The sequence below is a fragment of the Schleiferilactobacillus harbinensis DSM 16991 genome (assembly GCF_000425885.1).
Taxonomy (GTDB): domain Bacteria; phylum Bacillota; class Bacilli; order Lactobacillales; family Lactobacillaceae; genus Schleiferilactobacillus; species Schleiferilactobacillus harbinensis.
Map to the genome: position 1 here is coordinate 1 of NZ_AUEH01000008.1, position 57671 is coordinate 57671.

Here is a 57671-nt window from a genome sequence, read left to right on the forward strand (position 1 = left end):
GTAATGATAATTCGAATCCCGTTGCTGGACTCGGCCGCGCTTAAGCTCACGGCTTACCGTACTAGGGGAATGATGGATGATGTGTGCAATATCGCGAATGGAATATTCATGGGAGTGCCAAAGCGCATCAATTATTCCGCGCTCGCCCTCTGTGAGTTGAGTGTACGAGCCGAGACTGTTAGACTGATTGTGGGTCATGAAGGTCACCTTTCTTGGTAGTTTAGTCGCTTCAAGGATAGGTCTTCATGGCCTATTTTGTTAAATCAACCCGGTCGATTGGTCTAACTCAATCGGTGTTGCACTTCAATTTTAAATCCGGCATTCGTTTAAAGTTGTATTGCCAAACCAGAATTACGTACGGATAACTGAACAAGAGTCTATCATGAGGGGCGAACAGAACAACCGTATAACAGAGCTCAACAAGTCAAAAGTGTTAGAGGTACTTAAATTAAGCGATAGACCATTGAAGCGGTTAGAAATACAGGCCAAGACTGGATTAACGCGTGATCAGGTGGTTGCTGCTTTGAAATCTCTTCGTCGTGAAGGGAGCATTTCTGTCCTTGGCGCATCAGTAAATACTAGATATTTAGCAGAGTAGAGGATACGTCCCAGCAAGTCTCGCTTGAATACGACGATTACAATTCTAAAAAAGGTATGGCCAGGAATTATTAGTGTAGGAGCGATTGGCGTAGGAGTGTAGGAAAAGGCGTAGGAAAAAGCGCGGGATTTTGAACCGATGGTGTCTCGAAACATTGGTACGTAGCTGTTTGTGGGAGCACAAGCGTAGGAAAAAGCGTAGGACCTAAACCGACGATCGTCGCTTGTATTATACAGGTCTTGATCGTAGTATTTTCTGGTGCAATAGAGGAGGAAACGCTTTATGTCCAATGCCACTGACATCTTTACTGCTATTCAAAACGATCCACAGAATCGTGAGTTTACGAACCAAGGCATCCAACCTCTGTACCATATTGAACCCCAAGCCACGATCCTATTGGTCAGCCAAGCCCCCAGCCGCAAAGCACAACAGGCAATGACTTACTGGGACGACGCCAGCGGCAGGCGGCTGCGGGAGTGGATGGGCGTGACAGACGAAGAATTCTACCACTCGGGGGCAATTGCTGTGCTGCCGCTGGACTTTTATTATCCTGGCAAGGGCAAGCAGGGCGACTTGCCGCCGCGCAAGGGTTTTGCTGAAAAATGGCACCCGCCGTTGCTGGAATTGATGCCGCATATTCAGTTGACCTTACTGATTGGACAATATGCGCAACGGTATTATCTGGGCCGGCGGCGGAAAAAGACATTAACGGACACGGTGGCACATTATGCGGAGTATCTGCCAGATTATTTTCCATTAGTACACCCATCACCGCTCAATTATGGTTGGATGAACCATCATCCATGGTTTGCGGAACAAGTTGTCCCCGCGCTGCAAACTCAAGTCCGCCGACTAATCTAAACCGAGCAATCTTAGACCACTTTGAAGTACCGGTGCAGCCAATAAGGCATGTTGCGTGGTACAATCGGTATCTTCCCAGAGCTTCGCAGCCAGAGGAAGATGCCGATTTTTCGTTTCGAAAGGAGCACGCGATGCTGAATCCAGCACAGTTTCCGGCCATGTCAATCACCACTGGCGGGCACACAAAAGATAACCTGCGCCAAGCCCTTGATCAAGCAGGTATTCAGTGCAACGCCCATGCCGATGCGCTGTTCGATGACCCACGCTTTACGATTTCCCCAGAGCCGCACGCGGCGACCGTACTGTTTATCACCGTTGCCGAGCTGGGGTTGCCTAAAGGCGCCAACTTGCCGGCTATCTTCGCCCAAGCAGAGAACAGCGGCTTGACTTTATGTCCCCTGGAACTGGCCGTTGATCTGCGGCTCCAATGGCGTGACCAAGGTCAGAGCACCAATCACGACCTGCACCGGCACGAGGCACCCCAGGGAGCCGTGACGGTGGCTTCCCCGGTGGCCGATCCGGATCCCGGGCAGCCTAAGGGCTACTACCTGCGCAACGTGGGCGGGCAGCTTTGGCTGCGGGGGTATATTTGTGATGATGAGTATATTTGGCAGCCAGCGGATCAGTTTGCTTTTCTTTCTAGAAAATAATAATAGCAACATCGAGCCTGCTCACACGCCATAATGACGTGCGGGCAGGCTTTTCTGATACCTTGAAGAAGCATTGAAACGGTATACTGAATAAAGAAATGGAGTGATTTCAATGCCCACATTACGTGTCGCCACCTACAACATTGCCGCCGGCCAAAACCCGGACCCGCAAGCCATCAATCGCCTATTCACGGAAGAAAACCTCGACCTGATCGGTGTCCAGGAAGTTGACCGCCATACCCGCCGCAATCCCTATGATATGCCGGCGGCCATCGCTGGTACCCGCTACCACGCCGCCTTTGCCCCCGCCATCCCAGTCATGGGCGGGGATTACGGGATTGCCCTTTTCTCCCGTGAACCACTGCTGAATGTTACCAATCATCACTACGCTCATTTTGGCGAGGAGAAACGAGTGTACCAGCATGGCGTTTATGAAGTTGCTGGGACCCCGCTGTCCGTCTACAATACCCACTTGTCGTTTGAAACACCGGCCCTACGGCAACTACAGGTAGCGGAATTGACCGCGGCGATGCACGCGGACCCGATTCCCCGGCAAGTCCTGTTTGGTGATTTTAATATGGATCAAAGCCACCAAGAGTGGGATTATTTTGATCCCGCCCTGCGCCGGGCCAATGGCGGGGCCGGCGGCTGGTTTGATACTTTCAACGGCCGGGACGCGGGGATGCAGTCGTTTGCCATTGATAATATTCTGGTGACCCCAAATATTCAGCTTAGCCAAGTTCGCGTCCCCTCGCGTATTTTGTCCGATCATCAGCTGCTGGCGGCAACGTTAACCTTTTGAACTCCGGCAGTCAGCGCTCAAAAGCGAGACAACAGGGACCTTTTTTTCAGTCTGTACGATTCCGGATTCCCTTACAATGAAGGCAGTTCAAGTCACGGTGTGAGTAAGGGGGTAAAGGAGCATGTCTGTAAAACTGGAAGAAGAGGAATTACAGCAGCTATACCAGGATGCCCATCAATCTCAAGGCCGGCTATTGAGAGGGGGGACAGAGCAATGCATTTACGAGCGATGCAATATGCCATTGCCCAATGCGTGACCGCTCCGGGCACCTTAACCTGGGCAGAATTGGGCTATTGGGCTGATCACTACAACGACGGCAACCCAACGCTAATGCGGTCAGAGCAAGAAGGGGTGGCAGTCCATGACCTACATCCATAAATTGGTCGATGTACCGGTTCTTGGCAATTTACCGGTGCAGTATATTATTTCCGAGGGCAAGAAAGATGTTGAACCGGTCCCGAAACACTGGCATGCGGCATTAGAAGTCAATTGTGTGCTGCGTGGACAGGCTAGTGTTTACATGGCTGGGCAAACCTATTTGATGCAAGCTGGTGACGCGTTGGCGATTAATTCTTTTGCAGTGCACGCCGGTCAAATTCTCTGCCATGCAGAAGCTGATTACCGAATTATCACCTTTCTATACCCGATTGAGCGGCTCTATGCTTTGATTCCCAATTACAACGCGCTGGTGGTATCGCTGGCTCCAAGTGATGAAAGGACCCCGGCACAGCAGAGTGCATACCATCAGTTGTATCAGGCATTCGACTTGTTTTATCAATTGGAGCAGGGCGAGCCCCCGTTTTTTCGCATTGATCAGCAGGCGCTCTGCTATCAGATCCTATACCTGTTGTTCAAGAATTTCTCCGCGCGGCGGGCACCAGACACCCAATATATTCCGAATCGGTGCAGCCACCCGCAATTATACGAAGTAGTGGACTACATCTTGAAGCACTACATGGAGCCGCTGCATCGCGATCAGATTGCTAAAGCCTGCGGATACTCCACCCGGCACCTGGCGAATCGGTTCAAGGCCACGTACCAATTGAGCTTGATGCAATACGTCACTCGTATCCGGGCACTCAAGGCCATGCAGCTGCTGCAAACCACGGAACAGCCGCTCAGTTGGATTGCGGCTAAAGTTGGTTTTTCTTATCCCTATGCCTTAACCAAAGCCTTCAAGCACGCCTTTGGGCTGACTCCGACTGAATATCGCAGACTGAAGCTGCGGCGTAATTAGCTAATTTACTGTCTGAATTTGAGTGGGATACCATTCCATCCATGAAATTAATATAAACGGCCTAATCTCAAGCGAAGATAGGTCGTTTTTTATGTCTATTGGCAGCAAAAGATGAATACAATAGATACACGTTAAGAGAGATGGAGATGATGCATAACTTATCATTTTTGCAGAAGTGGATAACGTGTGTTGTTGTATCGCTATACTGGGCCAGCGAAATCACTGGACCGGTACATAAGCAACTAGGAGAAGGGGACGAATCAGTATTATGAAAAAACATTTCTATCATCGCTTGGCCATTAGCGGGGCACTGGCCATTACCTTGGCCGCACCAGCAGCGTTGACACTCGTTGCCGCTGGACCGGTCGTCCGCTTGGTGGATGCGGATCAGATTTCGAACAATCCCATTCCGGATAAAACGACTGATCGACAGTTGACGATCCATAAATACCAATTGCCTAAGGACTTTGATACCAGCAAGCTGATGCCGGGCAATGGGAGCATCGACGACGCGAAGAACTTGCCCGCACAGGCCAAACCACTGGCGGGAGCGAAATTTACGGTTCAAAAGATCGAGCCTGTATCTGGGCAGAAACTGGATCCCAACAATTCCGGATCCTACACCGTGGATAGCACGTTTGCCGTACAGACGATGACGACCGGCGCGGACGGCACGGCATCGCTCAATTTTGGCCCGGCCGATGGGACGTATCTCGTGACTGAGCAGGAAACGGACGCGACCAAGGGATTGAAGATGGCGGCGCCATTCTTTATTGCGGTGCCGTTAACGGTCCATCACGTGGATAAAGATGGCGAGACTGATCAGGGCACGCAACTGAACTATGACGTGCACGTTTATCCGAAGAACTATATCGATAAAGGAATTCCCATCGATAAAACGGTCAACTCCGGCCACCATGAAGACGGTAAGGATGGTGATGACACGGAAAAGGTCACCACGGCCACGGTTGGCCATGACGTGACGTGGAACCTGGAAAATGGCATTGCCCAGAATATTGCCAAGGCCAAAGATTTCGTCATTACGGATCAATTAGACCCGCGCTTGGATTTCTCGGGAATCAAGGGGTTCCGTTTGGGCTATTACGATCCGGCGGATAAAGTAGCGACCTTGCATGATGCAGCCAAGCTGGACCTGACGGCGGGGACAGATTACACCGTGACCCCGGCACCGGGCCAAAGCGGCACGGTAACGATCACCTTCACCCCGGCGGGGCGCCAGAAGTTGGCGGACAGCGTCACCTTCAGTACGACTAAATTCGATGAAGGCGGTAATGCGCTCGCTTACGCCAAGGCGGATACCAAGCAGGAACACCCAGTGGTGCTGGTCACGGACTTAGGGACCAAGGTGAACAAGCATGTCCTGGATAAAGGAAAATACGGCCCAATCGACAACAAATTCACGGTCACCACTGACGGCAAGACCACGCCGCCGTCTGACAATCCCCATGTGCCGCCGATTCCGGACAAACCGACCCCGCCGGACACGCCGGTGATTCCTAAAGTGCCGAAGGTCTACTTCGTTAATGTCGGCGCAACGAAAGTCAGTCAAGAAGATGCCAAGGCGTTGGCCGGAGCGACATTTGCCATCGCCGATACGGCAGAAAATGCCCGCGCTGGCCGCTATATTCAAGTGGCACCGGACGGGACGTATGTGTATCCTGGTGACGACCATTATGACGATCAAGACAACCGACCGCTGACCCAGGAATCGAATGCTGATGGGCTAGTTACTTTCCAAGGTTTGAAGGCCAAGGATGCCCAACAGGCAGATGATAAACAAGACGTCAAAGCAGACTTCAGCCGCCCGTATTATCTGGTTGAAACCAAAGCACCCGCGGGTTACGGCCTGATTAAAAAACCGATTGAAGTGACTGGGGACCCGGTCGCAGCGGCTGATCCAGCGGCCGTGAAAATTGAGGATCCGCGGCACACGCCGGTTACACCGGATTTCCCCCTTACTGGGAGTCAAGGACTGCTGATTGTCGGCGTGATTATCGTGACTGCCGGCGGATTAGCCTTTGTCGCTAAGCGCAAGAGTGACGCAGCACGATAATCATGGCAATTCTGGGGTGGTATGCGGCCACGATCGCGCATGGACCATAAGAAGGGGGGCACACTGCGATGAGAAGATCACACCGCCGCTCCCTAAAGCAGCGCGTCTATCGCTGGCTTTATCGGGGGCTGCTCAGTTTGGCCGTCGGCGCGGCCCTCTATGTGGTCATTGCGGACCAATTAACGGCTGCGCAATGGGGGCAGGCCACGGTGCGTTACAGCCGCGCAACGGCCCAGATGAGTGCTGCGGCGATCAGCCGTCAGCGGCAGATGGCGATCAGTTATAACGCCATGGTGCGCCGTCGCCAGCAAGGCGATGAGACCGCCCGCTCAGCTTACCGCTATCGGCAGATTCTTTGGCTGGATGCCCAAGGGACCATGGCCACGCTGACGATCCCGGCGATTCACTTGAAAATGCCGATTCGTCATGGCACTGATGCCCACACTCTTGAACAGGGTATCGGCCATTGGCCGCGGTCGTCACTGCCCATTGGCGGTATGAGCAATCGGCCGATCATTACCGGCCACAGCGGCATCGCCGGGCAGATACTGTTTACCAATATTGAAAAACTGCGGCGCACCGATACGTTTTACATTCAAGTCTTGAACCGGACTTTGAAGTACCAAATTACCAAGATCAGCCGGGCCCGGCCGCAGCAAATCACTCAGGGCAATATTGTGGTCGGGCAAGACGAAGCGACCCTGCTCACGTGCTGGCCGATTGGTATCAATACGTATCGCTTGCTGGTCACTGGCCGCCGGGTGCCCTATCATCCTCGGGATGAGCACCAGCCCGTCGCTGTTCGGGATTGGTGGACCATTGATCACCTGCTGCTGTTGGGGTTAGTCCTTCTGGCCGGGGTGGGCAGTTTACGTTATGTGCACAAGAAATTGAGGGGGAAAAAGAAATGAAGACCATTTGGCGCTGGCTGATTATGCTGGGCGCGCTCTGGACCCTGCTCGGGCCATTACCGGTCGCCGCCGCTGGAACATCTGCGCCGCAACCGCCAGCACCGACTTATCATGTGCAGCTCACCGCGCGCACGATTGATCAGCAAGCTGCGCCGGGCGTGCCATTCTCGCTGGTGCCGATTCACGCGGCGGGCACTCAGACCGTGGCGGCCGCCGACGCGCGCACCTACACTGTATTGGGCCCAGCCCAACGTCAAGTTGCAGACACGGCTGGTCTGGTGCAGTGGCAATTGCCAGCGGGGGATTATGTCGTCACGCAGGAACGATCGCCGCAGTATCAAGCAACGCTGAAGCCGTTTTTGATCAGCTTGCCGGCCATGGCCCAGGGCAGCCAATTGACCATCACCGCAAAACCAATCCGTACTGTGCCGGCAGAGCCAACCACCCCGCCGGTGTCCCCCAGCCCCGCCGCTCCGGCTATCTCGGGCAGCACCGGCGCAGGGCAGCCGTCCGTTAGCCCGGCAGTGGGGACCAAACCCATCCTGCAAACGGCGGCCAGCGTCACGCCGCCTTGGCCGCTGGTGATCATCGGCGGTTTGCTGCTGGCCGGGCTCATTGGCCGCGGGTTCGTGCTGCATGATATACGAAGGAGGCGCTCAGTTGACCAAAATTAGACGCTTATATCTTATCCTTTGGGGAGTATTGCTCAGTCTGGTTGGCGCTGCCTTAATCGCTCAGCCAGTTGTTCAAGCAGCGGTCGCCGATTGGCCCAGCTACTGGCAAGCCGGAGATTATCCCACGGCAAATACGCCGCTGAAAGACGATCACCATCCGCAGACCATTGTCGTCCCAGACGCTGAAAAGGCCGAAGCAATCAAAGGGGATTACAGCTTTATCCCGAATTTCACTTCCCAAACCCAAGTCTACCTGGTGCAAAATGGCCGCGCTCAGCGGCAATCGACCTGGCGTACACACCAAGTATTTAATCAGGCTGACATTGATGCCAGCCATCCCTACTTGTATTACACGAACGTCGGGTTCTATACCCCCGCGGGATCGAATACACCAGTGGCCATCGACATTAAAGAGACTTTTGAACACGTGAATTCTCAACCTAGCGGGATTTGGCCCCTGCAAACGCTGGGAAAAACCTGGTTTGGCCAAAATTCGGTGATCACCGACGATCCGGCGGGCGGCGAGTTGAACTTTGACCGCAGCATCGGTTCGAATCTGCTGTCTGTGGCCCATACTTACGACGGCACCACGACATCACTGGCGTTACCACAGTCTTACGGATATCGGCCGGCCACTATCCGCATTGAGTTCTATAGTCATCCAGTCTTCAATAACGATTATGCTGGTCAGGGCACCCCGCTGAAGGATGGTCAAGTGAATCCGGCGGTGGTACAGCCGGCCCAAGTGGCTGGAATGCTGACATACGGGGATATCGACAACGATGAATCGGTGGACGTCAAATCCGATGCCAAACTGAATAATGTGTATGTAACCAACTATTCACCGGGCTTTCTTCCCTTTATATCCGATCATTCAGACCCCGTTGCCGGGCGCGTGGTCAACGATCATGAACTATTCTTCGGGTCCACCTGGCACGGCGGTTTGCTGGGCCGACCGGACGCGGCCGCGACGGATCAGAATCATTGGGTCACCTTCACTTATCAGCCGACCCATGATTTGTATTTATCGATCAATGCGTCCCACTCCAAGGTTCCTTACTTTCCGCGCAGCTTAGTCCCAGTGGAATTTCCGCCGCCGGTCAAATTTGGCTTGATTCTGCCTGAACGCAAGCCGGCGGTGACTGATCAAGGTGTATTGTCCCCAGAGAAGCTGGTGAACCGGCAGATTGAGTGGCGGGCCGTATATACCGTACCCGTGCGGGTCTATAAGAATGCCGAACGCAAGGTGCAATTTATCGACGACTTGCCCCGGCCGATGACGACTGCTGTCCAGTTGCATAGTACCTGGTGGGGCCAGCAGCCAGGGGCTAATATTCGGGTTATTCAGGAAGACACCCAGAAAGATGTGACGGATTGGTTCGACTTTCAAGGCACCCAGCTGGGTAGTGATGGCCAGCCGCACATTATCGCGTCGGCGCTGTCTTCCACGCTGAATAACCACACTGACGACTTTACCAAGAGCTTCTATGGGCACAACTATTCTTTGGTCATCACGGCCACGATTACCGATAAAAACCAGTCGGTGGCAGACATTGCCAGTCACTACAATGCCCAGACCGGCGAGTACACCTTCGCTAATCAGGCGTGGCTCGTGGCGACCAAGCGGATTCAAGAAGGACCGGATACCTTCACGTTTGTGGATGACAAAAAGCCGTCGAACGTGGCCCATGTCAAATTCAGTGGGGTGCGGCCGGTCCACGTCCTGTATGCTGAAGCCGACCAAGCGGGCAATTTGGCCTTAGACGACCAGGGCCGCCCTAAGCTGCAGTTTCGGGCGGATAAAGATTGGCAATATCCAGAAGGGGCCAGCCTGGACAAAATCAAACTGGCCGAACCGTTCAACGTGGCGGGCAAAACAGCAGCTGGGGAAGATTGGGTGCCGCGGCAATTTACGGATCACCAGCAAGTCTATACATTTGTCAAAATCGACAGCGCGGCCGATGCCCGCCGCCTAGCACCATATCAAACTGCCGATTGGCTGAATCGCCGGACTGACGGTCGGTACAAGCACCATGACCAATATATTCTGGCCCTCTACCAGCGCAAGCCGACCAGGGTACCGCTGGATAAAACGGTGAACACGGGCCATCACACCGATGGCCAGACTGGCGATGACACTGAAAAGGTCACCACCGGCACCGTCGGCCATGACGTGACGTGGAATCTGGAAACGGGAATTGCTCAAAATATCGCCGCAGCTAAAGACTTCATCATGACGGATCAATTAGACCCGCGCCTGGATTTCTCGGGAATCAAAGGATTCCGTTTAGGGTATTACGATTCTGCAGATAAAGTCGCGACCTTGCACGACGCGGTCAAGCTGGACCTGGCGGCGGGGACGGATTATACCGTGACCCCGGCACCGGGTCAGGGCGGCACAGTGACGATCACCTTCACCCCGGCCGGGCGCCAAAAGTTGGCGGCCAGCGTGACCTTCAGTCCGACGAAATTCGATGCCGGCGGTAATGCGCTCGCTTATGCCAAAGCCGACACTCAGCAAGCGCACCCGGTGGTGCTGGTCACGGACTTAGGGACCAAAGTGAATAAGCATGTGCTGGATAAGGGGAACTATGGGCCAATTGACAATAAATTTACCGTAACGATCAATGGTCAAACCACACCGCCATCTGATGATCCCCAGGTACCGCCGATTCCGGATAAACCGATCCCGCCGAATACACCGGTGACGCCTAAGGTGCCAAAAGTCTACTTCGTCAACGTCGGCGCGACTAAAGTCAGTCAGGAAGATAACCAGGCAGCGTTGGCTGGAGCGACATTTGCCATCGCCGATACGGCAGAAAATGCCCGGACGGGGCATTATATCCAGGTGACACCGGAAGGGCGTTATGTCTATCCCGGCGACGACCATTATGGCGACCCGGCCAACCAGCCGCTGACCCAGGAAACGAATCAAGCCGGATTGGTCACCTTCCAAGGATTGAAAACCAAAGATGCCCAGCAGGCGGACAATCAGCAGGATGTGCAAAAAGACTTCAGCCGGGCGTATTACCTGGTCGAAACCAAGGCACCAGCAGGTTACGGCTTAATTAAAAAGCCGATTAAAGTGATTGGGGCGGTAATTAAAGCAGCCGATCCGGCGGTCGTAAAAATTGAAGACCCCCGGCATACGCCCGTGACCCCAAGCTTCCCAGCCGCTGGTGCTGCCAGCCTGTTACTGTTGGGCAGCATCATTATGACGGCCGGCAGTCTGGCCGTGATCGTCAAGAAGAAAGCCGGCGCGTAACGTGCGGTGGATCAAATGGCTGAGCCGCATCCTGATCGGCGGTGTCTGTGTTTGGGCCGGCCTCGTGCTGTATGGTTATCACTTGACCCAGCAGCGCTCAATACCGCCTGTGGCGATAGTCGGTCGAAACCAAAGGGCGGTGACCGCCCGCCGGCACCGGCTGATTACGCAGGCAGCCTATCCCCACACCCTCGCCCGGGGGCATAATCCAGCTTATGCCCAAGCCCTGATTCAAGCCGATCAGTATACCGCCCAGCAAGCGATTGGGCTGGTCTGCATCCCGGCGGCCAAAATCATCCTGCCAATTTTCCCTGGCACCAGCGACTTCGCCCTATTGAACGGGGTGGGGACATATTGGCGCAATCAGCGGCTGGGTCAAGGCAATTACGTGGTTGCCGCCCACAATTTAAGCGGGCAGAAAGCGTTGCTGAATCCGATGACAGCGGTCAAGCCGGGCCAGCACATCTATCTTACTGATTTTGTTCATCTCGCGACCTATACGGCGGTGAGCAATCGGGTGGTGACGGACCGGCACAGTGAGTTGTTGGCCGTACCGGGTCCGCATCAACCCGCTGAGGTCACCCTGTTCCGCTGCGTTGGCGGCATCGGCACGCCCTGGCGTGAAGTACTGCAGGGGCGGCTAACCAGTGAGCAATGGCTGAACCAGGCAGCGCCAGCCTTGCTGCGGCAGATGCGGCTCACAGTTAACGGAACAGTCACTGCCTATCAGGTGAGCCGCAGCCGGTCTGCCACGCCGCTGGCGCGCTGGGGCCTAACAAATTATCAAAACATCATGCACCAGTGGGGCTGGGCAGTGGGTGTACTCATCGCGGCTTGGCTTATCGATGTGTTTGGCACACTGCGGCAGCGTCGTGCACCAGTGTCCCATTAACCGGGGCGCTATTTCCTCAGAATTGACGAATATGACGAGTATTGCGCCGCTCTGCTATACTTAAGTAAGCACCTGACGCAGTAACGCACGCAGTAAAAGGAGGACTCTCTGAATGGTTCAATACGATTACGATGTGTTATATCTCGGCAGCGGTCACGGCGCTTTTGACGGCGCTGGCCCGCTGGCCGCAACAGGGAAGCGAGTGGGGGTCATCGAAAGCGACATGATCGGCGGCACCTGCCCAAACTACGGCTGCAACGCCAAGATTACGCTGGACGCGCCGGTGGTTTTGCAACGGGCCGCCGAACGGATGCAAGGCATCGTGGATGGCGCAGTGACCATTAATTGGGGCAATTTGGTCGCCCACAAGCAAGATGTGATCAAACCGTTGCCCGACGCTATTGGTCATGCATTGACCGGTGCCGGCGTGACCATGATCAACGGCCGCGGCCGGTTGACGGACGCCCATACGATTGAGGTGGCCGACCAGACCTACACGGCGGATAAAATCGTCATTGCCACTGGCCAGCGGCCGCATCGCTTGGCAATTCCGGGGGATGAGCTGGCCCATGACAGTCGGGCGTTCATGGACCTGACCACGCTGCCCAAGCGCATTGGCATTCTCGGCTCCGGCTACATCAGCATGGAATTTGCCACTATTGCGAACGCGGCGGGGGCGGAGGTTACCGTGTTCATGCGCGGTGACCAAGCTTTGCGGGAGTTCCATCAACCATTCGTCAGGCAAGTCATGGCAGATATGGAACGGCGTGGGATCACGTTTATTCCCAATGCCCAAGTCGCTGGTCTGGAGAAAATCACCGACGGCATTGCCGTACACTATGGTCAAAGCCAGAGCAAGACCGTGGACTGGATACTCGACGCCACCGGCCGAGTACCCAACATTGAGGAGATCGGCTTAGAGGCCGCCGGCGTCGCCGCGACGCCCCACGGCATTACGGTCAACGACCATCTCCAAACTACGGCGCCCAATATCTATGCCTCCGGTGATGTGCTCGACAAACCGCAACCCAAGCTGACGCCCACCGCCACTTTTGAGTCTTATTACCTGTTTCAGTTGCTCAGCGGCCAAACCACCGCGCCCATCGACTATCCGGCCATTCCGTCGACGGTGTACACCACGCCGCGAATCGCCAAAGTCGGCGTGACTCCGGAACAAGCCGCCAAGGGCGATTATCAAGTGGTCCGCAATCATATTCCAGATGATTGGTACCGTCAAATTGATCAGGAAACACTGGGCGATAACGTACTGATCTATGACGCTGATCATCATCTTGTCGGCGCCACGGAATTCAGTGCCCAAGCTGAAGATGCCATCAATACGTTGCTGCCGGCAGTGGTGTTCCAGTATACGCCGGCTCAGATGTGGCGGCTGGCCCATATTTTCCCATCGATCAGTGCCTCGGCGTGGCATAAGGCACGTTAAGATTTTAGAAATGAAGCAGCGTTCACTGTCGGTTGGCGGCGGGAACGCTGCTTTTGGTCTTTTTGGTTATGAGGAAGTCTTTTGGTGGGATTGCCGGTATTGCATGGGCGGCATATCGGTTACTCGTTTAAACATTTTTGTGAAGTAAGAGAAATTAGTATACCCCACCGTTTCCGCAACTTTTTGGATTGACAGATTGGTGTGAATCAGCAAGTATTCCGCCTGTTGGACGCGCTGGTGGATGATATAACTGGTAAGTGAAAGCCCGTATTCCTCTTTGAATAGCCGACCGGTATAATCCGGGTTCAAAAAGACGAGATCGGCCAAAACTTCCCGGGACAGATCATCACCCAGATGCTGGTCAATGTAATTTTTGAGTTGCAATGCGACATTGTCGTGCCGGTCAATAAATGTCATGTGGGTGACGGCTGTTTTGACCAGATAAGTGATGAATTCCAGCAAGGATTCAATACTATTGAGAGAACGTTTCTGCAGCTGGGCAAACGTGTCATTCTTGAACAGTTCATGGGCAGAAATCTGTTGTTCCTGAAGTGCGACGTACATCAATTGGATAAAATCTTCGCGCAGTCGGGCGAGATTGTCGCGGGTCAGGTGGCCAGCAGCATCAGTCCGGCGAAGATAATCCCGGAAGTAGGCAATCACCGCATCGGTGTTATGGGCTGTTAATAATGTTCGAATTTGGTTGTAGTCCGGAGCAACATAGGTGTCTGCTTGCGGCTGGTAATCAGCTAGAGACATCAATGTTCCCCGGTGAATCGCCCTTTTTTCAGCCATGTCGTGAATTTCTGAATAAGTTTGCGGTAGTTTCGTAAATGGTACCGGTGGGCTCGTCAATAGAGAAACTGAAATACCCAATTCCTTGAGTTTTTGTTGAAATTGTTGGACCGCTTGCTGTGCACTGCCAGTATTCTCTGAACGACTAGGAGTGCTGAAAATCAGGCCATAGTTGCGATCCTGAATATGAAAGAATGATACCAATTGAAACGCAGCAAAGGTGAAATGGTCATGATACAGCCGCCAGATCACTTCCTGTACATGGGTCAAATCAGTGGCGTGGTCGGCATGACACCACGAAACAATGTTCAAAGTGTGCTGCGGCAGCTTGGCTTGGTCAGCTGAGTCAATACGGCCTGTTACATACTGCCGCCAAATGGTACTGGGCTGAGTACTGCCGGCGGTTCTGCGGGCAGCATCTTCCTGAATTCTTTTCACAGCCTTTTTCACTGTTAACGTAAACTCATCGGGATCAACGGGCTTCAAAACATAATCAAAGCTTTGGTATTCCAGGGCTTTTTGCGCATAGTTGAAGTCTGCATAATTGGTTAAAAAGACGAAAAGCGGCTGATAGAACTTCTGCTTGCGCATCCAAGCCAGTAATTCGAGGCCGCTGCCCTGGGGCATTTCGATATCGGAGACCACCAAATCGATGGCCTCTTCAGCAAGAATCTTCTGTGATTGGACCATGTTATAAGCAGTCCAGACCTTTGTAAAGCCCAATGGCTGCCAGTCAATTTGTTGTTCCAAGGCCGAAACGATGTACCGGTCATCATCTACGAGCAGTACTTGCATCATGAGCCAACTCCTTTGGTGTTTTTCCGGTGTGGGCGGGTATTTCAATATCAATAGCGATCCCGCCAGTATCCAAGTTTGTAAAGTGCAGCGCGAAGTCAGTACCATACAACATCCGTAATCGGCTGAATACATTAGCGATGCCAATATGCTGGCCCTGAGAGGGTAATGGCGGATGGCCCTCGTTGAGCTGAGTTAGCAGCGTATCAGGGAACCATGGGCCAGTATTGCTGACCCGCAGATGCAGATAATTTTGTGCATGATGCGTGACGAGGTTGCCGGCCACACCAACTTGGGTTTGCTGGTCAAAAGTCACGCCATACTTAACAGCGTTCTCAACGAAGACCTGAACGATGAGTTGCGGTACGCAGTAAAGATGCAGTGTCGGCGGTACAGTCACAGAGAGGGCCAGTACGTCATGACCGTAACGAATTTGCTGGATTTGGACATATTCCGTCACTAATTGCAGTTCTTCCGCCAATGGAACTAAATCCGCATTAGTCCGCAGCAGGTAGCGCAGGTATTTGGTCGTGGCCATGATCAAGGCATGGGCGTTCTTGGTTTCACTGATTTGAATCATGCTGTCGATTGTCGAGAGAATATTGAGATAAAAATGCGGTCGTAACTGGATGCGCATCAATTGGATTTGCGACTGCTTTTGCGCAATTTCCTGTTCGTACAGTGACAACTTCAACTTCTTGGTTTGAGAAAGCAGCGACCGAATCTGTTCGTTAACCGCATCGATTTCACTGATCCGGTAGTTTTTGATTTTTTCGTCGGCATTGTCCTCTGTGATGACCGACAATGCTGAAGAAAACGAGCGTAACGGAATGGCAAAGTTGCGCCACAGATACACAACACCAACGAAGGCAAGAATGCCAATCACAGTAGACAGCAGAACGATGACGATTTGGATCACTGTCAATTGCTCTGGCAGATTGAATTGGCGAACTGTGATGTGGAGTGAAAATGGCAGGTTGTAATCCTCGCCGTTAAAGTTTAATTGGCGGGCGGTTGCGGCTTTGCGCGTGTTAGGGGATTTGGTTAACGGCAGTCCGTTCAGACTCAGGTAGGCACCATCGCCGGAACGTAATGTACTCTGGCGCAATGGTGCCGTGAGCGATTCTGGCGCGATTACGCAATACAACACGGCCCCTTCGTAGGTTAAGCGATGCAGCAGGTAGATTTTTCCGAGTAACGTGACTTGCTGCCAAGAGGCATCAGACTTTTCTCGGCGGACGTGACTTTGCATGGCCAAGTATCGGTCATAGGACATCTCCAGTGGAGAAATGTTCGCGAAGAAATCGTTGCTGGGCGAGTAGATGAAAAATTGATAGGCGTTACCACTGGAATACTGGAAATCAAAGACCCGGGAACGGATATGTTCCAGCGGCTTAATGGCATCATAGGACTGCTCATTTTTTGGAATAGTCGTTAACAAGGTGAGGTCATCATCGTTGACGATGGTGTACGTCATAAAGTGATCAACAGCCCGGACCGTATGGCTGGTTTGCTGCATATACGCTGCCGTTGTCTGGCGCAACCGGGCAGTCTGTTCTGTCTGGGAAGCGGAGATGGTGAATAGAATTAAGCCGATGTTCAACATCCCCAACACCCCGAGAATGACCATAATGACGCGTACGTAACGAAATACCGAGTAGTCCCCATGCTTTTTCATGATGCTAAGCTCCCCCAATGACACAATTCAGATAATCGTTTGTCGTTTTACGACATTTATCTGAAAGCGAATACAAATCTTCATTCCTCAGAATAGGGTATATCACGGAAAAGGTCAAAAAAATTTCGGGACTGTTATAGATTGACTGTAAGCGCTTCGACTACACTGTAAAAGGATCGAAGGGAGGTCAATTATGGCAATGCAGGCAGTTCAAACCGATGGGGCACTACGTAAAGCAATGAAAAAGAAGCATCGCAAGACGATGCTGCGCAAGAGTTTACCGCTTTACGTGCTGCTATTACCATCTGCCATTCTATTACTGGTGTTTGCCTATGTCCCCTTATATGGACTTGTGATGGCGTTTCAAAACTATTCACCAGCGTTAGGGGTCTTTCGCAGCCCATTTGTTGGTTTTCAGAACTTTATTCAGTATTTCAACTCGTACCAGTTTGGCATCACGCTGCGTAACACGCTGTACATCAGTGTGTACAGTCTGGTCGTGAATACGCCTTTACCGGTGGCCCTCGCCATTATGGGTAATCAAATGCGGCGGGAAGGCTTCAAGAAGACGTTTCAGGTGATTTCGTATTTACCTCACTTCATTTCGACGATGGTGATGTGCGGGATGGTTCTGATTTTCTTATCACCGCAGACGGGCTTAGTAGCTAACCTGTTCCACTTGTTTGGGGCTAAATTACCGGACCTGATGTCAGACAGTGGGGCCTTTGCCCATGTCTATGTATGGAGTGATGTGTGGCAGAACCTTGGCTGGAACAGCATCATTTATATCGCAGCGCTCTCAGGAATTGATCCGACTTACTACGAAGCAGCCACGATGGATGGGGCGACAACATGGGAAAAAATCCGTAACATTGATTTACCCATGCTCATGCCGACCATCATGATTCTGCTCATTATGAGTGTCGGTAATCTGCTCAATGTTGGCTTTGAAAAGGTGTTATTGCTGCAGAACCCTTTGAATTTAGCGGGGAGCGAGATCATATCCACTTACGTCTATAAGATTGGGTTGCAGAATTTCCAATACAGTTTATCGACTGCTATTGGATTGTTCAACACCGTGATCAATATCATCTTGCTGCTGGGTGTGAACTGGATTTCGAAGAAAACGACCGATACTGGGTTGTTCTAGAGAGAGGAGGAAGCAGAATTGGAGCTTACCAAGCAAAAGCCAAAGCGGCGCACGCAGCATGTGACGCACATTGCCCGATCAGGTAAAGACAGAGCCTTTGACATCGTCAATTACGGGTTTGCCATTCTCTTGATTTTAGCTATCATCTATCCGCTTTGGTTCATTATCATCGCTTCGTTCAGCAATCCTTCCGATGTGGCAACTGGTCAGGTGTGGTTCTGGCCTAAGCATTGGTCGTTGAAAGGGTACGAAGCGCTGTTCAACCAGCCGATCATTTGGCGCAGCTATCTCAATACCATTCTTTATACAGGAATTGGCACGCTGTTCGCTTTATTGGTTAATATTCCTGCGGGCTATGCACTGTCCCGAGATGATTTGCTGGGTCGGAAATGGATCAATCTGGCCTACGTGATTCCCATGTTTATCAGCGGCGGCCTGGTACCAGTTTATTTGACTGTTAAAGGGGTTGGGCTGCTCAACTCATTCTGGGTGATGATCATTCCCTTCGCGGTATCGCCATACAACATTATCGTTGCGCGGACGTTCTTCAAACAAACGATTCCGGCCAGTTTATGGGAAGCGGCTCAAGTTGACGGTTCGGGTACATTCCGATATTTCTTTCAGATCGTCATTCCGTTATCCAAAGCCGTACTGGCGGTGGTGGGGTTATGGACGGCCGTCGGTATCTGGAATCAATGGTTCAATGCGTTGATTTACTTGCAGGATCAGAACCTGCAACCATTGCAGTTGATTTTGCGCCGAATCTTGATTACTAATCAGCAATTGGCAGGGAACACGACAGGCCAATTGGCGGCGGAGCTGCAACAACTGGCCGATATGATGAAGTATGCATCAATCGTGATTTCGACCCTGCCGATTATGGCGTTGTATCCATTTTTACAGAAGTATTTCAACCAAGGTGTCATGCTTGGTTCAGTCAAAGGTTAACCAATTGAGGAGGAAAAACAATGTTTGGCAAGAAGAAAATGTTTCAGTTGGGGACAGTCATGCTGGCGTCTGCTGTGCTGCTGGCCGGTTGCGGCACCGGCAGCAGTTCGTCAAATGCCGATGACAGTAAGAACACGTCCTTCCGGATCGCAACGGTGCGCTGGTCGGATTGGGGCAAAGCGTTCTTGAAAGGGTTTGTCGCTAAGAGCGAAAAGCAAGCCGGAATCAAGGTCAAGTGGGATGTATACGTCAACTCAGATTGGGGAGACAAAAAGTCTGTTGTGATGTCCGGCGGCGATTTACCTGACGCATTCTGGGGATCAATTGCCTTATCGGATGCCGAAATCGCCAAGAACCAAGACAGTTTCATCCCTTTGGAAAAGTATATCAAGGACATGCCGAATTTACAGAAGGCCTTCAAGCAAGATCCTAAGTTGAAGGCGATGGTTACCTCCCCGGATGGGCATATTTACTCCTTACCCAAGAAAACACCGATGCGGCCGTTAATTGCCAACCAGCTGTTCATCAACAAGACTTGGTTGGACAAACTCGGCTTGAAGATGCCGGACACTTACGATGAATTCATCCAAGTTTTACAAGCTTTCAAAGATAAGGACCCCAATGGCAATGGTAAGAAGGATGAAATTCCTTATGGTGCTGGTAACGATGATTCCATTTTGAACTTCATTCAGCCCTTTGGTATTTTTTCGCCGAACGCGGCTGCTCAAAACATGGTGATGCAGGACGGCAAACCAGTCTTCCAGCCCACTTCACTACAATATAAAAAAGGATTGACCGCGATGGCCGATGCCTACAAGAAAGGGTTGATCGATCCGCAAATCTTCACGGAGGACACTTCCCAGGCACAGGCTAAAGTACAGGCCAAAACAGCGATTGTCGGGGTTGCCCCAGGTTGGACAGCGGATGCTGTATTTGGTGCCAATGCGGATCAATATGTTGCTTTGCCGCCATTGAAAGGACCAGATGGCAACCGATACATTAACTCTGATCCAGATCATCTGAACTACGCACGCAATGAGTTCTTGGTGACAAAGAATGCCAAGAACGTCAAGAAGCTGATGCAGTGGGCAGATAAGTTCTACACCGACGATGCCAGTATTCAGACGTATTACGGCTCATTCGGTATTGGGACAAAGAAACTGTCTGATGGCAAGATTCAAGTACTGACACCACCTAAGGGTCAATCCAGCGACATCTTCGCTTGGACGAATTCCTTCCGGGATTTTGGCCCGAAATACTCGCCGACCAGTTTCGACAAAGACGTGGTTCTGCCGAAGTCTAACGGCGACTACACCAAGTTAGCTTTGGACAAGGAATACCGGAAGTATGCCAAGCCGGCATTTCCGAACGTCACTTACACCCCGGAAGAGTTGCAGAAGATGTCTCAGCAATATACGGATATCAGCACTTATGTGACGCAACAATCCTCTAAGTGGGTCACTAAGGGCGGCGTTGATAGCTCTTGGGATGATTATGTAAGCAAGTTGAACCAAATGGGTCTGAAGGATTTCGTCAAGACTCAGGTGACTGCCTATAACCGTTACGAGAAACAGCTGAATAAATAGTCATTGTGCAAGACAGACGGGGAGCGGCAAGCAATGGCTGCTCCCTTTTGTTGATGAGGAGGAGAAACCCATGTCTGATCTGTTCAAGTATGGCAGTCCATTCATGCAGAAATTGGAACTGATCACCAATTATCTGCTGCTCAATTTGCTAATGCTGATCAGCGCGTTGCCCATCATCACTTTGGGAACAACATTGATCACCGGCGTGGAACTCAGCCGCAAGATGCTGGACAAGCAAGCGGTGAAAGTATGGCGAGATTACTGGACGCTATTCAAGACCAACAGTATAAGCGGCTTGTTCTTGGGCATCCAGATACTGGCGATTGGTGGATTGCTGGTAGTCGATTGGTTATTCGTTAATCACCTGCCAATTGTTGTGCGGCTTCTTGTGGTTGTACTGCTGTTTATCCTCTCTGTTGGGGCAGTGCTGCTTTGTACCACGGTAATTCCCTATGCGGCGCGATATAACGACTCGTTCCGGCATATTTGGAAGAATGCTTTGCTGATCAGTATTCAAAAATTCCCGTGGGTTATATTGGCCAGCATTCTCTTGGTCTTACCTTTGATTTTCTTGATGGCGGGAGTTCCCGGTTTTGTCACGGCCATTTATTGGCTGACTTTCATTGGCTTTGGTGCTTATGCATTTGGCACAGCCTTGATCTTTCGACATGTGTTTAATCAACTAGAAACACGAACGGAGGTTCCGCTACAATGACGTTCGATAACCTGACGGGACAATTATTTTGGCCAACGCCGCTAAAGGACTGGCGGATTGAAGAACATGGCTTTCAACCGGAGGCAGTAATCAAAAATGGCAATAAATTTCTAACAGCTAATGGCTATATGGGTTATCGCGGCACGTTGGAAGAAAATGGCGCAGCTGAGTTAGCGGCAGTTAACCTGAGCGGCGTTTACGATCAGCGCGGTACGGCTTGGCGTGAACCAGTGAATGCACCTAACCCATTTCATGTTGTTACTCGAGTCGCCGGACAGGTGCTCGATCCATTGCAGCATCCAATTAGTGACCATGAACAAGTTTTGGATATGGCGGCGGCGGTCCATCATCGGCGAACAACATTCTCGACTGGTAACACATTAGTGACCATCACGGCGAACCGTTTTTTGGATATGGCCCAGCCACAATTCATGTTTTTGGAGTATATCGTTCAAGTTAAACAGGCAACCGTGATTTCAGTTACTGCCGGAATTGACAAACAAATTTGGGATATCAATGGACCGCATCTAGTTGATTGCCAATCATGGCGAGAGGATTCCGTATTTGGTTACGGCGGCCAGACTGGAGAAAGTCAGCTGGCGGTGACTACGTTAAGCCGGATACTGGTCAACCAGGGAGAATGTAACGATATCGACAGGCCGGATCAAGTGGGCCAAACAATCGCTGTAACGGTAACCCCTGAACGACCGCTGTGCTTACTGATCGCGGCGGCCGTCACTACAGGACGAGAAACTGATGCCCCCATTGCGGCATTGGCAGACACGTTAGCCAGCTATACACCGGAGACAATTGGCCAAGAGTATAACCGTCATTGTCAAAAGCTGGCAGCATTGTGGCACACAAGCGACATTCAAATTGAAGGCCCCCAGCAGGACCAAGTGGCGCTGCGCTACAATATCCTGGCATTGATGATGATTGCCCCGTTGGCCGGCAGCCAGTTGTCCATTCCGGCACGCGGTTTATCCGGTCAAACGTATAAGGGCGCCGTGTTTTGGGATACCGAGTTGTTCATGACGCCATTCTTTCTCGCCACCCAGCCAGCGGTAGTACGTGACCTAGTGGCGTATCGGCTCAAGGGTTTGATTGGAGCGAAGAAAAAAGCGGTGGAATATGGCTATACCGGTGCATTTTATGCCTGGGAAAGCCAAGAAGATGGTTATGACGCCACTTCCGATTACAATGTCACCGATGTCTTTACCAATCGGCCAATGCGCACCTATTTCAAGGACAAGCAGATCCATATTTCGGGAGATGTGGCGTTAGCAATTTGGCAGGCCTTCCAGTGGTTACAGGACCCGGCGATTCTGTCCCAGGGCGGCGCAGAGGTCATTGTTGAATGTGCCCGCTTCTATGTATCCTATGCGACGGCGCGGTTGGATCGGTCTGAAGTTGCGTTCACGGATGTCATTGGCCCCGATGAGTATCACGAACGGGTAAGTAACAACGCCTTCACGAATCGCGTGGCATTAGCAACGATTGAAGCGGCGTTGGCTGCTATTGCGTATTTGCGAGAAAACAATGCGGAGTATTTGGCGAAGATAGCCCAACAGTGGCAGTTGACGGATTTGCTCCCGTTGTTTACAGAGACTGCAGCTCGGATTCGATTACAAACACCTAATGCAGCTGGTGTGATTTCGCAGTTTGATGGTTATTTAGCGTTAGCTGATGACTCGATTGATACGGTTCGAAGCAGATTGCTCAAGCCTAAGGAATATTGGGGTGGCGCTTACGGTGTGGCCAGTCAAACACAAGTCATTAAGCAAGCCGATGTCGTCATGATGCTGGCCGTTTTTCCAAATGATTTTTCGTCAGATATTGTGCGCGCTAATTGGCAGTATTATGAACCGCGGACGGAACATGGATCGTCATTGAGTTACAGCATGTATGGGCTGATTGCGGCGCAGTTGGGTATGACGGCGCCAGCATATGATTTCTTCCAGAAGACAGCAGCAATTGATCTCACTGGGGAAAGCAAGCAGTGGGCCGGTACGATTTATATCGGCGGCACTCATCCAGCAGCCAGTGGTGGTACGTGGCGTTTGGCGGTGGAAGGCTTTGCTGGTCTGCACGTTGAAAATGATCAGTTGGTTGCCACCCCGCACTTGCCCAGTCAGTGGCAGAAAATGGCCTTTCGAACGTACTACCAAGGTCACTGGTACCGAGTGAACGTCACTGCAGCCGGCGCGGTAGTGAGCATTGCAGATGATGAAAAGATAGGAGTGGACGACTAATGGCGAAAATTGCCGATCAGTATTTTACAGTGGACCCCTGGCAGGTGCAGGAAGAAGGATTTGACCCGAACCATGCGCGCGTAGCGGAATCGATTTTTTCGATTGCTAATGAGTATTCTGGCGTCCGTGGTTATTTTGAGGAAGGATACAGCGGAGACCACTTGTTAGGCAGTTACTTCAACGGGGTTTACGAAAATAATCCGGAAGACCATTCCATTATTTATGCGGGCATCTCCCGCCAAGGCCATTTCATGGTGAACGCGACAGATTGGCTGTTTACCCGAATTAAGGTGGACGATGAACAACTGGATTTGGCTACCAGTGATGTGGATCGGTTCTCCCGGGTGCTTGATTTTCGCAACGGTGTATTAGAACGTCAATTTGTATGGCGCACCCGCACGGGTAAAGAACTGCAATGTACGTTTTCTCGCTTTGTGTCTATGACCGAAGCGGCGTCATGTTACCAGCGGATCACTTTAACCCCATTGAACTTTGCAGGTGAGATCAACATCACGAGCGGGCTGGATTTTGATACCCGGCACGGTAATTCAGAGAAGTCATTCTGGCGGATGACCAAGCAGGAAAACCAAGGCAACAGCTTTGCTGGATTGGGGCAAACGATTCACACGAATAAACGGATCTGTTCGCGCGCCACAATTCTTGGTTTGCCAGTCGAAGACGGCAAGCCAATCATTGACCGCAACCGGTTTGTTGGTACCCAATACAATGTCACCTGCGAAGCGGGCCAAACATTGGCGTTAACCAAGCTTGTAACCAACACGGTTGAGCGGGATCCAGCAGTCGCTGATGCCCAACTGTGGTCACAAAATGAAACGGCTCACGCTGCCCAGGTAGCGATGGGTTGGGATGCGGCGTTAGCCAAACAAAAACAGTTTTGGCAAGCGTTTTGGGCTGCCCATGACATTGAGATTGACGGCGATCCCCAGAATCAACAAGGAATTCGCTACTGTATGTTTGAAATGGCCCAGACTTATCATGGTGAAGATCCGGCCAACAATATTGGGGCCAAGGGATTGACCGGTGAGGCATATGGCGGATTGGCGTTTTGGGATACAGAGACCATGTGTCTGCCTTTCTATCTGTTCAATGACATCCAAGCGGCTAAGAATCTATTGGAATTCCGTTACCGTACGCTGCCGCAGGCAAAGGAACGGGCTGAAATGGTGGATTGCCGCGGGGCCAGTTATCCAATTTCCACCATCAATGGTCATGAATCCACCGCCATGTGGCAGCATGCCAACACCCAGCTGCAACCCAGCACCGCCGTGGCTTATGCCATTTGGCATTATGGTCATCTGACGGATGATCATGATTTCTTGTATACCCACGGCATCGAAATGCTGGTCGAAATTTCTCGCTTTCTTTATTCTCGCGGCGATTGGAGTCAAGTCACGCATCAATTCAGTTTCTATGGCGTGATGGGACCGGATGAGTTCCAGGTGATGGCAAATCATAACGCATATACCAATTATATGGCGCGTGAAACGTTCCGGTACACGATACAGTTATTGTCAGGAATGCGGGAGAATGTCCCTGCTTTAGCAGAACAGGTTGTCCAGAAGACAGGCGTGTCTGCGGACGAGTTGACGGCATGGCAAAAAGCCAGCGACCATATGGTTTTCCTAGGCGATAACAACGGGATGATCGAACAACAGGCCGGTTTCTATGATTTACCCCATGTGGATATAGATCAGATCCCAGTAAGTGATTTTCCGTTGTACGATCACTGGTCTTATGACCGGCTGTTCCGCAATGACATGATCAAGCAGCCGGACGTTTTGATGTTACAGTTCCTATACAATCATCAATTTACCGAGCGGTCTAAGCGGCTTAATTATGAATATTACGAACCGCGCACGATTCATGAATCATCCCTGTCTCCATCGGTGCATTCTATTTTGGCTGAAGAGCTGCACAAATTTGACGATGCGTACAAGTTCTTCCAATTTGCGACGCGCATGGACTTGGACAACTACAATCGCAATACCCGGGATGGACTGCATACCACCTCCATTGCTGCCGCGTGGCTGAACATTGTTTATGGTTTTGGCGGTTTGCGCAGTGATGGGCCGACGTTGACTTTAGCACCAAGTATCCCGAAGCAATGGCACCAGTATTCTTTCAAAATCACTTATCGGCGAGCTAATATTACCGTACAAGTGTCGCCAGATAGCGTTTTGCTTTCCGCTAGTCAGGACATCGCCTTGCAGGTGTATCAGCAACCGATGGTGATCAATCAAACACCGCAACGAGTGAAAATTCCAAAGCAATGGCGGACACCCGCAACTGTGCCCGCCATGTAGCTCACTATTAGCTTTTTTCAGCCGTCATCAGGTTATCCTGGTGGCGGTTGTTGTGGTTTCTAGGGGCTGCTTCTTCGTGGCAGACTCCCAGAACTGCCCGATGCCACCCCGCCAACAAATTCTGGCGCTGATCATCATCAATGGCATTTTGGTAATGGTGATAGTTCAACACGGTATTCAGCTTCAGCTGACCATACACCGTCAAGGCCCGGCCGGCGCAGTAAGCCACGCCGAAAGCACTCAACTCTTCGATGTCCGGCACCGACACGGTGACATTGGCAATGTTGCTTAGAAATTGCATCAAATAGCTGTTCGCCGTGACCCCGCCGTCAACTTTGAGCGTTGTCGGCTGCCCCGCCTTTTGGTCGATTGCCGCCAGGATATCACTAATTTGGTAGGCAATCGAATCCAGGGCGGCGCGGATAATTTCTGCCCGGCCGGTGGTACGAGTCATCCCCGTCAGTGTCGCCGTTGCCGTGGCATCCCAGTAGGGCGCGCCGAGACCGGAAAAGGCCGGGATGAGATAGGTCTGATCCGCCGCGACTGCTTGGCGGGCCAGCGGTTCAGCCTCGGCCGCCGACTGAATGAGCTGGACATCCTCGGTCAGCCATTTGATGACGGCCCCAGCATAGTTGATATTGCCCTCGGCGACGTAGGCGGTCCGCCCGTTGATGCGCCAACCGATCGAGGCCACGACATCAGCCGATTGGATGGGCTGGTCGCCGATGTTCATCATCACGGATGAGCCCGTGCCGATTGTAGCCTTGACGTCGCCAGGCGCGGTGCAGCCGTGACCATACAAGGCTGCTTGCGAGTCGCCCAGCATACAGTGGATTGGGATGGGCTGGGGAAAAATCCCGTCGAAAGTGGTTTCGCCAAACAGGGCATTAGAAGAAACCACTGCCGCCAGCGCGTCCTGCGGGACACCGAAAAGCTGGCAGAGCTGCGCGTCCCAAGCCACCGTATGGATGTTGAGGAGTTGTGTGCGCGAGGCGTTGGAAGGCTCAGTCTTGAAAGCCTGGCCGCGGGTCAGGCGATACAGCAGCCAGGAATCCATGGTGCCCAGGCATAGGTTGCCGGTATCCGCTGCTTGTTTGACCGCTGGGACGTTTTGCAGCAGCCAGGCAAACTTAGCAGCGGTGAAATAGGGCGACAACGGCAGCCCGGTTTTGGCTTTGACCTTATCGGCGGCATCGGTTAGCTGGTCCGTGATCGCGGCCGCCCGGGCGTCCTGCCACACAATGGCATTGGCCAGGGAATTCCCGGTGTCCCGAGCCCAAGCCGCGGCGGTTTCCCGTTGCACAGAAATACCGACACCGGCAATATCCCGCACGGGGACGTGGCTGTGTTCGACCAGATCATTGATCAGCTGGATGACGTTGCCATAAATTTCATCCAAATCATGGCTGACCCAACCCTGGTCGTTGATCAGTTGGGTGTGGCTGCGCGCGTGTTTATAGACAATATTGCCAAGATCGTTGAACAGTATGGCTTTTGTCCCTTGGGTGCTCTGATCAAGCCCAATCATATAACTGCCCATTATTGGTCACCTCATTCATTTTCTAAAAAACGGCCGCTGATTCCCAGCGACCGTCGCGTCCTGCTGATGTTAGTGAGTCAGCTGGCGGACAGTGCGGGCAGCAATATCGTCAGCATCGATCCCGTAGTAATTGAACACTTCGTCCTGGGTACCGGCAATGGCTGGCTCATCTGGGAAACCGATAATATCGACCTTGGTGTCGCCGCGCGGGGCCAGCGCCTCAGCCACAGCGGAACCCAAACCGCCATAAATCGAATGTTCTTCAATCGTCACGATCCGGTGAGTCTGGTCCGCTACCCGGTTGAGTAGGTCAGTGTCCAATGGCTTAATACTGACCAAGTCGATGACTTGGGCCCGAATTCCCTGTTGGGTGAGGATGGCCGCCGTATCCAGGGCAACTTGCACCGTCTCACCAGCCGCCACGAGGGCAATATCATTTCCGTGGTCAGCAATCACATTGCCCTGTCCAGGCCTTTGGAAGGCCGCGGCTTCACTGGTGTAAATATCCGCCAGTGCCCGCTTACCGATGCGCACGTAAGCCGGGTGCTCAGACTGCACCAGGTAGTGCATCAAGGCGCGGGCCTGGAACTGATCCGCCGGCATGTAGACCTCCAAATTCGGAATGGCCCGGGTGATCGCCAAGTCTTGCAGGGAATGGTGGGTATTACCTAAATAGCTATAGGAATTGCCCCCGGAGATGCCCATCAGTTTGACGTTCGTGTTGGAGTACGCCACGTCGTCCTTGACCTGTTCCACACTGCGCATGGTGAGGAAAGCAGCGGGGGAGAAGGCAAAGGGCCGCTTGCCGCTGTGGGCCAAACCGGCCGCAATGGTCACAGAGTTTTGTTCCGCAATGCCAATCTCAATCAGCTGGTCGGGCAAGGCTCGGGCAAAGGGATTGAGCGACGCTGACCCGCGGGAATCGGTGGTTAAGGCGAGAATGTTCCGATCTTTTTTGGCGGCGGCAATTAATTCAGTACAAATGATGTCGCCGACTTTCGCACTATTTGGCATGGACGAGCCCTCCAATCTGTTCATCTAATTCGGCTAAGCCTTGCTGATATTGTTCGGGAGTCGGAATTTTGTGGTGCCATTCCGGCCGATTTTCAGCAAAACTGATGTCCTTGCCCTTGATCGTATCGGCCAGGATCAGCTTGGGCCGCCCCGGGGTATTGCGGGTTTGCAGCGTATCCACGAGCTGACGCATGTCGTTGCCGTCGATTTCAACGACGTCGAAGCCAAAGGCGCGATATTTGTCGGCCAGCGGTTCGCTATTCATCACATTGACAGTCAGGCCGCTAATCTGCAGACGATTATGGTCGATGATGGCGGTGAGATTGTCCAGGTGGAAATTACCTGCCGCCATCGCCGCTTCCCAGACGGAGCCTTCCGCTTGTTCGCCGTCGCCCATCAGGGTATAGACGTGGTAATCTCTGCCGTCCAATTTACCGGCCTTGGCGATGCCAACACTCAGGGCCAAACCATGCCCCAGGGAGCCGGTATTCAACTCGATACCGTTGATATGATTCGTGGGATGACCGATATAGGGGGAATTAAATTGGGAATATGTCAATAAGTCTTCTTTTGGAAAATACCCGCGATCGGCCAGCACGCTATACAGGATTTCAACGGCGTGCCCTTTCGATTGCACATAGCGGTCTCGGTCAGGATCCGAGAATGATTCAGCGGTCTGATGCAGTACCTGGTAATAGAGGGCGACGAGAATGTCGGCACAGGACAGATCCGAGCCCGTGTGCCCATTTTGTGCCCGATAAATCATTTCCCAGGTGGTTTTGCGCATCTCGGCTGCTTTGCGTTCCAGCGCTTGAATATCCAAAGTGATGCCTCCTATTTCTTAATGATCGAAGTAATGTCGCCGCGCAGGTACGCCTGAACGTCCTCTTCGATAGGGTCGTAGAAATCCGGTTTTACGTTCAAGTACTTGCAGGCTTCATACAGTACCGGCACAACATCGTCTCGAACGGCCGCGATATGGTGAATGTATGGGCCGTAGACCAGTTTGGTCTCAAACCGATTCAGGTTGGCGAATTGCAGCCAGACGTAAGTGCCCTGCTCATAGGGCCCAGGGTTGGTCTCCGCGTTGCCCAGGAGGAGTGAATACTCGCCGTGATCGCCGTCAAAGCGGCATAAGGTGTAGTGACCATCCTGGGCTTCGAAGCCGACCGAGCCGGGATAATCGAAGACAAAATGGGACTTGGGCAGAATCGGCTTGTTCTTGGCAGTTGAAAAAGGAAAGACGCCTAAGTGCTGCAGCAACTCACCATTCGGATTTTCGGGGTGGCGGCAGTTCACATCAGCAAAGATGGCGCGGTGCTCGCCCATGGTGGCGGCTTCAACTAAGAGTTCAGAGATCACGCCGTGAATATCTGTTTCACAGGTAACCGGCATCCCTTCATCCTGCAGCAGTGATTCTGAAGCGTAGGGCAGAATGCCAATTTCATTCTGAAGGGCTGTCCAGCACTGGATTGCGCCGGCGTTGCAGCCGTATTGAACCATTTTGCGCTTCAAGGCGACTTTCAAGGCCGCTACCATATTCAGATCTTTATCGGCAATCTGCACGTCAGCGATCTCCCGTAGATACGCCACAGTCTTGGCAATATCCGGATCTTTTTTGTCCTGCAAGTCATGAATCTCATCGACTAATTCCGGCAGTGGAATGGGGGAGAGAGAAATGTTGAACTTCTCTAGCAGTTCACCCTCGTTCACCATCGTGGACCAAAAATCGAACGGCCGCGGGCCGACTTGCAGGATGCGCGTTTGCTTGAAGGTCTTGACGATGTTGCAAACTTTGATAAAGTCTTCGACGCCGCGGGTGAATTCCGGGTCGTCAATATCGACATTAACCAGATAGGTAAAAGGAACATTGAAGCGCCGCAACACTTTACCAATGGCAAACAGACCGCATTGGGTATCCCGCAGCCGGGAACCGTCGGCAGCCGGAGCTTCGTCTTTCGGGCCCCACAGCAGGACCGGCACGTTGAACTGTTTGGCCAGGCGCGCACATTCAAACTCAGTGCCGAAGTTTTCGTTGGCCAGGAACAGGCCATCGATGTGTGCTGCCTGGAATTTGGCCGCGATTTTATGCATGCCGTCATCGTCGTACAGCAGGCCGTCTGCGTTCGCGTCTTTGATGTCGACGTAGTTTACCTTCAATTCATCGAGTTTGGCGCGGGTTTTATCAGCGTATTCAATGGCTGCATCAGCGCTGAAGATGTTCCGGCGCGTCGGTGCGAAGCCAATTTTGATTTGATCGGTCATAAAGTGGTGCCTCCTAAACTTGATTTCTAGTTTACAAAACTGATAGTATTTGTTTAGAAAAGTAAAGGCAACTGTTTTAGTAATACCGAGTCTAGTTTAGGACTAATTCAGCACATGCCTGAATTTAGGAGATGGACGATCATGGCATTGAAGATGAGTGATATTGCGGAAATGGCCGGCGTGTCAAAGACGGCTGTTTCGTTGGCCTTAAACGGCCGGGATGGGATCAGTAAAGAAACTCGGGAGAAAATTATGGCGGTGGTGAAAGAAGCCGGCTATACCCGCCAACGGAAACGGCGGACGCCGTCGAAGCGACTACTGGGGGCGGTGACTTTTCTGGTGGTGACCACACCAGCAGTGGTTCGGGATAACTACCGAGCACTGCCGTTTTTCAGTAGCTTGATTTCGTCGTTATCGGCGAATGTCGCGGAGTTCGGCGGCACTTTAAATACAGTGACCATTGATGCCACACACTTGCGCGAAGGGCTGCAACAGCTAGATAGTGAAGACCAACTAGGCGGAACCATGGTTCTGGCGACAGACTTGAAGGCGGACCAAGTGCAACTGATTCAGCAGCAGATGCGCCACGTCGTATTTTTGGATACCTACTATGAAGACATCACCGCGGACTTTGTCACCATGGATAACTATCAAGGCGGCGGGATCGCTGCGCAGCACATCTTGGATAAAGGCTATACAGACATCGGCTACTTTGCTTCTGACAAGATGATTTCTAACTTTTCCGGCCGCCGGCAAGGCTTCCGCAATACGCTGGCTAAACAAGGGCTGCGCGTGAGTAATGACCATTTTTATTTTATTTCTCCGACCGAGTCTGATCCTAAAGGATTGGATATGAAACGGCTTGGTGCAAGCCTGCCGGAGGCTATTTTTTGCGAGGACGACTACATTGCAATCCGCCTGCTAAAAGCCGCTCGGGCAGCGGGAATGCGGGTGCCGGAAGATTTAGCCATCATGGGGTTTGACGACATTTATGAAGACACTCTGGTAACACCAGAGTTAACGACGATTCATGTGCCGGTGGAGCAAATGGCCAATCAAGCCACTTACCAACTGCAGAAGCAGATTTCGGCAACCCAGTGGAATCCACAGAAGGTGCTAGTATCAACGCGACTGGTTAAACGGAACTCGCTATGAATGCTTCCACTAGTTTATGCTTAGTTCAGTGAATTAGTATTGACGAGTTCAGAAATCTCTTCTAACATTGAATTTGTTGAAAGCGGAAACACATAGTTTATCAATTGAGGAGGTTCCACAATGAGTGATTCAAAACCCGTCGTTAATAAAACGCTCTTGAAGGTTGGGATCCTAGCCACATCGCTGATGCTTCAGGCAGCGAGTGCAATTTCTGTCGCAGTGACCGGTATGACCAAAGCGTTTGATGGCCAAAGCACCACGTCAATTCAGGCATTAGTGACGATTCCATCGTTCTCTATCATGCTTTTCGTCCTGGCCAGTACTTGGATCGTTAAGCTGATTGGCAAGCGCAATACTGTCGTACTTGGTCTTGCCTTGGCCCTGATCGGTGGTGTCGGGCCGGCATTCGTCGATAACTTTACAGTAATTGAAGTGTTTCGGTTCCTGTTTGGTGCAGGTACCGGGATCTATACGTCGTTGGCCGTCAGCTTGATTGGTGATTTCTTCAGCGGTGATGAACAGCGCAATCTGCTGGGCTTGCAATCGGCTATTTCTTCCTTAGGTTCCAGTTTGTCGACTTTCGTCGCCGGCTTGCTGGTGGGTATTAGCTGGCAGAGCACGTACTTGGTTTACTTCGTTCTGTTACCCGTTATCATCATCTTCCTGATTGGTTACCCGCGTCAGCCGAAGACGTCTGCGACTGCGGCGCAATCAACTGCTGAGACCCAGAGCGGCAAGGCCGGCAGTAAGAAAATTTCAATCTACGTTTTGGCCGGCATGCTGATTCTGTTTGTTTATTTCAACGCCATGATGGCGCTGTATACCAACTCGGGGCTGGCTTTGCAAGAAATGCACATGGCCAACCAAAATATGCTAGGTACTTCGCTAGCAGTTGCCGGGATTATCGGCAGTCTGATTACGATGCTCTATGGCCCAATTTATCGAGTACTTAAGCACGTCACCCCCATCGTATTCTGCGGTATCGGTGTTGTTGGGTTCTTCTGGATGAGCCATGCGACCAGCATGCTGTTTTTTACCATTGCCGCAGTTATGGTATCATCCACGGCAATCTTGATTCCTTATGTTTACGGTACTGTGATGGATAGTGTGCCGGATTCTACTAAGAACTTTGCTATTTCGTTGGCTATGGTCTTGAATAACTTAGGTGCGTCGTTCTCGCCGTATACTCTGTCGTTCTTGGGCAAGACATTCCAGATGACCAGTTATTCCGACTCGTTTGTAATTTGTGCGGTCATCATGATTCTGTTAGCGGTGGCCTTTGGTGTTATGCTGCTGAGCCGCAACCGGGTAGCAGCAGCATCCCAATCAAAAGCTTGAGGAGGAAATGAATATGAAAACTGTTGAACAATGGCGGCCGTACGAGTTGACCCTTACCGGGCCGACGGAGGGCAATCCATTTACTGATGTTGACTTGCAGGCTGAATTCAGTCACCAAGAGCGAACGATCACCGTTCATGGTTTCTACGACGGCAACGGGCAGTACAAGGTACGTTACATGCCGCAAATGGTAGGCACTTGGCAAGTTCGGACGATTGCCAATGTCGCTGAGTTGGATAATCAGACGGACACCTTTGAATGTGTCGCAGCCGCTGGCGACAACCACGGTCCGGTAGTGGTACAAGGAAAAACACATTTTGCCTATGCCGATGGCACGCCGTATATGCCATTTGGTACCACAGCCTATGCGTGGGCCTTCCAGAAAAAAGAATGGCAAGAGCAAACCATTCAAACGTTGAAGGAAAACAAGTTTAACAAGATTCGCATGACTGTCTTTCCCAAGTATTATAACTACAATACGACTCAGCCGGCGCTCTACCCTTATGCCGGCCAGCCCAAGAAGGTTTCGGACACGTTCGATATTGATTCCTGGAACGTGAAGCCAGAAGATATTGGTTTTGACTTTTCCCGCTTCATTCCCGAGTATTTCCAAGCACTGGAGAAGCATCTTCAAGAACTAGATGATCTCGGCGTCCAAGCCGACTTGATCCTCTTCCATCCCTATGACAGCTGGGGCTTTGCCCGCATGGGGGAGAAATTCAACAAACTCTATTTGCGCTATGTTATTGCCCGTTTTGCGAGTCTGAAGAATGTCTGGTGGTCACTTGCTAATGAATATGACCTCATGGCGCTGGTCGGTCAGATTCCATTGACTGCTTGGGATGGCATTGGTCAATTTGTCTATCAAGAGGATCCCAGTGCACATCTGCTGTCAATTCACAATTTTTACGATCCGCCGCAGCACAAGGGCACTCGGAACAATTGGTATGATTATTCTAAGCCTTGGATCACACATGTCAGTGTGCAAACGGACAATCTGTATTTTGTTCCCCAGTGGGCAGCGGATTACCAGAAACCTGTCGTGATTGACGAATGCCGCTACGAAGGCAATATTGAGTTCGGCTGGGGTGATAATTCAGCGGAGGGTATGATGGATAGTTTCTACCGCATCGTCCTGCGCGGCGGGTATGCCACCCATGGTGAAACTTATATTGATCGGCCAAATACGACCCAGTCCATTTGGTGGGCGCATGGCGGGGTCCTGCGAGGCCAAAGCTATTTGCGGATTAACTTCTTCAAACAATTATTGGATGACAACCATTTCGACTATGTTAAGCCAATGGCTACAGAGGGTCCGCATTGGGAGCTTGCTGTGGGTGAGTCGGCAGATGAGCAGCATGTTTTAGCTTATCTGGGGGACAACCAACCGGAATTCGAGATCTTCGACTTTCTTCTTGCCGGCAAGGAATATACCGCCCAACTTGTTGATGCGTGGCACATGACAATTAAAACGCTTCCTGGGATAATCGACAGTGGAACGATGTTTAAGCTGCCGCGCGGCAAGTATCAAGCCGTGCTGCTCACGCTTAAAAAATGAGCCAGTGAAAGGGAGATCAAGCATGGCGACGCGTTATCTCAGTATCGATATTGGCGGTACGAACATTAAATATGCCCTAATGGACGGGGCAGGAAAAATTCTAGAAAAAGGTACTGAACCGACTCCTAACGGTGGCTTGCTCCAGTTCATGGCCATGCTAACAGAAGTGGTTAACCGCTACGCTGATCAGATCAAAGGAGTCGCCGTTGCGGCCCCTGGGAAGGTTGGTGTCGATCACAGGACGATTCACTTCGGCGGGGCACTGCCATTCTTAGATGGACTCGATTTACGTAAGGCCTTGGCAGGCGTGTTCGACGGACCAATTGTCGTGGAAAATGATGGGAAAGCAGCTGCTCTGGCCGAACTCTGGTTGGGCAATCTGAAGGGCATTCAGAACGGTGCGGCTATTGTTCTCGGCACTGGGATTGGTGGCGGGGTGATTCTGGATGGCCGATTGCTATACGGCAGTCACCAACAAGCCGGCGAGTTCAGTTTTATGTCGAGCCACTACGACGAACCTCAATTCATCAAAGCAGCGGCCGGCAGTACTGGCTCGGCCGTACGCATGGTGCGCACGATTGGAACGGTGGCGCAGCTCGCTGATCCGGGGGATGGCCACGCAGTCTTTGAATTGGTCAACGCGCAAAAAGAACCGGCCTGGACGATTTTCAAAGAGTTTGCCCAACGTATTGCTGCACTGATTCTGAGCATTCAAGCCGTTGTTGATGTAGACCGCTATGTGATTGGTGGCGGCATCAGCGCCCAGCCTATTGTGGTGACGCAAATCAATCAGGCTTACTCGGATCTCTTGAAGGAGAATGAGATCATCGAGAAAACACTGACCCGGCCGGAGATCGTGACGGCAAAATTTCAAAATGATGCCAATCTTTTTGGCGCGCTATACAGCTACCTGCTGTTCATGGACAAATAACGTATCATTAGGAAACTGACTCAACACGCGCAAAATGGGCAGCCTCTCGCCGGAGACTGCCCATTTATTATCGGCTATTGAAAGTCTATAAGGTGACCTTTTCACCATTCACCGTAATCACAAACCGCTTCGTCGCAAAATCCGCCGCCAGCTTAGCCGTCCGACTGCCATCCCGATTACTCCGCGTAATCGTAATCTCATGGTCGCTCGGCGTCGCAACATCGATACTGCCCTCTAAATCAAAGGCATCTTCATTGTTCCGGAATACCAATAGATTCCGCAACTGCCGCACCACCGGCCGCGCCATTTCCTCATCGACTTCAGCCGCCGTGTAGTAATGCCGATTAATGTTCCGGCCTTCCTTAGTCTTCTCCAACAGGGCCAAATCATTCCGGCCCGCCAGCAAGCCGACGTAGTACACCTGGGGAATCCCCGGCGCAAACATCTGCACCGCCCGGGCCAGCAGATAGGCGGCATCGTCGTCGCCCAGCGCCGAGTAGTACGTGGTGTTGATCTGGTAAATGTCCAAGTTGTTGTACGCCGCGCTGGAATACTTCCGCTTCACGTTCGCGCCGACTTTGTACAACTCATTGGTCGTATCGTTCAGCTCGTCGTCCGTCAGCAGGTCCTTGGCATCCACCACACCTAAGCCGTCATGGGTATCCAGGGTGGTAAACTGCTTCATCGGCGAAATCTTCAGCCAATGAGCCAACCGTTGACTATCGCCGCGGTACAGACTGTGCAGCAGAATCATCGGCAAGGCGAAGTCGTAGCAATAATAGCCGTGCTCCGCTAGCTTATGAACGATAGTGTAATGCTCATGAATCTCTGGCAGCAGCGTCACGCCGTGGGGCCTCACGACATCCTGCAATTGCTGCAGTAAATCCCAAATCCCTGGTTCAACGAAGAAATCGGTGGTATCCAGCTGCTTCACCGCATAGGCAAACGCGTCCAGTCGGATGATATTCATCCCGTGGCTGATCAAATTCTCCAGCGTGTCCTTAAAGAACTGCTGGGTCGTTGCCGTGCGCACGTCCAGATCCATCTGCTCTTCGCCGAAGGTATTCCACACCTGGCCGGTGGTGCCATCCGCGAAGTGCACCGGGGCCACGGGTGCTTTGTCCTTTCGCTTATAGATCAGATCGATATCAGCCTGGGTCGGCCGGCCCGCGGGCCAGAACTTGTCCCAGTCCAGGAATAAGTCCCGCCATTGGGAATCATTGTGCTTAGCCACCCAATCTTGGAATTGGGGCGAGTGTTTAGAAATGTGATTGACCATAAAGTCGGTCATCAGCGCATAGTGTTTCGCCAGTTTTTCCACATCGGCCCAAGTGCCCAACCACGGGTCCACCTCGTCGTACCGAATCGGCGCGAAGCCCCGATCGCCAGACGACGGGAAGAAAGGCAGCAGGTGGACCATATCCACTGCATCGCGGAAATGCTTATCCAGCACGTTTTGCAGTTCGTGGATGTTGTCACCCATACTGTCCGCATACGTAATTAACATAACGCCATTTTTCATTACTTAATCCCTCGCCTTTCTCGCTCGTTGATACACCGCACCGCCATAGGGGGGCAGCTCGTCTGTTTGACCTAGGGCCGTTGTTTGCATCAGCCGCTGACCGTTAAAGTCGGCCACTGCCGCCGGCATAGCCGCTGTCCGGCCGCTGAGATTAACGACGATCAGGAATTCTTCAGCGGCGCCCACGCGGCGATACGCGAAGATCTGGTCATCGTCAATCAAGACGGGCCGGTAGTCACCAGTGATCAACGCTGCATGGCCGGCCCGCAAGGCAATTAATTGCTGATAGAAATGCCAGACCGAATTCGAATCCGCCATTTCGGCAGCCACGTTCACATCGACCGTGTTTTTATTCACCGGCAGCCATGGCCGGCCAGCCGTGAAGCCGCCAGTCGCAGTCCACTGCATAGGTGTCCGGGCATTGTCCCGGGAATGGTCGCTGACCGCTTGCAGCGCGGCAGTCGCCGTTTGGCCTTCGTGGAGACGGAAGGCATACTCCTGTTTCGCGGCTAAATCGTTCATCTGGTCGACGGACCGCCACGGATAGTTGGTCATCCCCAGTTCCTGGCCCTGATAGATGTACGGCGTGCCTTGCAGCAAGAAATACATCAGCGCGATGGCCTTCGCCGATCGGGTCCGGTAGTGCACCGGATCGCCATACACGTTGATTGCGCGGGGTAAATCGTGATTTTCCACGAACAGCGCGTTCCAGGCTTTGCCGGCCAACTGTTCTTGCCACTTCGTCAGTGCATGGGCCAGTTTCGGCACCGTTAAGGACGATGCACCATCGGATTCCCAAAAGTTAATATGGTCGCCAGTGAAAATCATGTTCATAAAACCCGTCTGGAAGTTCACCCAAGGCAAGGCCTCGGTTGGCGTCACTTCGCCTGCTTCGCCGACGGTCATGATCGGATATTCGCGGAAGATATCCCGTAATTCTTTTAAGTAGTCGAAAAGCCCGTGCACGTTGGTGTAGGCCTCGTCGCTCTGAGCCACATCCGCAAAGGTCTGCAGCTTTTTGATATGGCCAATGGCATCAATGCGGAAGCCGTCAATGCCCTGATCCAGCCACCAGCGGATCATCTTGTACACGGCCGCGCGCACTTTTGGATTTTCCCAATTCAAGTCCGGTTGGGCGGACGCGAAGGTGTGCATGTAATACTCATCAGTGGCAGCATTATAGGTCCAAGCCGGCCCTTTAAAAATACTCTGCCAATTATTAGGTACTTGGCCGTTTTTCCCTGGTTTCCAGATATACCAGTCGTGGTACGGATTGGTCCGGGAAGAACGGGCCTCCTGGAACCAATGATGCTGATCACTGGTATGGTTCACCACCAAATCGATGATCACCTTAATGCCCGCCGCATGCAGCTTGGCGAACAACGCCAGCAGACTGGGCAGATCGCCGTAAGCGGGATCGACATTTTGATAGTCGCTGATATCGTACCCGTTATCCACGTTGGGGGAGGGGTAGAAGGGAGAGAGCCAAACGAACCCCACACCAAGCTGTTTGAGATAGTCGACTTTCTGCTCAATACCGGCGATATCGCCGATGCCATCACTGTTGCTGTCTAAAAAACTCTTCGGGTAGATCTGGTAACCAACGGCTTCTTGCCACCACTGTGTCACTCGGGATTCCTTCTTTCTAGTAGATAATAACTCACGAGGGCGCTGAGACTGCCGCCCATCAGTAAAAATACGAAGCCCCACTTTAACTGGAACGTCAGGCCGAAGATTACCAGGACGGCGGCGGCACTGAGCAGGCTGCGGCCAATGGCCCAGCCACGCATTGGCGTGTGCCAGCCGCGCACCCACAAATTGAGGGTGGCTGCAAGAACGGTGACCAGGATGCCAAGAATAAGGGCCCTAGCAAAAACGATGTTCGCCAGCAAACGCCAGTAAAGCGGCAGGATCGTCATGACGGCGGCGCCAAGGAGATTAAAGCGCCAATGGGTTCGCAGCGCCGCACGCCAGTTTTGCCAAAATATCCGCCAGCGCAAGGGCTCTTTGTCCTGCCAAGCGTGAATATCTTGGAACATGGCTGCAGTGGCTGGCAATAGCAGGGCAAACGCCGCGGCGGCCGCTAACGGCGATATCAGCACCGCTTGGGGCACCGTCAGGAACACTTGCACCGCCAATAGCAGCCAGAACACACCACTGATGCTCAGCCAATGCAGGTTGATCAGGACCAGCTGAGCCAGCCAATCCAGAGCAATCATCAAGGTGCTATCGCGTTTCAGAAAAGACAACATGGGGAAGCTCCTTTCACTACTTTACCGAACCGTCTGTGACACCCTTGATGATCCAGCGTTGGGCGAAGAAGTAGAAGATGATGACGGGCAGGATGCCGAGCATCAACCCAGCCAGTGCTAGGTTCCATTGCTTCGTGAACTGACCAAAGAAGAAGAATGTTTGCAGCGGGATGGTGTAGCCGCTCTGGGGCAGCACCAAACTCGGCAGCAGATAGTCGTTCCAGATCCAAACAATGTTGAGGATGGCGACCGTAACGGTCATGGGATTCAGCATCGGCAAGATGATCGTGAAGAAGATCCGGCCGTGGCCGGCCCCTTCTAGAGTCGCGGCTTCATCCAGGGCTTCAGGAATCCCAGCAATCGCCCCTTGGTAGAGGAAAATCGACAGGCTGGCCCCAAAGCCTAGATACATGAAGATCAAGCCAGGGATGTTCAGCATTTGTGCCTTCCCAAAGATCGTCGTTAACGGAATCATGACGGACTGGAAGGGAATCAGCATGGCGGCGACAAACAGCATCAGGATCACGTTCGATACTTTGCTGTGGTTCCGTTGAATGGCGTAAGCCGCCATGGAACTAGCCAGACAGATCAAGACGACCGAGACGATGGTGATCGTCAAGGAGTTAAACAAAGAGCGGATGAAATCCAATGCCGCCCAGGCTTGCGTATAGTTGCTGAAAGTACCGTTGACCGGCAGGCCGATAACGCTGGAAAAAATCCCCTTGGGCGTCTTCATACTGTTGGTCAGGATCAGATAGAACGGGAACAGCCACAACAGACCCAAAACGAGGCCGAGGATTCCCAATAACCATTTTTTAACCCGTTTACTCATGATAAGTGCGCCTCCCGTTTACGACTAAAGTAGACTTGCAATAGCGAAATCGCCGCGACGACCAGGAAGAAGATAATGGCTTTGGCTTCCCCATAGGCCAGCTTGTTGTTTGTGAACGCAGTCCGCACAATGTTCATCGATAACATTTGGGTCGACAGGTACGGACCGCCGTTCGTTAAGGACAGGTTTTGATCGTAAATCTTGAAGCTGTTGGACAAAGTGAGAAACAGACTGACGGTGAAAGCCGGTGCGACCATTGGGAAGGTGATGTAGCGGAATCGCTGCCAAGGCGTGGTGCCGTCAATTTCTGCTGCTTCCAGGATTTCCTGGGGAATGCCCTCCAAGTAGGCAATGTAGATCAGCATGATATAGCCGGACATCTGCCAGATGGTCAGGATGACCAGGCCCCAGAAGCCGGTTTGGGGATTTGACAGCCAACCGGTCAAGGCACTGATGTGTAATGCCGTACCAATTGCCGCGAAAACCCGGACAAAGATGAATTGCCAGATGAACCCGAGAATCAAACCGCCAATCAGGTTCGGCATGAAGAAAATCGTCCGGAGGGCATTAGCCCCTTTCATCCGCTGGGTCACTAGCATAGCCAGCCCCAGCCCGATAACGTTCACCGAGATAATAACAACAATGGCGTATTTCACAGTGAACCAGAAGGCGTTGAGAAAGCCGGAATCACGGAAGGCGGCCACATAATTCGAGAACCCCACCGACTTGGTGAAAAACAAGCCGTTCCAATCCGTGAAGGAGTAAAACAACCCCAGCAGCATCGGTACAATGACCACCAAGAGGAGGCCGATCAAGGCCGGTGCGAGAAACAACCAATAGGCTTTGCTTTTTGTTTTCAACATTTTTCTAACCCCCTACTTCGTGGACTGCAGGTTCGCCCATGCTTGTTTCGCATCGGTGACCAGATCGTTCCAAGACATGACTTTCGAGAGATATTTCTGGACGTCCGGGCCGAGATTGTCTGCTTCCCAGGAAACGGGATAGCCGGCAAAGACCCAGCCGGTTGTTTGCTTCGTTTGGGTATGCTGGAAGACCGCTTCAGACAGCGGGTCCTGCATCTTCATGCCGCTGAAGCCCTTATAGGCAGGAACGAAGTGCAACAGATCGACAACGTCTTTCTTTCCCTGCGCGGTGGTGTACAGCCAGTCTAAGAAATACTTAGCGGCTTGCTGTTCTTTCTTTGGCCGGGTGCTGTTCACGGCCCAGTAGTTCGGGACGCCCACCGGCATTTTGCCGGCGTAGCCGTCGACGGGAATCGGGATCATGCCGATGCCGTCTGCCGCGAATTTCTTATCGATTTGGGCGACGGTCTGATAGATCCAGTCCCCCTGCTGAATCATGGCGACCTGACCTAAGCCGAAGTATTGCGATACTTGCTGTGAATAGTCTGTCTGCATGACATTGCCGGCGGAATAGTCGTTTTCCAGATCCAGCATCCGCTTGTATTCTTTCTCTCGGGTGAAGGGCAGCTTCTTGCTGGTATAAGCAGTCTTGACGTTGCCGTTGAAATCCGGCGCAATGAAGACGTTGCCCAGATGGTTCGTCATGACCCAAGTCTCTTGACCGGGCAGGGAGAAGACGCCTTTGAGCCCGAGTTGTTTCTTCTGGGCGTTCAACGTTTTCACTGCGGCCAGCAGCTTGTCGTAAGTGGTGAGCTTCGCCGCATCAATGCCGGCTTCGCGGAAAATCTTCTTATTATAAACAAAACCGTAACCTTCCAAGTTGAAAGGAAGGCCGAGAACTTTATTGCCTTCCTTCACAGCATCCAGGGTGCCCGGCAAGGCTAATTTGGCCGCCTTAGTGTCGGATACGTCCGTGATTTTGGTCCGGAACTGCGATACTTCGGCCGGTCCGGCGACGGAGAAGATCGTTGGTTCATCGCCGGCGGACATCCGGGTCTTCAGGGTGCTGAGATAGTCGGTACCGCCGCCCACGGAAGTAATGACGACTTTGATGTGCGGGTGTGATTTCTCATATTGGGCCGCGATCTGCTTGAACTGGGTATTATTTTCCACCTTGCCTTGCAAGATGTTGATCGTGATGTCCTTACCCCCGCTGCTTTCTTGATTGGTGCCACAGGCACTTAACAAAATAATGCTGGCGACACTGAGCATGATAATGGCTAATAACTGCCGGACCTGCTTCATTATTGGTTCCCCCTTCGGAAAAATACGGTCGCTGTTTTGTAACCGTTTCCTATAATACCTGTTTTTATGAATATGTCAATCGTTTACATATTGGAATCTGCTGGTGATTGGTGGTATATCAGTTTACCGAGAAAGAACAGTGTTATCGTTTACATAAATGGCCAATCGTGCTACACTGACGAAGATTAAAGGAGGGTTATGCAGCATGGCAACCATTACGGATGTGGCAAAAAAGGCGGGGGTGTCCGTCGCGACGGTCTCCCGGGTGATCAATAACCGCGGCTACCTGAGTGCCAACACCAAGGCAAAAGTGCAGGCGGCCATGGACGCCCTGCATTATCAGCCCAACATTGCCGCTCGTAACCTGCACGGTAAAGCAACCCATACAGTGGGGGTGGTGCTGCCGGATATCATCAATCCTTTTTATGCTGAGTTATTCCAAACTGTGGAGCAGCAACTCTTTGCGCTGCACTACCAAACGATGCTGTGTACGACCAACGGTGAACCGGAGAAGGAGAAAATGTACCTGCGGCTGATGGCGGCCAACCAGGTCGACGGCATCATCAGCAGTACCCATAATCCGGATCTGGCCGATTATCAAAACCCGACGGTACCTACCGTGGCCTTTGACCGGGTACTGTCACCGACCATTCCCATGGTCGGCAGCGACAACCAGGCTGGCGGCGAACTGATTGGCCAGTATGTGGCCCAGCATCAGCCCCGGCGCTGCTTGATCTTGGCTGGCAGCCAGGAAGATCTCGCACCGTTATCCCCGCGCATCGCCGGCATGCGGGCGGCATTAACCGCACCGATCCAGGTGGATCAAGTGGCGCTGCCCTTTGATCAGCCGGCGCCTGTCCGCAATCAACTGATTCGCCACCAGCTGGCGGCCCATGACTACAACGCGGTGTTGTGCACCGATGATTTAACGGCCATCACCGTCTGCGAGTCTTATTCAGACGGCCAGCGGCCGCTGGTTACGGGATTTGACGGGTCAAAATTCATTCGCCAGTACTATCCGAGTTTAACGACGGTGATCCAACCGTTGGATGACTTGTGCCGGCTGGCGATCCAATTGCTGCGGAACAGCATGACTGGGAATGCGGCGGACGTCACGACGTATCAGTTGCCGGTGACGCTGCATATTGGGCAAAAAAATGAATGAACCACCAAAAATAGCAGCCGCTCGCCACTGGGGCGAAGGCTGCTATTTTCTGCGTCGTTACGCGATTTGTTCTGCCTTTGCCTCCGCTGCCGTCTGCTCAACCTGAGCATCCACAGCGTCCTCTTCTGTTGCGTCAAAGAAGACATACGTCAAGGTGAAGGCGACGACGAATGCCGCCACACAGGCAATCATCGCAAAGATGATGGTGCTGGTGAAGCCCTGTTTCGGGTTGATGATCGTTAAGAAAGTCAGCAGCCCGCCCGGGCCATAAGCATACTGCCGAATTTGCAGCAAACCGAAGATCGCCCCGCCGACAGCTCCGCCAATCGAAGCGAAGATGAAGGGCTTCTTCCGCGGCAGGTTGATCCCGTAGACGCTGGGTTCAGTGATACCGAAGAGGGAAGAAACGAACGCTGACCAGCCGGTAGCTTTGGCTTTCTTAGATTTCGTCCGCAGGGTGACCGCTAACGCCGCGCCGCCTTGGGCCAATGCGGAGGGTGCACCCATAATCGTGATAGGATCGTAGCCTAACGTCGTCAAGTTGTTGAGAGATAGAGCAACGAAGCCCCAGTGCACACCGAAGATGACGAGGAATTGAATCAAACCGCCGTAGAGCATGCCGAAAATAATAGGACTGAGATTGAACAGCCACTGGGCACCGGCCCCCAAGCCAAGGGAAATCCAGCTGGTAATTGGACCGATGACAATGAAACTCAAGGGAATGACGATCAAGAAAAGCAGAAAAGGTACGAAGAACATCCGCATATTGACGTTGATTCGTTTGTTAATGCGTTTCTCCAGTTGGGCCGCGACGTAACTGGCGACGATAACCGGAATCACGGAAGTTGCGTAGTTAACCAGCAGCACCGGAATGCCGAAGAAAGTCAAGTAAACCGGTGACGAAAACGGTGTGCCGGCAAACAGATAGTAGAGCGGCTTTTGCTGCATGATCGTGAGCAGCTGCGGGTAAATCAATGCTGCGCCAATCCCCATCCCAATAAAGGGTGTCCCGCCAAATTTCTTCATAGCTGTATAACCTAGGAACACTGGGAAGAAATAGAAGAAGCAGTCGGAGACAATGCTGAGGATCTGGAACGTGCCGGACTTTTGCGGCGCGATGTTGGTGGCTGCCAGAATGATCAGCAACCCCTTCATCATTCCGTTAGCCACCAGCAGGCCCAGCAGTGGGGTGAACACGCCGGAAATCACATCGATCAGGCGGCTGAACAGCCCTTCTTTTTTAGCAGGGGCAGCGGTGCTGGCGGCGGCCACAATGTCGTCAGCCGGCACTTCGCCACCGCCGACATTGCTGCCGAGCAGCGGAATCACTTCGTCATAGACATCGGCCACGTTGGGGCCGATGACGACTTGGTATTGGCCAGACTGCTGAATGACGGTGGCAACGCCATCCAAACTCTTGATTTCGCTGGTTTTCGCTAAATCCTCGTTCTTGAGTTTAAACCGCAGTCGGGTGACGCAGTGGACCAAACTGTTGACGTTATCTTTACCGCCAATTTTATCAACGATTTCTTGGGCAAGTTTGTTGTTATCCATGATCATGTCCTTCTTTCTCTAGCGGATTAGGCTTGTTGGGATCAAGATATTGCGGTGCCAGATGGACAGGCACCGCGGCAGGCAAATCGCCATGTATCGTGCACTCTGTCAGGTAGCCATTGGCCCAGGCAATATCCAAAATTACGCCCGCCCGCGTGCGCACACCGGTCAGATGGCCGGTCGACCAGGCAGCAGGCAGCGCCGGGAATAAAGTGATTTCTGTCGGCGTACTCTGGACGATCATTTCAGCAATGGCGTTACTGAAACCAAAGTTGCCGTCGATTTGGAACGGCGGGTGGCTGTTGAGCAGGTTATCCTGGGTCGATTGGGTGAACATCCGGTTGATCGCTTGCCAGGCAGCTTCGCCATCGCCGAGGCGGGCGAACAGGTTGATTACCCAGGCCAGACTCCAGCCGGTTTGGCCGCTGCCGTGCTTTAGCCGATAGTCGATGAACTTGCGGGCGGCCGCTTTGAGTTCCGGCGTCGTGAATTCATCTCCCGGAAAGAGACCATATAAGGGCGAAAAGTGCCGGTGGCCCTTATCGATTTCTGGATAATCATGGACGTATTCGCGGATTCGACCGTCCGGGCCGATCGCCGTGGGCCGAATCCGGTCTAACACTTTCTGCCAAGCAATGAGCAAGTCCGCATCTTTCCCCAGATGCCGGGCCATCCAGATCAACGCCCCATAGAACTCGCGCAACAAACTATTATCGATGGTCGTGCCATAGCTCAAACTAGCAATATAATGACCATCCACCACGTAGTAGTTTTCTGGGGACACACTGGGTGCTGCGGCGAGATAACCATCTGGATCTTTGACTAGGAAGGCATTATAGAAAGCGGCCAGTTCTTTGAAGGCTGGGTAGATTCGCGTGAGCAGTTTTTCGTCTCGGCTGAATTGATAGTGGCGCCACAATTCATTGGCGAGCCACACGCCGCCCATGGGCCACAGTGTGCCGCTCATCGTGGTGGATTGCGGCGCACCGTCGCCGTAAATGTCTAGATTGTGGTGAATGACACTGCCGGCCAAACCATACATCGTTCTGGCCGTGTCATGGCCGCGGTCAACAGCCAGCAGAAACAGGTCCACCAGGGGCTTTTCCTGGGCGTCATAGTTCAAAGGGCCGGTCAGCCAGTAATTCATTTCTGTGTTGATATTGATCGTGTACTTGCTGCCCCAGACCGGCGTCAGATCCTGATTCCAAATTCCTTGCAGGTTAGCCGCGTGGGTCCCTGGCTCGCTGCTGGCAATGAGCAAATATTTGCCATAGTTGAACAGCGTAACGATCAACCCCGGATCTGTTTCGGCTCCTTTCTTCAGCCGCGCCAACCGATCAGCGGTGGGCAGCTGGGCCAAGGCCGGGTCGTCAGGCAAGCTGAAGTCTGTCCGCTGATAAAGGGCCTGATAAGCCGTGATGTTCTTTGCCTTCACATCAGCGTAGGTACTTGCAGTGACCGGCACTTGCTGGGCAAAGTCAGGGTAGAAGGGGTCACTGGTGGGGACCACGGCACTGGTCACTCGGAACCAGCAGTCATGGGCTTCGGAGACGACGATGGTATTACCGTAAACAGTCACGAAACCGCTGGGAGCAAAAACGGACAGCTTGATGCCGAAGTGGCGGCCGTGCAGACCGTCGGAGTGGCCGCTGATCAGGATGGTATGATCATCCAGCCGATTGACCCGTTCGTACCGTTCCTCTGTCCGGGTGAGGGTGAAATTCAAGGCGAGCACGTTATTGGTGGCCGTGAAGTGGCCGTATAAGGCGTGGTCTTCTAAGGCAGTAAAGGCTTCAAACGTGTGACCATCCTGGCGGCCGGTATATTCCTGGGTATACAGCGCCGTATCCAGATCGAGTGTGCGTCGGTAATTGACGGGTTTCTCAAAATAGTCCACGTAGCGGTTTCTGATCTTTAACTGGCCCAGTACCTCATAGTTGGCCTGTTTGGCTGGGGCCGGGAACATGGTCGGACCAGCCAATTCCTCCGCTTCAATGACCTTGCCTGCAAACAATAAGTCGCGGACCTTGGCCGCGTGCGCTGCCGCGTCTGGGTTGACTCGATGGTTGCGCGGGGCGCTGAATAAGCGGTCGTCGTTCAAGACAATGGTGTTTTCTCGGGTATCGCCGGAAATCATGGCCCCCAAACGACCGCTGCCCAGCGGGTAATAGCTCTCCCAATTTTTAGCTGGCGCAGGGCTCCAAATTGACATAATGATCGAACTCCTTTCTGAATTAAAAAAACTCCAAATCAGATCCAGACATTAGACTGGATCGATTTAGAGTTTTGCCTGGCCTTGGGCCAGTAACAATCTCAATGATTAGGTTGGGTGGTGAGACGCGCAATGTGAATAGTGAGATAGCCCTTCTCGGCTTCACCGATCCCCCGGCGCTTTTTTTGCTGCAAGAAAGCATCAATGGCGGTGGCGCAGGCATATGCCTCGGGGAACTTGGTGCGCACTAGCTCGGAGATATCCACGGTCGTGGTCGTGAAGTCGCGTTGTTCAATGAAGCGGCGGGCAAAAAATTGCAGGTGGATGATCAACCGGCGATAATCATCGCTGTCGGTATCCAGCGGTTGGTCATAAAACTGTTTGATAAGGGCGAGAATCTCCGCGACCAAACTCGTCACGGCGACTGTTTCCTGCAGGGTGGTGCGGTTATTTTCACTATTCACAATATGCAGCGTGATGTAGCCGATCTCTTCATCCGGCAGGGCAATACCGTGTTTGGTGCGGATGTGGTTCACCACCCGTTTGGCAATGGCAAATTCTGGACCGTAGAACGACTGAATCTGCGGTTGTAACGGGTTAGGCAGCACCTCGCCGTTCTTCACCCGGGTAATCGCCTGATGCAAGTGATCGGTGAGGGTGAGGACGATGGTCGGGGCCGGCGGCTTGGCCAGCCCTTCTTTAATGATGGCAATACTTTCCCGGACGATTTCCGATTCTTCAGGCGGGAATGAGCGCAACAGCTCAATCAGAGTTGCCGATTCCTCCGGGTCACTGAGCACGAAGGTTTGCAAATTTTTAGCAGGCCGAATGCTTTCCCCCGGCTTACGCTGAAAGCCAATCCCAGTACCCATTAAAACGACGGCACTGCCGCCGGTATCCCGGGAGATGACGGCGTTATTATTCAGAATCTTGACGATCCGCATGATGTCCTCCTCTCTATTAAACAAGATAGACGGACAAAGAGACCCCAAATAGGCAATCGGTTTTGCCTGACTTGGGGCCAGTGACAATCCTTTGATTTATATCTGTAGTGTAACACGGATAAATTGTAATGTAAACGGTAACACCACTGGCCATTTGCCATTTATCAGAGTCACAAGTGACCATTTATCGTCAGATTCAGTCAATTAGTTGGAACGCTAGGCCAGTACGGCTACAATCTCAATTTTAATCCGGTCCGGATCCTCAAGATACAGCGCATAATGATCCGGCCCGCCGGCAAACGAATACCGCTCGGCATAAAGTTCATGGTATGGTAAGCGGCCTAAGTCAGCATGCAACCGGTCAACGGCGTCTTGGCCGACCATATTAAATGCCAAATGGTTCAGCCCCACGTTCGTTCGGTTGTACGCCTGTTGCAGTTTCTGAGATTGGACAAAGACCAGATAAGTGCCTTCGCCGAGAATATAACTGATGCCGCTGGGCCATTGCTGATAGACGCGGTAGCCCAGATGATCCACGAGCAGCCAGTCATAAAACTGTTTGGAATTGTCCAAATTACGGACATAGACCTCCACATGATGTAATGCACCATTAATTGCCATGAGCATCCCACTCCCCTTGACCATACGCATTGTGGTGTTGTTCTGCATACCGTATAATTTGGAAAATTATACCACAGCAACAGCTTCTGGGTAATAAATGAGATGCTGGGCGGCCTAATTTCATAGAAGATTGATAAAATGCCATCTCGCTCTTTTTAAAACATCAGCCTTAGGACCGATAACATCGGTTGGCGCATAGTATACTGTATAGTCAATTACTGTGTGAGGGAGAGTAGTACGATGAAGAAAGATAAAACGTTTCGCCAAATGGTCACACTGCTGACTGCGAATTTCTTCGGCATGTTTGGCAGCGGCATGCTGTCGTTTGCTATCGGGCTGTACATATTACACAAAACCGGGTCGGCCTTGGGGATGGGCATCACGTTGATGGTCGGACCGCTGGTGGCGTTAGTGCTGACGCCGTTCGTTGGCTACATGGTGGATACCCGCTCCCATCGGGCAATCATGATTGGGGCACAGATCGGTACCAGTATCGGGCTGCTCCTCTTTGCCCTGGCCTTCATGTGGTGGCCCGCATTCTACTATCCAGAAGTAATTGGGTTACTGATCATTCTAACGATTACCGACCGCTTCCTGAGTACGGCGCTGTCTGCCAGTCTGGTTACTTTATTTCCCACAGATGTGCTGCAGCGGGTCAATTCGTTGAATCAGTCCGTATCGTCACTGGCTCAACTGATCAGTCCGATTATCGGCGCGGTTATCTACTCGTTTGTATCTATCGGTGCGTTTGCCTTGGTCGAAATTGTTTTCGAACTGCTGACGCTGGTGTGCATCCTGCGACTCAACTTTACCGTGGCAAAACCCGCTGCTGAATCGGCAACGGCCGAAATACCCGCCACACCGGCGGCTAAAGAATCGCTGCTGGCCAACTTCGCTGAAGGGTTGCGGTATTTGCAAGGCAATCGGCTGATCCTGCTCTCCTGTCTCTTCGGCGCGGGCATCAACTTTCTCTTCGCCGCTGTCAATGTCGGCCTGCCGTACCTGCAGGTCACAGTGCTGAAGATGCCCAATACACTATATGGAATTACGGATTCCGGTTTCGCTGTCGGCATGATCCTCGGCGGGGTCGCCTTGAGTATGATCACGCTGAAACACCACCCGTTTCTGGTCTCTCTGTGGGGGATCATGCTGCTCGGCAGTGTCCTGACCTTGCTCGGGGTCCCGGAACAAATGGCGTGGCCCATGATGGGGAACGTATTCTTCTACGGGCTGCTGAATGTCGCCAACGGCATTATCCTGGTGGTCATCAATACGCCGATCAGCACGATGATGCAAAAATTGATCCCACAGGCCATGCAGGGCCGCGTCTTCATGCTGACTGGGACCATCTCCAGTTTGCTAATGCCGCTGGGCACATTGGTCTTCGGTTTTCTCTTTGACCGAATGGCGGCATGGATCATTCTCTTGGGGGTGGGCTTACTGACGCTGCTGATGAGCTTCATTACCGTGGTTTATGTCCAGCGGACGGCACTGTTGGCAGAGTTTCCCGCATAATCCGTTGAGTGCCTCACCCATATGGCAATGATATTCGAATTTTTACGCACTTGCTTCGCGGCGAGTGCTTTTTTATATACCGCAGAATGGCGTGCACAATACTGATATGTTAGTTTGAAATTCTTGTTTTGAAATTAACAAATATGCTGTTCTAATTGTTGAGAACACTAAAAATACAAATCAAGATTAGCATAACCCCATTTATTGCCCTTTTTAAACAATAAATTAGCAGTTTAAATGACGAAATTCTAGAAATAATATGGAAAATGCTATTGCAATCGGTTCCAATTCGGCATACTCTGTAGATGCACATGTGTGAGAGAGCTAATTGAGGAATAGGAGAAAGTCGTCATGGCAACTTGTGATCGCTACATTAACCCGTTAATTGTTCAACGGGCCGACCCGTTCATCTACAAACACGAAGATGGGTATTATTACTTCACCGCTTCGGTACCGGCCTATGATCGGATCGAAATTCGGCGGGCCCGCACGCTAGAAGGTTTAGCCCATGCCGCGCCGCGTACCGTGTGGCGGAAACATGACCAAGGATCAATGAGCCAGCTGATTTGGGCGCCGGAGATCCACTACATTCAGGGGAGCTGGTACATTTACTTTGCAGCCGCTCCCAGTACCGGGCCTGGGCCAGACGGACTGTTTCAGCACCGGATGTTCTGTATTGCCTGTGAGTCGCAAAATCCCATGGCCGGTGAAGATGCATGGGAAGAAAAGGGTCAGATTCAAACTGGAATGGATACGTTCAGTCTGGATGCCACTGTTTTTGAACACGCCAACCGCCTGTACTATGTCTGGGCCCAGAAGGATCCCCAGATCAAAGGTAATTCCAATCTCTACATCGCGGAGATGGCTAACCCTTGGACACTGAAGACCCAGCCGGTCATGTTGTCGAAGCCGGAATTCGATTGGGAGACGCAGGGGTTCTGGGTAAACGAAGGCCCGGCCGTGATCCGTCATCAAGAGCATCTCTTCATGACGTATTCCGCCAGTGCCACCGATGCGCATTATTGCATGGGTATGTTGAAAGCCAGCGTCGATGCGGATTTGTTAGATCCGGCCAGTTGGGCGAAATGGGATCATCCGGTTTTCCAGAGTGATATGGCGGAAAAACAGTACGGGCCTGGCCATAATTCATTCACCATTGCCGAAGACGGTCATACCGATATGCTGGTTTACCATTGCCGGGATTACACCGACATCAAGGGTGATCCGCTGTTTGACCCGAATCGGCACACGAAGATTCAACCATTCACCTGGGATGCTGCGGGCAACCCGGATTTTGGCAAACCGGTCCCGTACAATTACAACATCACGCCCGTCGCGATGTAGTCATTATTTTGTTAGTCAGCAATACAATATGATTTCACTATTTGTGGAGGAGATATCATGTCAAAATTTATTCATAAAGTCATGCTGGGAGCTATGGCCTTGCTTTCGGTCGGCCTGCTCGCTTCCTGCGGCAGCAAATCGACAGGCTCAGCCAATGGTAAGCACCAATTGACCTTTATGTTCCGGGGTGGGGATGCGGAAAAGAAAGCCTATGGCGAGGCCATTAAGGCTTACGAAAAGGCGCATAAAGATGTATCCGTCAAGATCATCATGACCAGTGCCGACAACTATGCAACGAAGCTGCAAGCGGCGATCTCGGGGAATAAGACGCCGGACGTCTTCTATGTTGAACAAAACAACTTGATGGCCTATGCCGACAACGGTGTTTTGCGGGATATCTCCAAAGACGTGAAGGATTCCAAAGTTGATTTGAACAACATCTGGAAATATGGTGTGGACAGCTACCGTTACGATGGCAAGCAAGTCGGCAAGGGCGATCTCTATGCGCTGCCTAAAGACGTGGGGCCTTTTGCACTAGGCTACAACAAGACTATGTTTGAGAAAAATAACATTCCGTTGCCAGACAAGGATAAAGCCTACACTTGGGAAGAATTCGTCAAAGTAGCCCAAAAGTTGACGAAGGATACCAACGGTGACGGCAAGATCGATCAATACGGCACTGGCTTCAACGTTGTGTGGTCCTTGCCGGCATTGGCTTGGAGTAATGGGGCTGACTGGATCAACAAGGACAAGACTAAGGTCACTGTAAATACGCCGAAGTTTGCCCATGCCCTACAAGAATTCGCTGATTTACAGAACAAGTATCACACCACACCGTCTGTCAAGGAGTCCCAATCGCTGGACACCTACCAGCGTTGGATGCAGGGGCAATTGGCTTTCTTCCCGGTTGGTCCGTGGGATTTGCCGACATACAGCAAGCTGAAGTTCGACTATGACCTGATTCCTTGGCCGACAATGAGTACGGGCAAGCCTGCCGCTTATGTTGGTTCCTTGGGGATTGGTGTATCGAAGAAAACCAAGTACGGCAAGGATGCTGCTGATTTAGCCATCTACCTGTCGACAAACCGGAAGGCCCAACAAATTTTGGTGGACAATATGATTCAGATTCCGACGTTGAAAGATATGGCTAACAAGTGGGCGAACGAAAAAGACCACGGCAAGCCGGAAAATCGTCAAGAATTCTTGGATATTGTTGAGAAATACGGACGCGGCCTGCCTGGCGCAACGACTTACAACGCCGAATGGTACGACATGTTCTATACCGACATTCAACCGGTACTCGATGGTAAAAAGACTGCTGCCCAGTTCGTCAAGGAAGAACAACCGAAGATGCAATCTAAACTTGATGCAGCTAATCAGCAAAAAAAGACTGCCGAAGCAACCGCCGGCAAATAACCTAATGACTGAAAGGGGATGTGGCTGCACATCCCTTTTCTTTGAGAGGAGCAGCAATACGTCATGGAATCGACAGTTAAAGATAAAGCCCCCGTTGATGGGCGTAAGAAGCGGCGGGCCCACGATTCGTCGCTATATAAAAACGAGCACCGCGTCGCATTTTTGATGATTTTACCGCCGGTGATCGGTTTTCTGATTTTTACACTATTCCCAGCCGCTTACGCAGTATTTGCTTCATTCACTGATTGGAATGGCATTGGCCAAATGAACTGGGTAGGCCTACGCAACTTCCAGGTGATGCTGACCGACAACTATTTCTGGAAATCGTTATGGAATACATTCTTTATGATGATCGGGATTCCGATTGGGTTGATTTTGTCCTTCATCCTGGCGTCGGCATTATCCCGAGGCTTAAAGGGGACGACGTTCTTCCGGACCATCTACTATATTCCAGTTATTTCTTCGTTGGCCGCCATCGCCATCATGTGGCAATGGGCTTATAACGGGGACTACGGCTTGGTTAACCAAGTCCTGGCACTGGTTGGGATCAAGGGCCCGAACTGGCTGCAAAATGTGCACACCGTTAAGCCGGCCATTGTGGCGATGAGTGTCTGGAAAGGCTTGGGCTATTCGATGCTGCTGTACCTGGCAGCAATTCAGAGTGTGCCGCAGACTTTCTATGAAGCTGCTGAACTTGATGGGGCTAACTCATGGCAGAAATTCAAAAACATTACTTGGCCGATGTGCAAACCAGTGACCTTCTTCTTGGTAATCACGAATATCATCGGCGGGTCGCAGCTCTTTACCGAAGTCAATATCATGACCCCGACCGGCGGTTCAGAGTTTAGTTCCGCAACCATCGTTTGGTACATTTGGCAGAAAGCCTTCAAGAACTTCCAGATGGGTTACGCGTCGGCGATGTCCATTATCTTGGGTATCATTATCTTCATTGTCACGGCTTTGCAGTTCTATCAGAACCGCCGGTCGGATTACAAACTGGGATAGGAGAGTGACTGACTGTGTTAGCAAAATCAAGTACGCATAAAATGTCCCAGAAGCAGACGACCCGGATCGCAGATTTCTTCATTTACATCATTTTGATTGCCGGCGGCGTCTTAATGGTTGGTCCGCTGCTGTGGATGATTTCCACATCATTGAAAGACAAAACTGGAGTCTTCCAATTGCCGCCGCAATGGATTCCCAATCCGATTCATTGGGATGCCTATCAGCGACTATTCCATTTATCACAGTTGCAAACCGGCTTCATGAACACCATCATTGTTTCGCTCTCCGTGACGATTATTGGCTCGTTTACTTCCTGTATGGCCGCCTTCTCGTTCGCCAAATTACGGATGCCCCATAAGAATGCCATGTTCCTGCTGCTTCTGGTAGGTCTAATGATCCCGTATCCCGCAGTGATGATTCCCCAATTCATGATGTTCTCCACAATTGGGTGGGTGGATACGCTGAAGCCGCTGATCATTCCTGGTTTGTTTGGTAATATCACGATGATCTTTTTCCTGCGGCAATATCTCCAAGGCATTCCCGATTCGGTCGTTGAGTCGGCCAAGATTGACGGCGCCAGTTATTGGACAATCTTCTCCCGAATCATTTTCCCGTTAATGCGGCCGGCCGTGGCTGCCCAGTTTATTCTGTGGTTCATGGGTGCCTGGAACGATTACCTGGGGCCGTTAATTTACTTGAATTCTCCAGAGAAACAGACGTTGCAGGTAGTCATCGCCAACTTAAGCGCGACGTATGCCACTCAAACGGACTATCCGTTGATCATGGGCTTATCGTTCATCTCAATGCTGCCAATTTTGATCATCTTCTTGATCTTCCAGCGGCAGATTATTGAGTCCGTGGCCTTGTCTGGGATGAAGAACTAATTTAGAAAGGAGGTCCCCATGATGTGGGCAACGAAAATCATGGATGTATTATTAGCGCTTGAGAAAGTGCTGATGATCAGTCTGTGCCTGCTGCTGGGCACCTTGGCCGGACTTTTTATCACCGGTATTTTGCCCGCCGCAGAAGCGGCACTCTATACGATTCAGCGGATGCTGCAAGACCATGAATTGGGCGTGCTGGCGTTGGCGAAACTGTTTTACCAGCGTTATCGGACTCAATGGCGGCTATTGCTGAAGTTATCGATAATCAACACCATCGGCTCGCTGGTTTTGCTGCTGGACTGGTACGCCGTGCTGGGGTTGAAGCTGCCGCTGCTGTGGCCGCTACTGGTGATCACCCCGTATTATGGGATGGTGATGCTGAATCTACTGTTACTTAAAGGTAGTGATCAGCCGACGTTCCAGCATTTGAAGCAGGCATTAGTTTTGCCGTTTGCCTTCTTTGGCCGGTACATCGGCGTCTTGGCTGTCTTTGCCTTGGCGGCGGTCATTAGTTTGCAGGTCAGCCCCATCATTGGGGCGGCTTTGCCGGGTGTGTACTTAGTTGGGATTTATTATGCGCTGCCAGTTAAGCTGACCGCGCGGGCAACAGTATCTCAAAAGGAGCGGCAGGCATGGAACTAACGGCACTGCTGGCAGAAATTGGGACCCGCGGTGTGCATGACCCGACGATTATACCTGATTCCCGGGGCTATACGATGTTTTCTACGGATACCATGATTGACGGCCAGCCGACCCAAGGGATTCAGCGCCGTCATTCGCCAGACTTGATTCATTGGAACTATCAGGATCAGGCGCTGTCCGGTGTACCGGCAGATGCCCAAGATTGGAGCCAGGCGCAAGGATTGTGGGCACCGGAAGTGGTGTCTGGACGCAATGAGTATCGGCTGTATTACGCTGCCTCAACGTTTGGTTCCCGACGGTCAGCCATCGGGTTAGCTACTGCGGCTGATTTGGATGCACCGTTCATACCCCAGGGACTGGTACTGACAACCGAAGGCGGCCAAGATCAACGGAATGCACTGGATCCCAATGTGATTCAAGACGGTAAGCGGCAGTGGCTGTGTTACGGGTCTTTCTTTGCTGGTATTTATCTGGCAGAGCTGGATCCGGCTACCGGCATGTTAAAGAAACCTGATGACCCGGGAGTGCGCATTGCCGCTCGGCCGCGGGCTTTGAATAACGGTTCGATCGAAGGGCCGTTTATCTATCATTCGCCCCTGACCGGGGAGTATTACCTCTTTGTCTCGTATGATTCCTTGGCTTATTCGTACAACATTCGGGTTGGACGAGCCAAACAGATTACTGGACCATACCGCGATTTTCAAGGACACAATTTGATTGCAGATGATCCGCTGACGGCCGATCAAGTCGGTACGAAAATCTTGGGCAGCCGGCATTTTGCTGGCGAATCGGCCCAGCTGCTTGCTCCGGGGCACTGTTCAGTGCTTGATGTCGGCCCAAAGCAGTATCTTGTGTACCATAACCGGGCAGTAGCCGGCGGACCTTCATTCGGGTTGGTCAGCCAGCTGCATTGGACGGTGGACGGCTGGCCGGTGGTGAGTCCCGAGCCGGTCTACGGCGCTGCCTGTTCAATTTCGGTCGCGCAGCAATCGGTGGTTGGTGATTGGGACATTGTCTCTTTGACTGCGTCCACTGATCCCATTGAGAGCCAACGGGTCACCCTCACCGCCGCGGATGTCGAGCAAGTCGGGCCGGAACAATTCGTTCTGGTCGGGGTTGGTCATGGTAACGTATGGCAGGAATACGATTGGGCGATTGATCAGCCCCGAGTCGTATTTAGCGGTATCACGCCGCAAGGATGGGGCGTTTTAGGCAAAAAGGCCGGTTAAGACAACAAAATGGGCAGGGGATATTGATTATCTTCCTGCCCATTTGCTTAACTATGGTATAGCTTTAATTCGATATCTTGATCATAGTTGCCAAAGCCTTTGCCAAAAATCGTACAGCCGCCTTGATTCACCGCGTCTTCCTTGATAGCAAAGCGCACCTTGAAGGAAGAGACATGGGGGTCGAGATCCTCCAGCGTCACGTCGGAGAATGGTTGGGCATCCAAGAAACTGCCGTCATGATTGATTCGGACAGTCTTCATAATGCCGTATTGGTTCACGTTATCGGGCACCCAGGCCGGGGTGTATTTGCCGCGAATGTCCGAAAAGTCGCCAGGACTGGTCCAAGTACCGATTTCTTGATCATTGATGGAGAAGGTAATATCTGACGGCCAAACGTTGTTTGAAAAAGGAAATTCGGAACCCAGTTCCATGGACAAATCCAGCATTTCGAGTTTGTCGTTTTGCCCCAAATAGTTCGGGAACTGATATTCAACGAAGCCGGCGGTCCACCAAATCATTCCGGCATTGATCCGATCGGGATCCATGAAGTACCCGGGCGTATCCACTTTCCCGATGAAGTCATCTTGACCAGCCATGCCGCATGAAGGAGTCACCTCGAAATCGGTGAAATGGCCAACGGGCAATTGGACCGTATACGAGTCGAAAGCGGGGTAGATCATTTGCGGAAAACGGATATTGATCTTGTCCACTTTTAAATGGGAGATCTTATTGTGCCCATCGCGTTCAAAACCAATGAGACCCGCTTCGGCGAGTTTCCCCAAGTGCATCAAAACGATCGCGCTGCTCAGGTTCAATTCTTTAGCTAAATCCTTAACGCTCATTTTACGGTGCGAGAGTTTCTGAATAATTTCCAACCGGACTGGACTGGCCAACGCTTTATATGCAGCCAAGGA

The 57671-nt window shown here is 52.0% G+C and carries 47 protein-coding genes (1 of these 47 running past the window's edge); 29 read left to right on the plus strand and 18 right to left on the minus strand.

Annotation, left to right across the window (positions count from 1 at the left end; translation table 11 throughout):
• A partial coding sequence (locus H627_RS19595; protein WP_155827893.1) for a helix-turn-helix domain-containing protein occupies positions 1 to 198 on the minus strand: 198 nt, incomplete at its 3' end.
• A gap of 682 nt (positions 199 to 880) precedes the next feature.
• Between H627_RS19595 and H627_RS0103600 the strand changes: the two genes are divergently transcribed.
• The 11 genes from H627_RS0103600 to H627_RS0103650 all read left to right on the plus strand — a co-directional run bounded on the left by H627_RS0103600 (position 881) and on the right by H627_RS0103650 (position 13408).
• Positions 881 to 1459 (plus strand): uracil-DNA glycosylase family protein, encoded by a 579-nt coding sequence (locus H627_RS0103600; RefSeq protein WP_027827832.1) that lies wholly within the window; start codon positions 881 to 883, stop codon positions 1457 to 1459.
• A gap of 131 nt (positions 1460 to 1590) precedes the next feature.
• Positions 1591 to 2109 carry a hypothetical protein gene (locus H627_RS20590; protein WP_226999199.1) on the plus strand — a complete coding sequence of 173 codons (519 nt, stop codon included), beginning with the start codon at positions 1591 to 1593 and terminating at the stop codon, positions 2107 to 2109.
• Between the two features lie 112 nt (positions 2110 to 2221).
• Positions 2222 to 2911, plus strand: coding sequence for an endonuclease/exonuclease/phosphatase family protein (locus H627_RS19070; RefSeq protein WP_027827834.1), 690 nt, complete (start codon positions 2222 to 2224; stop codon positions 2909 to 2911).
• Positions 2912 to 3124: 213 nt separating this feature from the next.
• On the plus strand, positions 3125 to 3289 hold the full coding sequence (locus H627_RS19960) for a hypothetical protein (protein ID WP_155827894.1): 165 nt from the start codon (positions 3125 to 3127) through the stop codon (positions 3287 to 3289).
• Complete coding sequence (locus tag H627_RS0103620; RefSeq protein WP_027827835.1) at positions 3273 to 4148, plus strand: AraC family transcriptional regulator; 876 nt, start codon at positions 3273 to 3275, stop codon at positions 4146 to 4148. The genes H627_RS19960 and H627_RS0103620 overlap by 17 nt, the downstream gene beginning before the upstream one ends.
• Before the next feature lie 268 nt (positions 4149 to 4416).
• Positions 4417 to 6222: a SpaH/EbpB family LPXTG-anchored major pilin gene (locus H627_RS0103625; RefSeq protein WP_027827836.1), complete on the plus strand. Its 1806-nt coding sequence runs from the start codon at positions 4417 to 4419 to the stop codon at positions 6220 to 6222.
• Positions 6223 to 6290: 68 nt separating this feature from the next.
• Positions 6291 to 7133: a class C sortase gene (locus H627_RS16830; RefSeq protein WP_081674618.1), complete on the plus strand. Its 843-nt coding sequence runs from the start codon at positions 6291 to 6293 to the stop codon at positions 7131 to 7133.
• Positions 7130 to 7807, plus strand: coding sequence for a hypothetical protein (locus H627_RS0103635; RefSeq protein ID WP_027827837.1), 678 nt, complete (start codon positions 7130 to 7132; stop codon positions 7805 to 7807). The genes H627_RS16830 and H627_RS0103635 overlap by 4 nt, the downstream gene beginning before the upstream one ends.
• Positions 7794 to 11072 carry a SpaH/EbpB family LPXTG-anchored major pilin gene (locus H627_RS0103640; RefSeq protein WP_027827838.1) on the plus strand — a complete coding sequence of 1093 codons (3279 nt, stop codon included), beginning with the start codon at positions 7794 to 7796 and terminating at the stop codon, positions 11070 to 11072. Before H627_RS0103635 ends, H627_RS0103640 begins: the two co-directional genes overlap by 14 nt.
• A 1-nt stretch (position 11073) precedes the next feature.
• Positions 11074 to 11964 (plus strand): class A sortase, encoded by an 891-nt coding sequence (locus H627_RS0103645; RefSeq protein WP_027827839.1) that lies wholly within the window; start codon positions 11074 to 11076, stop codon positions 11962 to 11964.
• Between the two features lie 112 nt (positions 11965 to 12076).
• Entirely contained in the window at positions 12077 to 13408 is a 1332-nt protein-coding gene (locus H627_RS0103650) for a dihydrolipoyl dehydrogenase family protein (protein WP_027827840.1), read from the plus strand.
• Positions 13409 to 13474: 66 nt separating this feature from the next.
• Here the strand turns inward: H627_RS0103650 and H627_RS0103655 are convergent, their stop codons facing one another.
• Together H627_RS0103655 and H627_RS0103660 are read right to left on the minus strand one after the other, a co-directional pair.
• Complete coding sequence (locus tag H627_RS0103655) at positions 13475 to 15001, minus strand: response regulator (RefSeq protein ID WP_162143221.1); 1527 nt, start codon at positions 14999 to 15001, stop codon at positions 13475 to 13477.
• On the minus strand, positions 14976 to 16676 hold the full coding sequence (locus H627_RS0103660; protein ID WP_027827842.1) for a sensor histidine kinase: 1701 nt from the start codon (positions 16674 to 16676) through the stop codon (positions 14976 to 14978). Before H627_RS0103660 ends, H627_RS0103655 begins: the two co-directional genes overlap by 26 nt.
• A gap of 238 nt (positions 16677 to 16914) precedes the next feature.
• Between H627_RS0103660 and H627_RS0103665 the strand changes: the two genes are divergently transcribed.
• From H627_RS0103665 to H627_RS16840, 6 genes are all read left to right on the plus strand, one after another.
• Complete coding sequence (locus H627_RS0103665) at positions 16915 to 17826, plus strand: ABC transporter permease (protein ID WP_027827843.1); 912 nt, start codon at positions 16915 to 16917, stop codon at positions 17824 to 17826.
• A 60-nt stretch (positions 17827 to 17886) separates the two neighbouring features.
• Positions 17887 to 18774, plus strand: a complete 888-nt coding sequence (locus H627_RS0103670) for a carbohydrate ABC transporter permease (RefSeq protein ID WP_035439917.1) — start codon at positions 17887 to 17889, stop codon at positions 18772 to 18774.
• Positions 18775 to 18794: 20 nt separating this feature from the next.
• Complete coding sequence (locus H627_RS0103675) at positions 18795 to 20360, plus strand: type 2 periplasmic-binding domain-containing protein (RefSeq protein ID WP_027827845.1); 1566 nt, start codon at positions 18795 to 18797, stop codon at positions 20358 to 20360.
• A 70-nt stretch (positions 20361 to 20430) separates the two neighbouring features.
• Positions 20431 to 21075, plus strand: a complete 645-nt coding sequence (locus tag H627_RS0103680) for a DUF624 domain-containing protein (RefSeq protein ID WP_027827846.1) — start codon at positions 20431 to 20433, stop codon at positions 21073 to 21075.
• A complete protein-coding gene (locus H627_RS16835; protein WP_051225138.1) occupies positions 21072 to 23327 on the plus strand; it encodes a glycosyl hydrolase family 65 domain-containing protein in 2256 nt (751 codons plus the stop codon). Before H627_RS0103680 ends, H627_RS16835 begins: the two co-directional genes overlap by 4 nt.
• Positions 23327 to 25651: a glycoside hydrolase family 65 protein gene (locus tag H627_RS16840; protein ID WP_035439906.1), complete on the plus strand. Its 2325-nt coding sequence runs from the start codon at positions 23327 to 23329 to the stop codon at positions 25649 to 25651. The genes H627_RS16835 and H627_RS16840 overlap by 1 nt, the downstream gene beginning before the upstream one ends.
• Before the next feature lie 7 nt (positions 25652 to 25658).
• Here H627_RS16840 and H627_RS16845 read toward each other — a convergent pair whose 3' ends face one another.
• The 4 genes from H627_RS16845 to H627_RS0103710 all read right to left on the minus strand — a co-directional run bounded on the left by H627_RS16845 (position 25659) and on the right by H627_RS0103710 (position 30470).
• Positions 25659 to 27191 carry an FGGY-family carbohydrate kinase gene (locus tag H627_RS16845; protein WP_081674624.1) on the minus strand — a complete coding sequence of 511 codons (1533 nt, stop codon included), beginning with the start codon at positions 27189 to 27191 and terminating at the stop codon, positions 25659 to 25661.
• 69 nt (positions 27192 to 27260) lie between these two features.
• The gene (locus H627_RS0103700) at positions 27261 to 28205 is read right to left on the minus strand and encodes a transketolase family protein (protein ID WP_027827847.1); all 945 of its coding nucleotides are present in this window, start codon (positions 28203 to 28205) and stop codon (positions 27261 to 27263) included.
• Entirely contained in the window at positions 28195 to 29028 is an 834-nt protein-coding gene (locus tag H627_RS0103705; protein ID WP_027827848.1) for a transketolase, read from the minus strand. Before H627_RS0103705 ends, H627_RS0103700 begins: the two co-directional genes overlap by 11 nt.
• An 11-nt stretch (positions 29029 to 29039) precedes the next feature.
• Positions 29040 to 30470 carry an L-fucose/L-arabinose isomerase family protein gene (locus H627_RS0103710; RefSeq protein WP_027827849.1) on the minus strand — a complete coding sequence of 477 codons (1431 nt, stop codon included), beginning with the start codon at positions 30468 to 30470 and terminating at the stop codon, positions 29040 to 29042.
• 141 nt (positions 30471 to 30611) lie between these two features.
• On the opposite strand from H627_RS0103710, the gene H627_RS0103715 reads away from it, so the two are divergent.
• From H627_RS0103715 to H627_RS0103730, 4 genes are all read left to right on the plus strand, one after another.
• Complete coding sequence (locus tag H627_RS0103715) at positions 30612 to 31625, plus strand: LacI family DNA-binding transcriptional regulator (RefSeq protein WP_027827850.1); 1014 nt, start codon at positions 30612 to 30614, stop codon at positions 31623 to 31625.
• 120 nt (positions 31626 to 31745) lie between these two features.
• Positions 31746 to 32963, plus strand: coding sequence for an MFS transporter (locus tag H627_RS0103720; RefSeq protein WP_027827851.1), 1218 nt, complete (start codon positions 31746 to 31748; stop codon positions 32961 to 32963).
• Positions 32964 to 32976: 13 nt separating this feature from the next.
• On the plus strand, positions 32977 to 34521 hold the full coding sequence (locus H627_RS0103725; RefSeq protein ID WP_027827852.1) for a DUF5060 domain-containing protein: 1545 nt from the start codon (positions 32977 to 32979) through the stop codon (positions 34519 to 34521).
• A 22-nt stretch (positions 34522 to 34543) separates the two neighbouring features.
• The gene (locus H627_RS0103730; RefSeq protein ID WP_027827853.1) at positions 34544 to 35452 is read left to right on the plus strand and encodes an ROK family protein; all 909 of its coding nucleotides are present in this window, start codon (positions 34544 to 34546) and stop codon (positions 35450 to 35452) included.
• 85 nt (positions 35453 to 35537) lie between these two features.
• On the opposite strand, the gene gtfA is transcribed toward H627_RS0103730, so the two are convergent.
• Genes gtfA through H627_RS0103760 form a run of 6 tightly spaced genes read right to left on the minus strand, consistent with a single transcriptional unit; the run spans position 35538 to position 42226 of the window.
• Positions 35538 to 36974: a sucrose phosphorylase gene (gene gtfA / locus H627_RS0103735; protein WP_027827854.1), complete on the minus strand. Its 1437-nt coding sequence runs from the start codon at positions 36972 to 36974 to the stop codon at positions 35538 to 35540.
• Between the two features lie 3 nt (positions 36975 to 36977).
• On the minus strand, positions 36978 to 38603 hold the full coding sequence (locus tag H627_RS0103740) for an alpha-glucosidase (RefSeq protein WP_027827855.1): 1626 nt from the start codon (positions 38601 to 38603) through the stop codon (positions 36978 to 36980).
• The gene (locus H627_RS0103745; protein WP_027827856.1) at positions 38600 to 39226 is read right to left on the minus strand and encodes a hypothetical protein; all 627 of its coding nucleotides are present in this window, start codon (positions 39224 to 39226) and stop codon (positions 38600 to 38602) included. The genes H627_RS0103740 and H627_RS0103745 overlap by 4 nt, the downstream gene beginning before the upstream one ends.
• A 16-nt stretch (positions 39227 to 39242) precedes the next feature.
• Complete coding sequence (locus H627_RS0103750; RefSeq protein WP_027827857.1) at positions 39243 to 40058, minus strand: carbohydrate ABC transporter permease; 816 nt, start codon at positions 40056 to 40058, stop codon at positions 39243 to 39245.
• Positions 40055 to 40921 (minus strand): carbohydrate ABC transporter permease, encoded by an 867-nt coding sequence (locus H627_RS0103755; protein WP_373880561.1) that lies wholly within the window; start codon positions 40919 to 40921, stop codon positions 40055 to 40057. The genes H627_RS0103750 and H627_RS0103755 overlap by 4 nt, the downstream gene beginning before the upstream one ends.
• A 12-nt stretch (positions 40922 to 40933) precedes the next feature.
• Entirely contained in the window at positions 40934 to 42226 is a 1293-nt protein-coding gene (locus H627_RS0103760; RefSeq protein WP_027827859.1) for an ABC transporter substrate-binding protein, read from the minus strand.
• Positions 42227 to 42431: 205 nt separating this feature from the next.
• On the opposite strand from H627_RS0103760, the gene H627_RS0103765 reads away from it, so the two are divergent.
• Positions 42432 to 43391 (plus strand): LacI family DNA-binding transcriptional regulator, encoded by a 960-nt coding sequence (locus H627_RS0103765; protein WP_027827860.1) that lies wholly within the window; start codon positions 42432 to 42434, stop codon positions 43389 to 43391.
• Between the two features lie 57 nt (positions 43392 to 43448).
• On the opposite strand, the gene H627_RS16850 is transcribed toward H627_RS0103765, so the two are convergent.
• From H627_RS16850 to H627_RS0103785, 4 genes are all read right to left on the minus strand, one after another.
• Entirely contained in the window at positions 43449 to 44945 is a 1497-nt protein-coding gene (locus H627_RS16850; RefSeq protein WP_035439920.1) for a PTS transporter subunit EIIC, read from the minus strand.
• Complete coding sequence (locus H627_RS16855) at positions 44938 to 47157, minus strand: glycosyl hydrolase family 95 catalytic domain-containing protein (RefSeq protein ID WP_051225139.1); 2220 nt, start codon at positions 47155 to 47157, stop codon at positions 44938 to 44940. The genes H627_RS16850 and H627_RS16855 overlap by 8 nt, the downstream gene beginning before the upstream one ends.
• Positions 47158 to 47258: 101 nt before the next feature.
• Positions 47259 to 48101: a PRD domain-containing protein gene (locus H627_RS0103780; RefSeq protein WP_027827861.1), complete on the minus strand. Its 843-nt coding sequence runs from the start codon at positions 48099 to 48101 to the stop codon at positions 47259 to 47261.
• A gap of 216 nt (positions 48102 to 48317) precedes the next feature.
• Positions 48318 to 48722, minus strand: a complete 405-nt coding sequence (locus H627_RS0103785; protein WP_027827862.1) for a VOC family protein — start codon at positions 48720 to 48722, stop codon at positions 48318 to 48320.
• Between the two features lie 240 nt (positions 48723 to 48962).
• Between H627_RS0103785 and H627_RS0103790 the strand changes: the two genes are divergently transcribed.
• From H627_RS0103790 to H627_RS0103820, 7 genes are all read left to right on the plus strand, one after another.
• Positions 48963 to 50237, plus strand: coding sequence for an MFS transporter (locus H627_RS0103790; RefSeq protein ID WP_051225140.1), 1275 nt, complete (start codon positions 48963 to 48965; stop codon positions 50235 to 50237).
• 351 nt (positions 50238 to 50588) lie between these two features.
• Positions 50589 to 51581 carry a glycoside hydrolase family 43 protein gene (locus tag H627_RS0103795; RefSeq protein ID WP_027827864.1) on the plus strand — a complete coding sequence of 331 codons (993 nt, stop codon included), beginning with the start codon at positions 50589 to 50591 and terminating at the stop codon, positions 51579 to 51581.
• Between the two features lie 57 nt (positions 51582 to 51638).
• Positions 51639 to 52997, plus strand: a complete 1359-nt coding sequence (locus tag H627_RS0103800) for an ABC transporter substrate-binding protein (protein WP_027827865.1) — start codon at positions 51639 to 51641, stop codon at positions 52995 to 52997.
• Positions 52998 to 53060: 63 nt separating this feature from the next.
• Positions 53061 to 54002: a carbohydrate ABC transporter permease gene (locus tag H627_RS0103805; protein WP_027827866.1), complete on the plus strand. Its 942-nt coding sequence runs from the start codon at positions 53061 to 53063 to the stop codon at positions 54000 to 54002.
• Positions 54003 to 54016: 14 nt separating this feature from the next.
• Positions 54017 to 54886, plus strand: a complete 870-nt coding sequence (locus H627_RS0103810) for a carbohydrate ABC transporter permease (protein ID WP_223849934.1) — start codon at positions 54017 to 54019, stop codon at positions 54884 to 54886.
• An 18-nt stretch (positions 54887 to 54904) separates the two neighbouring features.
• The gene (locus tag H627_RS0103815; protein WP_081674630.1) at positions 54905 to 55528 is read left to right on the plus strand and encodes a DUF624 domain-containing protein; all 624 of its coding nucleotides are present in this window, start codon (positions 54905 to 54907) and stop codon (positions 55526 to 55528) included.
• Positions 55519 to 56757 (plus strand): arabinan endo-1,5-alpha-L-arabinosidase, encoded by a 1239-nt coding sequence (locus tag H627_RS0103820; protein ID WP_051225141.1) that lies wholly within the window; start codon positions 55519 to 55521, stop codon positions 56755 to 56757. The genes H627_RS0103815 and H627_RS0103820 overlap by 10 nt, the downstream gene beginning before the upstream one ends.
• Positions 56758 to 56804: 47 nt before the next feature.
• Here H627_RS0103820 and H627_RS0103825 read toward each other — a convergent pair whose 3' ends face one another.
• A protein-coding gene (locus tag H627_RS0103825) for an ArsR/SmtB family transcription factor (protein WP_027827870.1) crosses the window boundary here: on the minus strand, positions 56805 to 57671 show its 3' portion. It continues 24 nt past the right edge of the window; only the last 867 of its 891 coding nucleotides appear in the window; the start codon falls outside the window, past its right edge — the gene reads right to left on this strand; it ends in the stop codon at positions 56805 to 56807.

Excerpts from the sequence above, each read along its gene's own strand:
- H627_RS0103820 (WP_051225141.1), top strand. The coding sequence starts at position 55,519 with ATGGAACTAACGGCACTGCTGGCAGAAATTGGGACCCGCGGTGTGCAT.
- H627_RS16850 (WP_035439920.1), bottom strand. The coding sequence starts at position 44,945 with ATGGATAACAACAAACTTGCCCAAGAAATCGTTGATAAAATTGGCGGT.
- H627_RS16835 (WP_051225138.1), top strand. The coding sequence starts at position 21,072 with ATGACGTTCGATAACCTGACGGGACAATTATTTTGGCCAACGCCGCTA.
- H627_RS0103715 (WP_027827850.1), top strand. The coding sequence starts at position 30,612 with ATGGCATTGAAGATGAGTGATATTGCGGAAATGGCCGGCGTGTCAAAG.
- H627_RS0103805 (WP_027827866.1), top strand. The coding sequence starts at position 53,061 with ATGGAATCGACAGTTAAAGATAAAGCCCCCGTTGATGGGCGTAAGAAG.
- H627_RS0103655 (WP_162143221.1), bottom strand. The coding sequence starts at position 15,001 with ATGATGCAAGTACTGCTCGTAGATGATGACCGGTACATCGTTTCGGCC.
- H627_RS0103720 (WP_027827851.1), top strand. The coding sequence starts at position 31,746 with ATGAGTGATTCAAAACCCGTCGTTAATAAAACGCTCTTGAAGGTTGGG.
- H627_RS0103620 (WP_027827835.1), top strand. The coding sequence starts at position 3,273 with ATGACCTACATCCATAAATTGGTCGATGTACCGGTTCTTGGCAATTTA.
- H627_RS0103700 (WP_027827847.1), bottom strand. The coding sequence starts at position 28,205 with ATGCCAAATAGTGCGAAAGTCGGCGACATCATTTGTACTGAATTAATT.
- H627_RS0103625 (WP_027827836.1), top strand. The coding sequence starts at position 4,417 with ATGAAAAAACATTTCTATCATCGCTTGGCCATTAGCGGGGCACTGGCC.
- H627_RS0103745 (WP_027827856.1), bottom strand. The coding sequence starts at position 39,226 with ATGTTGTCTTTTCTGAAACGCGATAGCACCTTGATGATTGCTCTGGAT.
- H627_RS0103725 (WP_027827852.1), top strand. The coding sequence starts at position 32,977 with ATGAAAACTGTTGAACAATGGCGGCCGTACGAGTTGACCCTTACCGGG.
- H627_RS0103600 (WP_027827832.1), top strand. The coding sequence starts at position 881 with ATGTCCAATGCCACTGACATCTTTACTGCTATTCAAAACGATCCACAG.
- H627_RS0103800 (WP_027827865.1), top strand. The coding sequence starts at position 51,639 with ATGTCAAAATTTATTCATAAAGTCATGCTGGGAGCTATGGCCTTGCTT.
- H627_RS0103780 (WP_027827861.1), bottom strand. The coding sequence starts at position 48,101 with ATGCGGATCGTCAAGATTCTGAATAATAACGCCGTCATCTCCCGGGAT.
- H627_RS0103675 (WP_027827845.1), top strand. The coding sequence starts at position 18,795 with ATGTTTGGCAAGAAGAAAATGTTTCAGTTGGGGACAGTCATGCTGGCG.
- H627_RS20590 (WP_226999199.1), top strand. The coding sequence starts at position 1,591 with ATGCTGAATCCAGCACAGTTTCCGGCCATGTCAATCACCACTGGCGGG.
- H627_RS16840 (WP_035439906.1), top strand. The coding sequence starts at position 23,327 with ATGGCGAAAATTGCCGATCAGTATTTTACAGTGGACCCCTGGCAGGTG.
- H627_RS0103710 (WP_027827849.1), bottom strand. The coding sequence starts at position 30,470 with ATGACCGATCAAATCAAAATTGGCTTCGCACCGACGCGCCGGAACATC.
- H627_RS16845 (WP_081674624.1), bottom strand. The coding sequence starts at position 27,191 with ATGGGCAGTTATATGATTGGGCTTGATCAGAGCACCCAAGGGACAAAA.
- H627_RS0103815 (WP_081674630.1), top strand. The coding sequence starts at position 54,905 with ATGATGTGGGCAACGAAAATCATGGATGTATTATTAGCGCTTGAGAAA.
- H627_RS19070 (WP_027827834.1), top strand. The coding sequence starts at position 2,222 with ATGCCCACATTACGTGTCGCCACCTACAACATTGCCGCCGGCCAAAAC.
- H627_RS0103680 (WP_027827846.1), top strand. The coding sequence starts at position 20,431 with ATGTCTGATCTGTTCAAGTATGGCAGTCCATTCATGCAGAAATTGGAA.
- H627_RS0103750 (WP_027827857.1), bottom strand. The coding sequence starts at position 40,058 with ATGAGTAAACGGGTTAAAAAATGGTTATTGGGAATCCTCGGCCTCGTT.
- H627_RS0103650 (WP_027827840.1), top strand. The coding sequence starts at position 12,077 with ATGGTTCAATACGATTACGATGTGTTATATCTCGGCAGCGGTCACGGC.
- H627_RS0103730 (WP_027827853.1), top strand. The coding sequence starts at position 34,544 with ATGGCGACGCGTTATCTCAGTATCGATATTGGCGGTACGAACATTAAA.
- H627_RS0103635 (WP_027827837.1), top strand. The coding sequence starts at position 7,130 with ATGAAGACCATTTGGCGCTGGCTGATTATGCTGGGCGCGCTCTGGACC.
- H627_RS0103790 (WP_051225140.1), top strand. The coding sequence starts at position 48,963 with ATGAAGAAAGATAAAACGTTTCGCCAAATGGTCACACTGCTGACTGCG.
- H627_RS0103760 (WP_027827859.1), bottom strand. The coding sequence starts at position 42,226 with ATGAAGCAGGTCCGGCAGTTATTAGCCATTATCATGCTCAGTGTCGCC.
- gtfA (WP_027827854.1), bottom strand. The coding sequence starts at position 36,974 with ATGAAAAATGGCGTTATGTTAATTACGTATGCGGACAGTATGGGTGAC.
- H627_RS0103665 (WP_027827843.1), top strand. The coding sequence starts at position 16,915 with ATGAAAAAGAAGCATCGCAAGACGATGCTGCGCAAGAGTTTACCGCTT.
- H627_RS0103660 (WP_027827842.1), bottom strand. The coding sequence starts at position 16,676 with ATGAAAAAGCATGGGGACTACTCGGTATTTCGTTACGTACGCGTCATT.
- H627_RS0103765 (WP_027827860.1), top strand. The coding sequence starts at position 42,432 with ATGGCAACCATTACGGATGTGGCAAAAAAGGCGGGGGTGTCCGTCGCG.
- H627_RS0103795 (WP_027827864.1), top strand. The coding sequence starts at position 50,589 with ATGGCAACTTGTGATCGCTACATTAACCCGTTAATTGTTCAACGGGCC.
- H627_RS16830 (WP_081674618.1), top strand. The coding sequence starts at position 6,291 with ATGAGAAGATCACACCGCCGCTCCCTAAAGCAGCGCGTCTATCGCTGG.
- H627_RS19960 (WP_155827894.1), top strand. The coding sequence starts at position 3,125 with ATGCATTTACGAGCGATGCAATATGCCATTGCCCAATGCGTGACCGCT.
- H627_RS0103785 (WP_027827862.1), bottom strand. The coding sequence starts at position 48,722 with ATGGCAATTAATGGTGCATTACATCATGTGGAGGTCTATGTCCGTAAT.
- H627_RS0103755 (WP_373880561.1), bottom strand. The coding sequence starts at position 40,921 with ATGTTGAAAACAAAAAGCAAAGCCTATTGGTTGTTTCTCGCACCGGCC.
- H627_RS16855 (WP_051225139.1), bottom strand. The coding sequence starts at position 47,157 with ATGTCAATTTGGAGCCCTGCGCCAGCTAAAAATTGGGAGAGCTATTAC.